The organism is Campylobacter concisus, from assembly GCF_002165775.1.
GTDB classification, from domain to species: domain Bacteria; phylum Campylobacterota; class Campylobacteria; order Campylobacterales; family Campylobacteraceae; genus Campylobacter_A; species Campylobacter_A concisus_E.
Window position 1 is genome coordinate 114560 of record NZ_NDYP01000009.1, and the last position, 55601, is coordinate 170160.

Annotated in this window: 57 protein-coding genes and 1 pseudogene (1 of these 58 cut by a window edge); 42 read left to right on the forward strand and 16 right to left on the reverse strand. The window is 38.9% G+C overall.

Annotated elements, in window-relative coordinates; translation table 11 throughout:
• From B9N66_RS08295 to B9N66_RS08310, 4 genes are all read left to right on the forward strand, one after another.
• Positions 1–242: the final stretch of an OmpA family protein gene (locus B9N66_RS08295; RefSeq protein WP_087580629.1), read on the forward strand. The gene continues 850 nt to the left of window position 1, outside the view; 242 of the gene's 1092 nt are visible here — the last part of the coding sequence; the start codon falls outside the window, past its left edge; the stop codon is at positions 240–242.
• Positions 235–1086 carry a pyridoxal-phosphate dependent enzyme gene (locus tag B9N66_RS08300; protein WP_087580630.1) on the forward strand — a complete coding sequence of 284 codons (852 nt, stop codon included), beginning with the start codon at positions 235–237 and terminating at the stop codon, positions 1084–1086. Before B9N66_RS08295 ends, B9N66_RS08300 begins: the two co-directional genes overlap by 8 nt.
• The gene (gene hisD, locus B9N66_RS08305; protein ID WP_087580631.1) at positions 1083–2375 is read left to right on the forward strand and encodes a histidinol dehydrogenase; all 1293 of its coding nucleotides are present in this window, start codon (positions 1083–1085) and stop codon (positions 2373–2375) included. Before B9N66_RS08300 ends, hisD begins: the two co-directional genes overlap by 4 nt.
• An 81-nt stretch (positions 2376–2456) precedes the next feature.
• On the forward strand, positions 2457–3212 hold the full coding sequence (locus B9N66_RS08310; protein ID WP_180382093.1) for a flagellin: 756 nt from the start codon (positions 2457–2459) through the stop codon (positions 3210–3212).
• A gap of 239 nt (positions 3213–3451) precedes the next feature.
• Here B9N66_RS08310 and rpoD read toward each other — a convergent pair whose 3' ends face one another.
• Positions 3452–5308, reverse strand: a complete 1857-nt coding sequence (gene rpoD / locus B9N66_RS08315; RefSeq protein WP_087580632.1) for an RNA polymerase sigma factor RpoD — start codon at positions 5306–5308, stop codon at positions 3452–3454.
• Between the two features lie 150 nt (positions 5309–5458).
• Here rpoD and B9N66_RS08320 point away from each other — a divergent pair, with 150 nt between their 5' ends.
• Together B9N66_RS08320 and flgG are read left to right on the forward strand one after the other, a co-directional pair.
• Entirely contained in the window at positions 5459–6268 is an 810-nt protein-coding gene (locus tag B9N66_RS08320) for a flagellar hook-basal body protein (RefSeq protein WP_087580633.1), read from the forward strand.
• Positions 6269–6283: 15 nt separating this feature from the next.
• Positions 6284–7072: a flagellar basal-body rod protein FlgG gene (gene flgG / locus B9N66_RS08325; RefSeq protein WP_021091447.1), complete on the forward strand. Its 789-nt coding sequence runs from the start codon at positions 6284–6286 to the stop codon at positions 7070–7072.
• Between the two features lie 290 nt (positions 7073–7362).
• Here the strand turns inward: flgG and B9N66_RS08335 are convergent, their stop codons facing one another.
• Positions 7363–7806 (reverse strand): tetratricopeptide repeat protein, encoded by a 444-nt coding sequence (locus B9N66_RS08335; RefSeq protein ID WP_087580635.1) that lies wholly within the window; start codon positions 7804–7806, stop codon positions 7363–7365.
• 102 nt (positions 7807–7908) lie between these two features.
• Between B9N66_RS08335 and B9N66_RS08340 the strand changes: the two genes are divergently transcribed.
• From B9N66_RS08340 to B9N66_RS08370, 7 genes are all read left to right on the forward strand, one after another.
• A complete protein-coding gene (locus tag B9N66_RS08340; protein ID WP_087580636.1) occupies positions 7909–8571 on the forward strand; it encodes an AzlC family ABC transporter permease in 663 nt (220 codons plus the stop codon).
• On the forward strand, positions 8568–8903 hold the full coding sequence (locus tag B9N66_RS08345) for a branched-chain amino acid transporter permease (protein WP_087580637.1): 336 nt from the start codon (positions 8568–8570) through the stop codon (positions 8901–8903). The genes B9N66_RS08340 and B9N66_RS08345 overlap by 4 nt, the downstream gene beginning before the upstream one ends.
• Before the next feature lie 85 nt (positions 8904–8988).
• Positions 8989–10035 carry a type II asparaginase gene (locus B9N66_RS08350; RefSeq protein WP_087580638.1) on the forward strand — a complete coding sequence of 349 codons (1047 nt, stop codon included), beginning with the start codon at positions 8989–8991 and terminating at the stop codon, positions 10033–10035.
• A 109-nt stretch (positions 10036–10144) separates the two neighbouring features.
• Entirely contained in the window at positions 10145–10744 is a 600-nt protein-coding gene (locus B9N66_RS08355; RefSeq protein WP_087580639.1) for a LysE family translocator, read from the forward strand.
• 74 nt (positions 10745–10818) lie between these two features.
• The gene (locus B9N66_RS08360; RefSeq protein WP_085658300.1) at positions 10819–11178 is read left to right on the forward strand and encodes a DsrE/DsrF/TusD sulfur relay family protein; all 360 of its coding nucleotides are present in this window, start codon (positions 10819–10821) and stop codon (positions 11176–11178) included.
• Between the two features lie 19 nt (positions 11179–11197).
• Positions 11198–12094, forward strand: coding sequence for a DUF4299 family protein (locus B9N66_RS08365; RefSeq protein WP_087580640.1), 897 nt, complete (start codon positions 11198–11200; stop codon positions 12092–12094).
• 191 nt (positions 12095–12285) lie between these two features.
• Entirely contained in the window at positions 12286–13137 is an 852-nt protein-coding gene (locus B9N66_RS08370) for a hypothetical protein (RefSeq protein ID WP_087580641.1), read from the forward strand.
• Positions 13138–13157: 20 nt separating this feature from the next.
• Here the strand turns inward: B9N66_RS08370 and B9N66_RS08375 are convergent, their stop codons facing one another.
• On the reverse strand, positions 13158–14117 hold the full coding sequence (locus B9N66_RS08375; RefSeq protein WP_087580642.1) for an SLAC1 anion channel family protein: 960 nt from the start codon (positions 14115–14117) through the stop codon (positions 13158–13160).
• Between the two features lie 83 nt (positions 14118–14200).
• Here B9N66_RS08375 and B9N66_RS08380 point away from each other — a divergent pair, with 83 nt between their 5' ends.
• The 13 genes from B9N66_RS08380 to glyS all read left to right on the forward strand — a co-directional run bounded on the left by B9N66_RS08380 (position 14201) and on the right by glyS (position 24230).
• Positions 14201–14845 carry a Crp/Fnr family transcriptional regulator gene (locus tag B9N66_RS08380; RefSeq protein ID WP_087580643.1) on the forward strand — a complete coding sequence of 215 codons (645 nt, stop codon included), beginning with the start codon at positions 14201–14203 and terminating at the stop codon, positions 14843–14845.
• 84 nt (positions 14846–14929) lie between these two features.
• Entirely contained in the window at positions 14930–16267 is a 1338-nt protein-coding gene (locus B9N66_RS08385; RefSeq protein WP_087580644.1) for an NAD(P)/FAD-dependent oxidoreductase, read from the forward strand.
• A 10-nt stretch (positions 16268–16277) separates the two neighbouring features.
• Positions 16278–16439, forward strand: coding sequence for a YgaP family membrane protein (locus B9N66_RS08390; protein ID WP_021091464.1), 162 nt, complete (start codon positions 16278–16280; stop codon positions 16437–16439).
• Between the two features lie 7 nt (positions 16440–16446).
• The gene (locus B9N66_RS08395; protein ID WP_087580645.1) at positions 16447–16629 is read left to right on the forward strand and encodes a YgaP family membrane protein; all 183 of its coding nucleotides are present in this window, start codon (positions 16447–16449) and stop codon (positions 16627–16629) included.
• Between the two features lie 124 nt (positions 16630–16753).
• On the forward strand, positions 16754–17233 hold the full coding sequence (locus tag B9N66_RS08400; RefSeq protein WP_087580646.1) for a 3-isopropylmalate dehydratase small subunit: 480 nt from the start codon (positions 16754–16756) through the stop codon (positions 17231–17233).
• Positions 17234–17236: 3 nt separating this feature from the next.
• Positions 17237–18304 carry a 3-isopropylmalate dehydrogenase gene (gene leuB, locus B9N66_RS08405; protein WP_087580647.1) on the forward strand — a complete coding sequence of 356 codons (1068 nt, stop codon included), beginning with the start codon at positions 17237–17239 and terminating at the stop codon, positions 18302–18304.
• Positions 18301–18546, forward strand: coding sequence for a hypothetical protein (locus B9N66_RS08410; RefSeq protein WP_021091490.1), 246 nt, complete (start codon positions 18301–18303; stop codon positions 18544–18546). The genes leuB and B9N66_RS08410 overlap by 4 nt, the downstream gene beginning before the upstream one ends.
• Complete coding sequence (locus B9N66_RS08415) at positions 18528–18959, forward strand: CiaD-like domain-containing protein (protein WP_257639817.1); 432 nt, start codon at positions 18528–18530, stop codon at positions 18957–18959. Before B9N66_RS08410 ends, B9N66_RS08415 begins: the two co-directional genes overlap by 19 nt.
• The gene (locus B9N66_RS08420; RefSeq protein ID WP_087580649.1) at positions 18919–20106 is read left to right on the forward strand and encodes a CCA tRNA nucleotidyltransferase; all 1188 of its coding nucleotides are present in this window, start codon (positions 18919–18921) and stop codon (positions 20104–20106) included. Before B9N66_RS08415 ends, B9N66_RS08420 begins: the two co-directional genes overlap by 41 nt.
• A gap of 73 nt (positions 20107–20179) precedes the next feature.
• Complete coding sequence (locus B9N66_RS08425) at positions 20180–20659, forward strand: tRNA (cytidine(34)-2'-O)-methyltransferase (RefSeq protein ID WP_085658320.1); 480 nt, start codon at positions 20180–20182, stop codon at positions 20657–20659.
• On the forward strand, positions 20656–22059 hold the full coding sequence (locus B9N66_RS08430) for an endonuclease/exonuclease/phosphatase family protein (protein WP_087580650.1): 1404 nt from the start codon (positions 20656–20658) through the stop codon (positions 22057–22059). Before B9N66_RS08425 ends, B9N66_RS08430 begins: the two co-directional genes overlap by 4 nt.
• Before the next feature lie 3 nt (positions 22060–22062).
• Positions 22063–22215, forward strand: coding sequence for a hypothetical protein (locus tag B9N66_RS09750; protein ID WP_180382094.1), 153 nt, complete (start codon positions 22063–22065; stop codon positions 22213–22215).
• The gene (gene glyS / locus B9N66_RS08435; RefSeq protein ID WP_087580651.1) at positions 22212–24230 is read left to right on the forward strand and encodes a glycine--tRNA ligase subunit beta; all 2019 of its coding nucleotides are present in this window, start codon (positions 22212–22214) and stop codon (positions 24228–24230) included. The genes B9N66_RS09750 and glyS overlap by 4 nt, the downstream gene beginning before the upstream one ends.
• Positions 24231–24272: 42 nt before the next feature.
• On the opposite strand, the pseudogene B9N66_RS08440 reads toward glyS, so the two are convergent.
• The 6 genes and pseudogenes from B9N66_RS08440 to alaS form a co-directional block, all read right to left on the reverse strand.
• Positions 24273–25406 (reverse strand): annotated as a pseudogene (locus tag B9N66_RS08440) (phosphoethanolamine transferase).
• Between the two features lie 114 nt (positions 25407–25520).
• Positions 25521–25808 (reverse strand): ComEA family DNA-binding protein, encoded by a 288-nt coding sequence (locus B9N66_RS08445; RefSeq protein WP_084109314.1) that lies wholly within the window; start codon positions 25806–25808, stop codon positions 25521–25523.
• Positions 25809–25817: 9 nt separating this feature from the next.
• Positions 25818–27746 carry a transglycosylase domain-containing protein gene (locus B9N66_RS08450; protein WP_087580652.1) on the reverse strand — a complete coding sequence of 643 codons (1929 nt, stop codon included), beginning with the start codon at positions 27744–27746 and terminating at the stop codon, positions 25818–25820.
• Complete coding sequence (maf, locus tag B9N66_RS08455; protein WP_087580653.1) at positions 27743–28285, reverse strand: septum formation inhibitor Maf; 543 nt, start codon at positions 28283–28285, stop codon at positions 27743–27745. The genes B9N66_RS08450 and maf overlap by 4 nt, the downstream gene beginning before the upstream one ends.
• On the reverse strand, positions 28282–28782 hold the full coding sequence (locus B9N66_RS08460; protein WP_087580654.1) for a 3-isopropylmalate dehydratase: 501 nt from the start codon (positions 28780–28782) through the stop codon (positions 28282–28284). Before B9N66_RS08460 ends, maf begins: the two co-directional genes overlap by 4 nt.
• On the reverse strand, positions 28779–31337 hold the full coding sequence (gene alaS / locus B9N66_RS08465; RefSeq protein WP_087580655.1) for an alanine--tRNA ligase: 2559 nt from the start codon (positions 31335–31337) through the stop codon (positions 28779–28781). The genes B9N66_RS08460 and alaS overlap by 4 nt, the downstream gene beginning before the upstream one ends.
• A 167-nt stretch (positions 31338–31504) precedes the next feature.
• On the opposite strand from alaS, the gene B9N66_RS08470 reads away from it, so the two are divergent.
• The 3 genes from B9N66_RS08470 to B9N66_RS08480 are packed head-to-tail and all read left to right on the forward strand — an operon-like array spanning position 31505 to position 33839.
• Positions 31505–32374, forward strand: coding sequence for a Gfo/Idh/MocA family protein (locus B9N66_RS08470; protein WP_087580656.1), 870 nt, complete (start codon positions 31505–31507; stop codon positions 32372–32374).
• Entirely contained in the window at positions 32374–33327 is a 954-nt protein-coding gene (gene hemH / locus B9N66_RS08475) for a ferrochelatase (protein WP_087580657.1), read from the forward strand. Before B9N66_RS08470 ends, hemH begins: the two co-directional genes overlap by 1 nt.
• Positions 33328–33377: 50 nt before the next feature.
• Positions 33378–33839: a response regulator gene (locus B9N66_RS08480; protein ID WP_072594668.1), complete on the forward strand. Its 462-nt coding sequence runs from the start codon at positions 33378–33380 to the stop codon at positions 33837–33839.
• 53 nt (positions 33840–33892) lie between these two features.
• Here B9N66_RS08480 and B9N66_RS08485 read toward each other — a convergent pair whose 3' ends face one another.
• From B9N66_RS08485 to B9N66_RS08500, 4 genes are read right to left on the reverse strand one after another with little or no spacing between them, the layout of a single operon-like run.
• Positions 33893–34360 (reverse strand): phosphatidylglycerophosphatase A family protein, encoded by a 468-nt coding sequence (locus B9N66_RS08485; RefSeq protein ID WP_087580658.1) that lies wholly within the window; start codon positions 34358–34360, stop codon positions 33893–33895.
• A gap of 8 nt (positions 34361–34368) precedes the next feature.
• The gene (locus B9N66_RS08490; protein WP_087580659.1) at positions 34369–35550 is read right to left on the reverse strand and encodes a sulfate adenylyltransferase; all 1182 of its coding nucleotides are present in this window, start codon (positions 35548–35550) and stop codon (positions 34369–34371) included.
• Positions 35528–36418: a response regulator gene (locus tag B9N66_RS08495; protein ID WP_087580660.1), complete on the reverse strand. Its 891-nt coding sequence runs from the start codon at positions 36416–36418 to the stop codon at positions 35528–35530. The genes B9N66_RS08490 and B9N66_RS08495 overlap by 23 nt, the downstream gene beginning before the upstream one ends.
• Positions 36415–37533, reverse strand: coding sequence for a bifunctional 2-C-methyl-D-erythritol 4-phosphate cytidylyltransferase/2-C-methyl-D-erythritol 2,4-cyclodiphosphate synthase (locus tag B9N66_RS08500; RefSeq protein ID WP_087580661.1), 1119 nt, complete (start codon positions 37531–37533; stop codon positions 36415–36417). Before B9N66_RS08500 ends, B9N66_RS08495 begins: the two co-directional genes overlap by 4 nt.
• Positions 37534–37679: 146 nt before the next feature.
• On the opposite strand from B9N66_RS08500, the gene thiC reads away from it, so the two are divergent.
• From thiC to B9N66_RS08530, 6 genes are all read left to right on the forward strand, one after another.
• Positions 37680–38975 carry a phosphomethylpyrimidine synthase ThiC gene (gene thiC, locus B9N66_RS08505; RefSeq protein WP_087580662.1) on the forward strand — a complete coding sequence of 432 codons (1296 nt, stop codon included), beginning with the start codon at positions 37680–37682 and terminating at the stop codon, positions 38973–38975.
• Complete coding sequence (locus B9N66_RS08510) at positions 38969–40069, forward strand: Mrp/NBP35 family ATP-binding protein (protein ID WP_087580663.1); 1101 nt, start codon at positions 38969–38971, stop codon at positions 40067–40069. Before thiC ends, B9N66_RS08510 begins: the two co-directional genes overlap by 7 nt.
• 138 nt (positions 40070–40207) lie before the next feature.
• Entirely contained in the window at positions 40208–40474 is a 267-nt protein-coding gene (locus B9N66_RS08515; protein ID WP_021091480.1) for an ACT domain-containing protein, read from the forward strand.
• Between the two features lie 9 nt (positions 40475–40483).
• Positions 40484–41821 carry a PFL family protein gene (locus B9N66_RS08520; RefSeq protein ID WP_087580664.1) on the forward strand — a complete coding sequence of 446 codons (1338 nt, stop codon included), beginning with the start codon at positions 40484–40486 and terminating at the stop codon, positions 41819–41821.
• 103 nt (positions 41822–41924) lie between these two features.
• On the forward strand, positions 41925–42614 hold the full coding sequence (locus tag B9N66_RS08525) for a cytochrome-c oxidase (protein ID WP_087580665.1): 690 nt from the start codon (positions 41925–41927) through the stop codon (positions 42612–42614).
• 171 nt (positions 42615–42785) lie between these two features.
• Complete coding sequence (locus tag B9N66_RS08530; protein WP_087580666.1) at positions 42786–43238, forward strand: hypothetical protein; 453 nt, start codon at positions 42786–42788, stop codon at positions 43236–43238.
• Positions 43239–43322: 84 nt separating this feature from the next.
• On the opposite strand, the gene B9N66_RS08535 is transcribed toward B9N66_RS08530, so the two are convergent.
• Positions 43323–43925, reverse strand: coding sequence for a YagU family protein (locus B9N66_RS08535; RefSeq protein WP_087580667.1), 603 nt, complete (start codon positions 43923–43925; stop codon positions 43323–43325).
• Between the two features lie 162 nt (positions 43926–44087).
• Between B9N66_RS08535 and B9N66_RS08540 the strand changes: the two genes are divergently transcribed.
• Positions 44088–45287 carry a 2,3,4,5-tetrahydropyridine-2,6-carboxylate N-succinyltransferase gene (locus B9N66_RS08540; RefSeq protein ID WP_087580668.1) on the forward strand — a complete coding sequence of 400 codons (1200 nt, stop codon included), beginning with the start codon at positions 44088–44090 and terminating at the stop codon, positions 45285–45287.
• Between the two features lie 11 nt (positions 45288–45298).
• A complete protein-coding gene (locus B9N66_RS08545; protein ID WP_087580669.1) occupies positions 45299–45793 on the forward strand; it encodes a hypothetical protein in 495 nt (164 codons plus the stop codon).
• 385 nt (positions 45794–46178) lie between these two features.
• Here B9N66_RS08545 and glmS read toward each other — a convergent pair whose 3' ends face one another.
• Positions 46179–47990, reverse strand: coding sequence for a glutamine--fructose-6-phosphate transaminase (isomerizing) (gene glmS / locus B9N66_RS08550; protein WP_087580670.1), 1812 nt, complete (start codon positions 47988–47990; stop codon positions 46179–46181).
• A 3-nt stretch (positions 47991–47993) separates the two neighbouring features.
• On the reverse strand, positions 47994–50489 hold the full coding sequence (locus tag B9N66_RS08555; protein ID WP_087580671.1) for an HD domain-containing protein: 2496 nt from the start codon (positions 50487–50489) through the stop codon (positions 47994–47996).
• A gap of 110 nt (positions 50490–50599) precedes the next feature.
• Between B9N66_RS08555 and mqnE the strand changes: the two genes are divergently transcribed.
• Genes mqnE through B9N66_RS08580 form a run of 5 tightly spaced genes read left to right on the forward strand, consistent with a single transcriptional unit; the run spans position 50600 to position 55350 of the window.
• Positions 50600–51664 (forward strand): aminofutalosine synthase MqnE, encoded by a 1065-nt coding sequence (gene mqnE / locus B9N66_RS08560; RefSeq protein ID WP_087580672.1) that lies wholly within the window; start codon positions 50600–50602, stop codon positions 51662–51664.
• 11 nt (positions 51665–51675) lie between these two features.
• Positions 51676–52968, forward strand: coding sequence for an NCS2 family permease (locus tag B9N66_RS08565; RefSeq protein ID WP_087580673.1), 1293 nt, complete (start codon positions 51676–51678; stop codon positions 52966–52968).
• Positions 52969–52980: 12 nt separating this feature from the next.
• A complete protein-coding gene (locus B9N66_RS08570; RefSeq protein ID WP_087580674.1) occupies positions 52981–53421 on the forward strand; it encodes a phosphoribosyltransferase in 441 nt (146 codons plus the stop codon).
• Between the two features lie 9 nt (positions 53422–53430).
• Positions 53431–54648: a glycosyltransferase family 39 protein gene (locus B9N66_RS08575; RefSeq protein ID WP_087580675.1), complete on the forward strand. Its 1218-nt coding sequence runs from the start codon at positions 53431–53433 to the stop codon at positions 54646–54648.
• A complete protein-coding gene (locus B9N66_RS08580) occupies positions 54649–55350 on the forward strand; it encodes a pilus assembly FimT family protein (RefSeq protein WP_087580676.1) in 702 nt (233 codons plus the stop codon).
• Positions 55351–55601 lie beyond the last annotated feature (251 nt).

The window sequence follows — 55601 nt, forward strand, 5'->3', positions numbered from 1 at the left end:
TTTATAACTTAGAGCTTTCACAAAAAAGAGCTTACGCTGTGATGGAATTTATAAATTCATTTAGTGACGATACTCGCCTTAGAAAGCTACTTGTCGCAAGCGGACGAAGCTATAATGAGCTGGTTTTTAAAGACGGAGCCGAGGACAAGGATGCTTCAAGACGCATAGAGATCAAATTTTCACTCTCAAATAAAGAGGCTATCAACGAGATAGAGAAATTTTTGGAGTTTAAGGGTGATTGATAAAATTTGCTTAAGAGGGCGAGAATTTTGGCTTTTAAGAGATGATCTGCTAGGCGAGTTTAACGGCAACAAAGCAAGAAAACTAGAGTATTTTTTAAAGGCCGATCTTAGCGGCATAAAAGCCATCGTATCTCACGGCTCAAGCCAGTCAAATGCTATGTATAGCTTAAGCCTTTTTGCCAAGATAAAGGGGCTTAAATTTTACTACGTCGTCTCTCATCTTAGTTCAAATTTAGAGCAAAATCCAGTTGGAAATTTCAAATTTGCACTTGAAAATGGCATGGAAATTTTTGTAAAAGAGGAGCGTGAGAAATTTGCTAAAGAGCTTGCAAATAGCAAAAATGCACTCTTTATAAATGAAGGCGTGGCGCAGAGTGAGGCCGAGCTTGGCTTTATCACGCAGGCAAATGAGATAAATGAGTGGAGCAAAAAAAGTGGTATAAAGCCTGATATATTTTTGCCATCAGGCACAGGTACAAGTGCATGCTATCTGGCAAAGCACACCGATCTTAGCGTTTTTACAACTCCTTGCGTGGGGGACAGCGACTATCTAAAAAAGCAAATTTATGAGCTAGATAAAGATAGTAAAGTGCAAATTTTAAATCCACCAAGGAAGTATCATTTTGGGAATTTATACCCAGAGCTTTATGAAATTTGGCTTGAAGTGTGCAAAAGCGGTGTAGAATTTGACCTAGTGTATGACCCTGCTGGCTTTATCACGCTTTTTGCAAATTTAGATAGGCTTGGAGCTGAAATTTTATATATCCACCAGGGTGGAATTTTAGGTAACATTACACAAAGACAAAGATACGAGAGAAAATTAAAATTAAAGGAGCATAAATGAAATTTTTTCATAGTAGTGACGCTGATTTTGAGAGTAAATTTTTACAGCTGGTTAAACGAAGTGATAATGACATGAGTGCTGTAATGCCGGTGGTTGCTGGAATAATAGATGAGATAAGAAAAGATGGCGATAGTGCACTTTTTGCGCAGATAGCTAAATTTGATAAATTTAGCGTTACAAGTAAAAACGACATAATAATCGACGTAAAAGAGATGGAGGCCGCATATAATTCGTTAGATAATGCTTTGAGAGTAGCTTTAAATTCAGCTCACGATAGGATAAAAAGCTATCACGAGCGCACAAAACCAAGCGACTGGACATATAAAGATGAGCATGACATCTTGCTAGGCGCAAAATACACAGCGGTTGACCGCGCTGGTCTTTATATCCCAGGTGGTAAGGCAGCATATCCTAGCTCGCTTCTTATGAATGCGATCCCAGCGATCGTAGCTGGAGTAAAAGAGATCGTAGTGTGCACTCCAGCGCCAAATGGTAAGGTAAATACCTTACTTCTTGCGGCAATGCACCTTTGTGGCATAAAGACAGCCTTTAAAGTAGGAGGTGCAAGTGCTATTGCAGCGATGGCATACGGAACTGCAACCGTGCCAAAGGTAGATGTCATCACGGGCCCTGGCAACATCTACGTAGCGACTGCCAAAAAACTAGTTTATGGTGACGTAAATATCGATATGATCGCTGGTCCAAGCGAGATAGGCGTGATCGCTGATGATAGCGCTGATCCTCGCCATATAGCTATTGATATGCTTTCTCAAGCCGAGCACGACGAGATAGCAAGTGCCTTTTTGATAACGCCGGTAGAGGCTTTTGCAAGGGCTGTGCAAAGACACATTGAAGATGAGCTAAAGACACTAAAACGTGAGCCGATCGCAAGTGCAAGCATAAGAAATAAAGCTGCAATAATAGTGGCAAAAGATTTGAAAGAGTGTTTTGCTCTCATGAATGAGCTTGCTGTTGAGCACCTAGAGATCGCTACAAACGATGCTTTAAGTTATATTGATGATGTGACTCATGCGGGCGCTATATTTTTTGGACACTTTACGCCTGAAGCGATGGGGGATTATATCGCTGGACCAAATCACACATTGCCAACTGGCGGAAGTGCGAGATTTTACTCGCCGCTTGGAGTTGAAAATTTCATGAAGCGAAGTTCGATCATTTCAGTGAGTAGAAAAGGTATCATGCATCTTGGCAAATCATGCATGCAGCTAGCTGAAGCTGAGGGGCTAACCGCTCATAAAAAATCAGTCGCAGTGAGGCTAGAAGAGTAAAAAATAGATTTTATAGAGATTTTGCAACTTTTTATAGAATTTATAGTAGAATCCATAGCGAATTATTAAAAAGGAGTTGTTATGAAGTTAGGAACTTATACTGCAAACCAGGCTTCAGGAAACTATTATTTAGATCAGGCAAAAAATAGCGAGAAGAAAGCGCTAAATGCTATCTCTGCAAACAGCGAGATCAAGGCATCAGGTGCAAATTTACAAATCGCAGAGAGTTTGCTTTCACAAACAAATGTCTTGAACGAAGGTTTGGCAAATGCAAACGACATGATCGGTATGCTTCAAATCGCTGACTCAACGCTTTTAAATTTAAGTAAAAGTACAGATAGAATAGGCGAGCTTTCAAGTAAGCTTACAAATCCTACTCTCTCAGCAAATGAACAAAAAGGTATAAAGGGCGAAATAAACGCACTAAGAAATGCTATGAATGATAGCGTAAAAGAGGCTAAATTTAATGGCAAAAACGTATTTGATGCTGAGCTTGGATTTTTCACAGGCGAGAGTACAAAAAATATAAATTTGGGCACAAATGCTCTTTTAAATGTCAAAGATGACGGCTCAAATACAGGTGAAATTTTAAAAAATATAAATTCACTTCGCTCAGAGATCGGATCAACACAAAATGCTGTATTTAGAGGTATAAATGCTCTAGCCGCAAGGAGCGTGGCAAATGCTAATAGTGTAGAAAATCTTGATAGTAGTGATATCGCAAAGAACTTGGAAGAAAATTTACAAGCAAATTTAAAGCTACATGCTGCGAGCTTAGCCAAAGCTCATGATACTACGAGCTTAGCTGCAAAACTAGATAAACTTCTAGCTGAATAAATTTTTACCGGTCTTGCACCGGTAAATTCTTTTTATCTAATTTTATTCTTTAAAAAATATTAAGTTTTTGTGTTTCTATTTTTAAGTTGGTTTAATGGCTAAATAAAATTTAGATCTAGTCTTTCAATAATGAAATTAATGTAGTTTGCTAGTAAAATTTATTGCTAAAAATTATCAAATTTAAATTTTATAAAGCTAAAGAGAAAGTCTTAAGGAAAATATCCAAAAGAAAAGGGCTTTTAGCCCTCAATGTAGTTTTTAAGTTTTCTACCGACTTTTGGGTGTTTTAGTTTTTTTATAGCTGAGCTTTCTATCTGGCGGACGCGCTCACGAGTGACATTTAGGGCCTTGCCGATCTCTTCAAGTGTGCGGTCGCTCTCATCTTCAAGCAAGCCAAATCTCATCGAAATAACCGCTTTTTCACGCTCATTTAGCTGTGAAAGTACGTCATCTATCTGCTCTCTAAGGTCACTTTTTAAAATTTGATCAATTGGAGAAAGTGAGCTTTTATCCTCAACAAAATCTCCAAATTTACCGTCTTCTTCGTTTGCGATAGGGGCTTCGAGGCTGATAGGCTCTTTTGTTATTTTGATGACTTGCTTTACCTTATCAACGCTTAGTCCAACCTCTTTTGCGATAACGCTCACATCAGGCTCTTTTCCCTCTTCTTGGAGGTATTTGCGGTTTATTTTGTTGATACGATTTATCGTCTCTATCATATGGATAGGTATCCTAATCGTCCTTGCCTGATCGGCGATCGCACGCGAAATAGCCTGGCGGATCCACCATGTGGCGTAGGTTGAAAATTTATAGCCTTTTCTATATTCAAATTTATCAACCGCCTTCATAAGGCCAATGTTGCCCTCTTGGATGAGATCTAAAAATGGCAAGCCCCTGTTTGTATAGCGTTTCGCGATACTTACAACTAGACGGAGATTTGACTTAGCCATTCTAGCTTTTGCCTCGTCAGAAATTTTCTTTCCACGTTTGATCTGCTCTAGAATTTCTTTTAGCCTTGTTGGTTCAAGATCAAAGCCTTGCTTGCTTGCCTCTTTTGTAGTAAATAGCTTTTTGATCTCGACATAAGTTGAGACCATTGTAGCTTCTGGTACTCGAGCCGCGATTTCTTCCTTACTAAGCTTGATGATATCTTTTAGTATGCTTTTGTGATTTTTCTTAAGTTCATCACTAAACATTGGCAAGCGATACTCTAAGCGTTTTAATTCTCTATCAAATTCATCGTCGCTTTTTAGAGCTGTTTCCATTGATTTTACGATTTCGCTGATTAGCTTACTTGTTGGCCCAAGATCCATCAACTTCTCTTTTAAAATTTTCTTTTTAAATGCAAGAGCCATTTTTGAAGCTGTGTCGTCACTTTCTACCTTATCTTGCTTGTTTGCAGTTTTTAGCCACTCTTTTTTAGCTTTTTCAAGGGCTTTAAAGCTCTCTATGACCTTTTCAGCACGTTTGTCGTTTTTGGCTGATTTTTTAGGAGCTTCGTTCTCTTCGTTGTCCTCATCTTCCTCGTCTATATCGTCTTCGCTATCTTCATTCTCTTCGTTTTCACTCTCGTCCTCAAAACTCTTAAAAAGCTCTTTTACACGGCGTTCTCTGTTTATAAGTGGCTCTTTGTAATCAAGTATGAAATCTATCAAAAATGGCACTGAACAAAATGCATCGATAATGATATCTTCGCCAAGCTCGATTCTTTTGCTGATCTCTACCTCTTCATCTTTTGTAAGAAGTGCGATCTGACCCATCTCTCTTAGATACATCCTTACTGGACTATCAGATCTTGACCACTCTAAAAGGTCACTTTCGCCTGAAAGATCGAGGTCTTCGTCGATATCTTGATCACTTTTTTGAGCATTTTCTTGGCGTTTTTTAGCATCGGCTAAATTTCTAAGCTTTGCAGCCTCAGCAGATGTGATGAGCTGGACTTTATTCGTTTTTGCTAGTTGTTCTATCTTTTTTACTATCGTAGCAGTCGGAGCTTTGTCTAATAATTTTACTAATTTTTCGTATGTCAAAAAGCCTTTTGCATTTTCAGCGAAAAGCTCTTCTATCTGAGAAAAAGAGTCTTTTGCGGCGCTCATAAATTTCCTTTCGAATCGTCTAATTGTGATTTAAGTGTTGTTTAAAAGAAAGTGGATTATACCCAAATTTTGTAAATGTGTATAAAAACAAAATTGGAACGATGATTGCTTAGTAAATTCTAAACAATCAAATTTTGATTAGGAAAATTTATGCAAAATGGTTATTATCAAGCCACTGCTGGCATGGTAACGCAGTTTAACAGACTAAATGTCATCTCAAACAACCTTGCAAATGTAAATACGATCGGCTACAAGCGAAATGACGTAGTTATCGGTGACTTTGCGAGAATTTTTAAAGAGACGCAAGATGAGCTTCCGCTTAAAAATCACACAAAAGATGGAGCTAAATTTTTAAATAGAACTCTTAACCGCGTGCCACAAGTGAGCGAAGAATACACCGACTTTAGTGCCGGTGGCTTTAAATACAGCTCAAACACGCTTGACTTTGCGATAAAAAGAGATGACGCATTCTTCTTAGTCGATACTCCAAATGGCGTAAAGCTTAGTAAAAACGGCTCTTTTAGTCTTGATGGCGACGGCTACATCGTCACAAAAGAAGGCTATAAAGTTTTACCAAGCGGCTACGAGGCACAAAATCCTGGTCAAAGAGGTATCCAAGTACCACAAGGAGAGGTGCTAACTGCTGATAAAAATGGAAATTTATACTCAAATAACAATCAATTTTCTAAATTTTTTATCGCCCAACCAAGGGAGATAAGAGATCTTAAAAAGGCCGGCGACAACCTCTTTGAAACTAGAAATTTTGACGACATAACCGAGCTTGATGAAGCTGATAGTGTAATGCAAGGATATGCTCAGATGTCAAACGTAAACCCAGTTTTAGAAATGGTGGGTCTAATAGAAACCCAGCGCTTAGTTGATATGTATCAAAAGGTTATGACAAGCCACATGAGTGATCTTAACCAAGATGCTGTTCAAAAACTAGCCCTAAAAGCTTAATAAAAGGATAAAACTATGATGAGATCACTTTACACTGCGGCCACTGGCATGATAGCCCAGCAGACGCAGATAGATGTAACCTCACACAACATTGCAAACGTAAATACTTATGGATACAAGAAAAATAGGGCTGAATTTGCTGATCTTATGTATCAAGTAATGGAGTACGCAGGTACGGCTACAAGTCAGACTACTACAAGTCCAACTGGTATCGAAGTGGGTCTTGGCGTACGTCCAACGGCGATAAATAAAATTTTTTCTCAGGGCTATTTTAAAGAGACTAGCAATAACCTAGATATGGTAATAGCTGGCAACGGATTTTTTCAGATTCAGTTACCAGATGGCACCACTGCTTATACTAGAAATGGCGCCTTTAAGCTTGATGCAAACGGCACTATTGTAAATAGCGACGGCTATCAGCTGATCCCTCAGATCACAGTCCCTGCAAATGCGACGCAAATTTCTATCGGCACAGATGGCACCGTGTCAGTGCTCCAAGCAGGTGAGAGAGAGATGGCTCAGATAGGTCAGATCGAGTTAGCAAACTTTATAAACCCAGCTGGCCTTCACTCAATGGGTGACAACAACTATCTAGAAACAAGCGCTAGCGGTAACGTGGTGGTGGGTGTGGCAGGACTTGACGGACTTGGTACGATCAGACAAGGATTTGTCGAGATGAGTAACGTTCAGCTGGTCGAAGAGATGACCGATCTTATCACTGGCCAGCGCGCATACGAGGCAAACTCAAAGGCGATAACTACGAGTGATTCGATGCTTGAAATAGTAAATGGGCTTAAAAGGTAGGTAGGATGAACGCGACTCTAGCTATCGTTGGGCTTATACTGGTTGCTTTTACGCTTGAGGTATTTTGCTTTTTAAATAAAACATCAAAAGGCAAGGACTCGATAAAACAGACGCATTAATTTGGTCTAAATTATAAATTTGGCAGTACTATTGTTGCTTGATGAATTATAAATTTTTTGAGGCATCTTTGTAACTGCCTGTAAAATTTTCTCTTATCCTGCTACCACTTTGATACATCTCGTCTAAAATTTCTGCTCTTAAGAGCAAGAATAAAAGCATCTTTTGCTTAATTAAAAATTTTTAAGCATACTGCATGCTTCTTCCAAATCAAGCTCGCAGGCTTTTTTGTAGTAGTTTTTTGCTCTATTTTTATCTTGCAACATACCAGCATCTCCAGTTTCATAAATGAGTGCAAGAGTATAGCAAGCAAATGCATTTTTTAATTCACATGCCTTATTATAAAGTCTAAGTCCTTCTTCTTTCTCCTGTGCTAGAGTGTCTTTTTGTAGATATGTATTTCCTAAAAATAGACAGCTATGTGGATTGCCTAGCTCGCAGGCCTTGTTCGCCATAGCTGCCATTTTATCGCACTCATTTTTGTCAAGGTAGATATATATAAGATCGGTGCAGCTTTCTATGTTGTTTAAAGCGCATTCACTTTCAAGCTTGGCAGTATCTAAATTTTTACCCCAAGAAAATAGAATACAAAATAAAATTAGAATTACCTTTTTCATCTTTTAACTCCAAAAATTTCTATCATTTTATAAAATTTAACTCTATTTTTACTCTTATTTTTAAATTTTTGCTAACATTTTGGCTTTTATTAAGGTAAAAATTTGACATTTAACTACGTTTTTAAACTATCTATTTCTATCTTTATGGGCTATTTTCCGCTTGGTGTCGCATTTGGCATTTTGGCTAAAAGTATGGGTGTTAGCGCATTTATCGCTGTGGCGCTTAGTACGTTAGCATACGGCGGCGCAGCGCAGTTTATGATGCTCTCGCTCTTTAGCGTTGGTACGAGCTATGTTGAGGTTTTTATCGTGAGCTACCTTGTAAATTTGCGCCACACTTTTTATGGAATTTCACTTTTAAAAGAGTATAGTGGGATCAAATTTAGGCTTTTAAACATCGCTTTGCTAACAGATGAGACCTTTGCCATATTTAAAAATTTGGGACTAAAAGAGGCGAGTGATCGAAGTTTTGTCTTTACTTGGCTAAATTTACTTGCATGGTCTTACTGGGCGGCTGGAACACTGCTTGGTGCGATACTTGGTGATCTTATAAAGGTCGATACAAATGGGCTTGAGTTTAGTTTGACATCACTTTTTATAGTGGTTGTCATCGAGATGTTTAAAAATGATAAAAACTACCGCGTACTCTTTTTGGCGACATTTTTTGGTGTGCTTGGAGTGAGCCTATTTCCGGCTAAATTTGTGCTTGTTGGCTCAATGGCGCTTTGTTTTATATTTTTGCTTTTGTTTAAGGATAAAATTTGATAAGTGTAAGCTCAAGTGAGACGGTACTTTTTGTGGCGGTGCTTTTAAGTGCTCTAGCTACTTTTATAACGAGGGCAACGCCGTTTTATGCTCTGAAAAACCATAAGTCAAACCCTTATTTAGACGCCATTGAGAAGCATATGGGCATGATGATAATGGTCGTTTTGGTCTGCTACGGCTTAAAAGATACGAAATTTAGCGAGTTTCCTTATGGTTTAAGCGAGATAGTAGCAGTTTTTACGGCTATTTTGATGCATTTAAAATTTAAAAATACCCTTCTTAGCATAGTTATTTCAACTGGAATTTATATGTTTTTGATAAGAATTTTTTAAATAAATATAAAATTTGGAAGTTAATAAATTTTTTAAATAAATGGCATTATAATGACTTTGCAAATTTTAATGCAAAGGAGCTAAAATGCGTTTAATCTTTAAGGCGGTGTTACTCATGATTTTAGGTGCTACTTTAGCGGTTGCAAAGCCAACCATCTACATCCTAGCTACTGGTGGAACGATAGCAGGAAGCGGCTCAGGTTCGCTTGATTCAAGCTATACTTCTGGAACTGTTACGGTCGATAAACTAATCGCAGCCGTGCCAGATATCAACAAGATCGCTACCATAAAAGGCGAGCAAATTTCAAATATCGGCTCACAGGATATGAACAATGAAGTTTGGCTTAAGCTTGCTAATAGAATAAACGAACTTCTAAATAGTGGCAAGGCTGATGGTATCGTCATTACTCACGGCACAGACACTATGGAAGAGACAGCTTACTTTCTAAATTTAGTAGTTAAAAGCAACAAGCCAGTTGTGCTCGTAGGTGCGATGAGAAATAGCGGCTCACTAAGCGCAGACGGCCCGCTAAATCTATTTAATGCTGTAAATGTAGCTATTAGCAAAGATAGCGTAGGAAAAGGCGTTGTAGTTACTATGAATGACGAAATTCAAGCTGCTAGAGAGGTAACCAAAACCAACACAACAGGCGTTGATACATTTAAATCACCAAATAGCGGTAAGATCGGCACAGTCTTTTATGGCAACGTAAAATACTATATGAATCCGATCAGAAAACACACAGCAAAATCAGCATTTGACTTAGAGGGCGTAAAAGAACTTCCAAGAGTTGATATTATCTACTCTCATGCAAATGACAATCCTGACTTTGTAAACATAGCTGTTAAAAACGGCGCAAAAGGTATCGTTAGTGCCGGCCTTGGCAACGGCAACCCTTACTTTAGCGTGCTAGAGGCTCTTGGCGAGGCTTCAAAAGCTGGCGTAGTGGTAGTTCGCGACTCACGTGTAGGAAGCGGCGAGACGACTATGAACGGCGAAGTGGACGACGCAAAATACGGCTTTTTAACAAGCGATAATCTAAACGCGCAAAAAGCTAGAGTGCTTTTAATGCTTGCGCTTACAAAAACAAGCGACAAAGCCAAAATTCAAGAGTATTTTTTGACTCACTAAAAAAAGAGGCGGCTTGGTCCGCCTTTTAAATTTAAGCTATAAATTTGATCGCTGGATCTGATTTATAGCTTAAATTTTTATATTTGTTAGCTAAATTTCAAGGCTTTTTATGGACTTCTTACTCTTTTTCGCCACGCTTGCTCCTATCTCGCTAATGCCGGGCATCAATATGACCTATGCGATGAGTATCGGTATGAGCTTTGGCTATAAGCACTCGCTTATTATGATGACCGGACAGCTTCTTTCGCTTGCTTTCGTGGCGTTTTGCTGTATGCTTGGCGTGGGCGCGGTGCTTCATCATTTTGAGTACGCATTTAAGGCGCTAAACATCATCGCAGGGCTTTATATGCTCTATCTTGGCGCGATGCTTCTTTTTGGCAAGGGCGAGCTTAGCATAACAAACGTCTCAAATTTACCAAGCAAAAAGCAGATGTTTATAAACGGCCTCATCGTTTGCTTCACAAATCCAAAGGCATGGATATTTTTCTCGGCTTTACTGCCTACATTTTTGGATAAAGACGATCCCTTTAGTCTAACTCGTATGTGCGTGATCGCGGCAACGCTCGTTTTCATCGAGTTTTGCTCGCTAAATATCTACGCGCTTGGCGGAGCTATGCTAAAGAAATTTTTACAAACGCACCTAAGGCTGCTTGAAATTTGCACCGCCATTATCGTTTGCACGATCGGCGTACTTTTACTTTTTAGATAAATTTAGCCTCTTTTTATATAGCTTGGCTAAAATTTGCCCGGTTTGCGCTACATTTTTGGCAAAAGGAGAAAAAGATGAAAAAATTTCTATTTATACTTACAAATCAACCATACAACGGTACCGACAATGCTTACAACGCATTAAGGCTAGCTAAAACGCTAAAAGAAAAAGGCGAAGAGGTTAGAATTTTTCTAATGAACGACGCGGTCGATCTTGCGCGAAATAGCACCAAAAAGCCGGAAAACTACGACGTAGATCTAGTAGCGATGTTAAAAGAGCTTTACGCTAGCGGCGCTATGCTAAAGGTTTGCGGTAGCTGCCAAACGAGATGCGGTTTGCATGCGGGAGAGCCTTATTTCGAGGCTGAGGTGAAAGGCAGCATGGATATCTTGTCCGAGTGGGTTAGGCAGTGCGATCAAGTGATGACGTTTTAGAGTAGGCGAAAGAGAATTTATGAGCGTAACATTTAAGGTGAAAAATAAAAAGAAGCTTTTGGGCGGATATGAAAAGGCGCTAAGCGAGCGTAAAATTTCAGAGTTTATAGAGGGATTTTGCTTTTTTAATGGTCAAAACGACGAGCCGAGCGAGCTTTCGCTAAACGAAAACGTGATGATTGCTGGCGTATGGCAAAAGAGCGCTCGCGGCTTTGAACTAAACTATGAAGACGGCAAATATATCGTTCGAGTATGCACTCCAAGCGGCATTGGTGACTGGCAGATCGCGCTTGAACTACTCTCAAAGCTCTCAGCTCAAACTGGCTCGAAAATAGAGTGTGACAACGAGGAAATTTACGATGAAAAGCAAATTTTAAAATTTGACTACGAGGCCGACATAATGTGGGGACTCGAAGCTCTAAAGGATGCAAAAGAGGAAAATCAAACGCTTCATATCTATGGCGTGGAGCGCGACGTGGCGTTTGACGCGGTTATGATAGATGAAATTTTTGCAAGTGCTAGCCCTGCGGCTAAATTTGATGAGATGATGAGGCAGGTGCAGTATCTTGACGCTTATAGCGCAAGAGAGAATTTATACGAAGATAAAAACGGGAATGAAATTTTTGGCGCGTATACGCTTAGCGAAAATTTACCGACTATCTTGCCTTACGCTCCATCCCCTTCGTGGCAAGCGCAAGAAGTTCTAGGAGGGCGCAAGGTCTCGCGCTGGATACTTACGCTAGTCGTCGGCGTAGACGATAGGGATGCGCACGTGCTTGGCGAATGCGAATACAACGCTTTTATGAAAAATTTACCAAAAGAAAAATACCGATTCATCGATGCGGCAAATGTGCTAGTTGAGCCGCTTAGCGAAGAAGAGATGATGGAAATTTTTAAAAAGGCAAATGAAGCTTAGGTTTAAATTTGATAAACCGCCCGGAAATGAAAATTCGCCTCAGGCTTGCTTAAAAATTTAAGTCGGTTTTAAGTGCGGATTTAAACTCGTAAAAGATAGAATTTTACTGGTATTGTCGCTTTTTGGGCTAAATTAGGCGAAATTTTAACCTAAATTAATCTAGGCTTTGCGTGATTTGAAAAAGGATAAAAGTGAAAATTTTTAAAGCTATTTTAGTGGCGGCATCCGCTGTTTGCTATCTAAACTCGGCCATTTTACCGCAAAGCGACTGGAGTAAAAAGGATCTAAAAGGCGAGGTTAAAAGCATGACGGCTACGGAGTACGAATACTCCATAGACGGCTCGGGCGCGCTAGAAAATACGCGCGTGAAGCGGACGGAGTTTAACGAAAACGGCTATATACTGCAAGAAACCGAGCATATAAACGGCGTACCAAATAGCTCGGTTTTGTTTGAGTACGGCAAAGACGGGCTAATCCGCAAAAAATATCAAGATAGCGCCGTTTATCTCTACGAATACGAATTTGACGGCGAAAATTTAGTCGAGACGGCCAAAGAGCAGTATATCGAGGATAAATTTTACCCGCGCACGGAGAAAACTACTTACGGCAAGGACGGCAAAATGATCGCTCGGGCTGTGTATTCGGGCAGGGAACTAGTGATAGACGATAGCTACGTCTACGACGAAAAGGGCGTTTTAACGCGGATAGAAGATAATATGGAGCCGCGGCACGGCATAGAGATAAGCTTCGAGCGCAAGCCAAACGGCGAATACGAAAAAATCACGCAAACTCCGAACTCAAAATGGGTTTATTACTACGCCGCAAACGGCGACGAGATGGAGTATACGTCGGTAAATTACTTCGGCTCTGAGGCAAAAATCGGGCAAATCTTGCAGTTTAAGGATATAAGCAGGGATGAGCGGGGAAATTTGACGCATAAAACCTCGGTCAAATTTAAGCCAGCGGACAAATACTACGAAAACGGCGACATAACGGAAATCGGCCTATATAAAAAGCTGGAAATCAGCTACGAATACTACTAAAGTAAATTTTTGAGCTAAGGCTATTTTTCTGAAAAAATTTCGCCGTTTACTATAGATTTAACCGTTAAAAACCCGACCATCAAAATCGAAGCGACTAGAGCCGCAAAAGCGCCGACTCCTAAAACTAAATAAAAATCGCTTTGCGTAATTTCGTAAGCTTTTAAAAACGCTATGGAGCTAGCGGCCGTCGGGAAGGTAAAAGCCCACCACGATAGGGCGAATTTGAGTTTAATAAATCTTTTATACGAAAAAAGTATAAGCGCCACGAAAAATACGTTTATATTAAGCAGTATCGCCGCAAAAGCATCGAATTGCTCGGTTAATTTTACGTATCCCAAAAACGCCATAGCCGGCGGCGCTAGCGTAATGACTAGCGTCGGGACGAATTTGTCGGCTAACTTATCGCAAAAAACTAGCCTGTAAAATATAACAGCGAATAAAATAATCCAGAAAAATAGCCCCAAACTAAAATAATACCAGATCGCTTGAGATTTTTCGGCTATGATCGGAATTAACAAGTTACCCACTACCGGGATAAACCATGCCGGATTTAGCATCGCGATATCGAATTTTTCGTCGATCCAAAAAGAAATGACATAAAGCGTAAAAATCGTTTGCAAGCCTAAAGCCGCGTAAAAAAGCGAGTAGTATAATCGCGGCGCGTCTTTGTAGGCTAGAGCTAAAAGAAAAAGCGAGATGATAAATCCGCCGAAAAAATTTATCTTTATGGGATGCAAAAATTCGGCCTTTACCTCTTCTTTAAATTTTAAAATCTTAAAGAGGTAAAACGCCAAAAGTAGGCAAAATACCGTGCAGTCTAGCGCTCTAAGCACCGAGAATATCTCGCCCGGCAAATCAAATATCTCGCTTAGTTTCTTATAAGCCGCGCAAAGCCCTCCAAGCCCCATAGTACCGGCAAAAAGCATAATCGGCAGCGATTTTATTTTGCTTTGCGGGTCGTTTTTCTTAACGTCGTGCATTGTTTTTCTTTTCGTATTAAATTTTTATGCAATATTACCTATAATGAGGTTAAATTTTTGTAACGAAGTCACGAAAGGGCAAAATGCTAAGCGAAGAGTTAAAAGAAATTTTGCGCGAGAGATTTACGAATAATTTCGATCTAGCAAGCGAGGATCTAAATGCGATCTTTGCTAACGCGTATCTAAAAACCGTAAAAAAGGGCGATATATTTTACTCCGGAAACGATTGCTTCGGATTTATCCTTATACTAAAAGGCGTTTTAAGGGCGTTCGTGTCGTCTAGCGCAAAGGAAATAACGATATTTAGACTAACTAAAGACGAGAGTTGCGTGCTGTGCGATACATGTTCTATAAATTCGCTAGAAAATAAAGTAAGCGTCGAAATTGAGCAAGATAGCGAGATTATCGTTATTCCGGCGCGAATTTACAAGCCTCTTAAAGAAAAATATCCGAGCATTTTAAATTTTACTCTAAAAATCGTAGCCGATCGGTTTGCTAGAACCATAAACGTTATGGAACAGGCTTTGTTTTTGCCACTTTCGGCGCGGATTATGAATTTTTTATCTCAAAGCATCGAAAATCTAAACGAAAATTTTATAAAAATAACTCACGAAGAGCTGGCGAATCATCTAGGAAGCGCTAGAGAAGCGGTATCTAGGGTGCTAAAAGAGCTTGAGAGAAGCGGGCAAATAACGCAAAGCCGCGGCGAAATAAGGCTAGTTTCTTAAAATTCTCGTTTTAAGGTAACATTGTTACGGATAGGGCGGCCTTTTTTAGGTAGCATTTCATAAACTCGTTTTAAAGGAGAATTTATGAAAGGACTGCAAAGAAGAGACGTTTTAAAGCTAATGGGGGCCGCGGGACTAGCCGCGAGTATGAGCGGTTGCTCGGTAACGGGCGGCGAAAACGACGATATAAATTCTAAAATCGTCATAATGGGCGCGGGACTTAGCGGTATCGCGTTGGCGGCTAAACTTAGAAGAGATATGCCTAACGCCAAGGTAATTCTCGTGGATAAAGACGAGAAATTTTACTACCAGCCGGGCTTTACGCTAATCGCTGTCGGAATTTACGAAGCTAGCGACGTCGTTTACGAAAAAGCGGATTATATCCCGCAAGGAACCGAGTGGATACGCAAAAACGTATCTGAGATAAAGCCGGAAGCCAATCTGCTCGTCTTAGACGACGGGAGCGAGCTGGGGTATGATTATCTAATCGTAGCAAGCGGCGTGGAATACGACTTTGAAGCCGTTAAGGGGTTAAGCTTAGAGGATATTAACGATACGAGCGGCAATATATCCTCCGTCTACACTCTACAAGGCGCCGTAAAAAGCAACGAGCTGATGAAAAAATTCTCTCAAAACGGCGGCGCAGCGGTATTTTGCGATCAAAAAACCCCGATGAAATGCAGCGGCGCCAATAAAAAAGTAACATGCATGAGCGAAGATAGGCTGAGGTTGGCCGGCAACCGCGATAAAGGCAGCGTTAATCTTTACGTCGGCGGCGGTAAGCTTTTCGGCGATCCGACTTATGCCGCGGCGATGACTCAAATAATGATAAAAAGAAAGATAAAATTTAATCTTCGCCACCAAATCGTAGCCGTCGATAAAAGCTCAAATACCGCCACTTTCGAGTTTTGGACGGCGTATAGGCAAAACGGCGAAGATAAAATCGCGTCCGAGCTAATCGATGTAAAATACGACTGGCTTCACTTACCGCCTAAGCAAAAAGGAAGCGAAATTTTAGCTCACGCCGGCCTAACTAAAGAGGGCGACAAGCTAAATTTCCTAGCCGTCGATAAATACAGCCTACAAAGTACAAAATTTAAAAATATATTCGGTATCGGCGATATTTGCGGATTTGCGGCCGGCAAAACGGGGGCTAGCGTTAGGAAAATGTATCCGATTTTAGCTAAAAATTTAGCCGATACGATAAAAGGACGAGAACCTAGCGAGAAATTTACCGGATATACGGCTTGCCCTTTTATCACCAAATACGGCAAGGCTATAATGGTAGAGTTCGACTGGGAGGGAACGGCTCCGACGTTAGAGTGCTTCGGCGCTACCAGGGAGAGCTATATGAGTTGGCTGGTTAAAATTTACGGATTTAAACCTATGGTTATGAACGGAATGCTAAAAGCTTTAGCTTAAAGGAGATAAAATGAGCGTTTTAGATAAAACTATACGTTTGATTATAGCGGCGATTTGGTTTTTTATTTTCGGATTTATTTGCGACTGCTGGTTGTGGACGGTCGGGCTAATTCCGCTTTTAACGGGATATTACGGCTACTGCCCGCTTTATAAAATTTTTAAGAAAAGGTAAAAATATTATGGTAAGCGCGAAAAGTAGAATTATTAGGGTCGTACTAGGGCTAGTTTTTATGGCGGCAGTTTGGTATTTTTACGAGAGCTACTGGGCGTTAATCGGGTTAATCCCGATTATCGTCGGCGTTACGGGTTTTTGTCCTGCGTGTAAATTCTTAGGCAGGTGTTCTTTAAATTTAAAAAGATAAAAAGGGCGTTTTAGCGCCCTTTGCCTCGCTATTTAGCCGCTTAGACCGTAAATTTTATTCGCCGTTTGATGAATTATTTAGCTACTTTTGGCTAAAATCTCGAAAATTTAAAAAAGGCGAAACGATGAATAAAGTTTGGAAATTCGGCGACAATATCGATACCGATATAATTATCGCCGCCAGATACTTAAATACTTCCGACGAAAATATCTTAGCAAAACATATAATGGAGGACGCCGATCCTAATTTTAGCTCCAAGATAGATAAGGGCGACATTATCGTAGCGGGCGAAAATTTCGGCTGCGGTAGCTCTCGCGAGCACGCTCCTATCGCGCTTAAAGCCGCCGGTATAGGTGCGGTGATAGCTAAAAGCTATGCGAGAATTTTTTATAGAAATAGCTTTAATACGGGGCTTTTGATACTCGAGATCAAAGAAACGGACGAGATAAACGAGGGCGATGAGCTAAAAATAGACGTAGATAACGGCGCGGTCGCAAATCTAACCAGCGGCAAAGAGTATAAATTTAGCCCTATACCGCCGTTTATGCAAGAGCTTCTAAACGCCGGCGGACTTATAGAATACGCAAAAGTAAAGTTGGATTAAATAATGAGAGAATATAAAATTTGTGTTATAAAAGGCGATGGCATCGGCCCTGAGATCATAGATGAGGCGATAAAAATTTTAGATGTTGTTAGCGCTGAGTTTGGGATAAAATTTGAGTACGACTACAAGCTTATGGGCGGTGCAGCTTATGATGTATTTGGCGTGCCTTTGCCAGATGAGACGCTTAGTTCTGCTCTAAGCTCTGATGCTGTGCTTTTTGGAGCGATCGGCGGCGAGAAGTGGGATAGTTTGCCAAGACATCTAAGGCCAGAGAGCGGGCTTTTAAAGATTAGAAAAGAGCTTGAAGCTTATGCAAATTTACGCCCAGCCATTGTTTTTGATGAGCTAGTGGATGCTAGCACGCTAAAACCAGAGGTTTTAAGAGGCGTTGATTTTGTCGTGGTTCGTGAACTAACGGGCGGGCTTTATTTTGGACAGCCTAGAGAAAAAGGTGAAGATAGAGCGTTTAACACGATGGTTTATTCTAAAATGGAGATCGAGCGCATCGCAAAGATCGCCTTTGAGACAGCTATGCTTCGCAAGAAAAAGGTCTGCATGGTCGATAAGGCAAATGTGCTTGAGACAAGCCAGCTTTGGCGCGAGGTGACAAGCGAAGTGGCTAAAAATTACCCTGAAGTAGAGCTTAGCTTTATGTATGTGGATAATGCGGCGATGCAGTTAGTAAGAGCGCCAGCAAATTTTGACGTCATACTTACTGAAAATTTATTCGGCGACATTTTAAGCGATGAGGCGAGTATGGTCTGTGGCTCGATAGGACTTTTGCCAAGTGCTAGTATGGGCGGTAAAGTGGGAATTTATGAGCCAATTCACGGCTCAGCTCCAGACATCGCAGGGCAGGGCATAGCAAATCCGATCGCAACCATTTTAAGTGCAGCGATGATGCTAAGATACGCATTTAGTGAAAATGAAGCCGCAGATGCGATAGAAAATGCTGTGAAAGAGGCGCTTGCAAAAGGTTATAGAACAAAAGATATCGCTGCTTTTAACGCAGTTGAAATTTGCTCAACTAGCGAGATAGGTGATGTTATCGCAGGATTTATCAAAAAATGAAAAACACAATCACTGAAGCACTGATCTACGAAGCTCAGGGGCTAAAAGATGATGCACTTGAAATTTATAAAAATATCTTAAAGCAAGATCCGTCAAACAAAGACGCTCTTAGCGCGATAAACCGCCTGAGTGGACTTCGCAAAGAGCGAGCGATAAAAAACGAGCAGATGAAAGAGTTTTTTATAGCGATGAAAAGTGATGAAGAGATAAATGAATTTAAAAGGTGGTTGATAAGATTATGAAGCTTGATGATATCGCTAGAATGGCAATCAGTGAGGTTAGCGCTGAGCTTGAAAAAATAGAAGCATTGCAAAGTAAAAAGCAAGAAGAGCTTGAGCGAGAGAATTTAAAAAAAGAGCTTTTGGCTATAGAGTCTAATGAAAATGCACTAAATAACGAGCTAAAAGTTGAGGCAAATTTACAAAATGAGCAAGTATTTGAGGTAAAAGAGGAGCCAGCAAGTCCAATAAAAAGTAGAGAGATGAGCGAAGAGAAAATTTTCTTAGCAAACCTTGCTGAGCGCATAGAAGTGCTTTTTGAAGGGCTTAAACAAACTAGTGAACAAAATCTTGCTTCAAGGCTTGAGCTAACGACAAAATTTTTAGAATTTACCCTTGCAAATATCGAAAATAGACTCCAAAATCTCTCAAAATAAGCCATTAGACGGCTCAAAAAATGAGATAAAAATCAAAAATGAAATTTATAAAAATAGCGAGCTAGACTTTTTTAGGTCGCTATTTGCTCCATTTACTTCACGTGTCTATCTAGTTGGTGGCTGCGTGAGAGATGCATTCTTGGGGCGAGAAATTTATGATTATGACATCGAAGTTTATGACATCGAGCCTTTAAAATTTAATGAGCTAATGGCTAGCATAGGCGCTAGCGGTGTTGGTAAAAGCTACTTCATTTACAAATATAAAAACTACGACATTGGGCTTCCAAGAAGCGAGAGCAAAACTGGGAATTCACACAAAGACTTTGCGGTAAGCTATATTAATGATCCCAAAATGGCGAGCCTTAGGCGAGATTTCACGATAAATGCCATGATGATGAATATCTTTAATGGAGAAATTTTAGACTTTTACGGCGGGAAGCAAGATTTAGCAAAAAAGATATTAAGGCACATTGATAGTGAGAAATTTAAAGAAGACCCACTAAGGGTGCTTAGAGGAGTGCAATTTAGCTCTAGGCTTGATTTTAGTATAGCTGATGAGACGCTAGCTCTCATGAAAAGCCTTAGTTTGGAGCATCTAAGCAGAGATAGGATAAATACTGAGCTTATTAAATTTTTTCGTGCAAAGTATCTAGAAAAAGGAGCTTACTATCTTTTTGAGCTTGGACTTTTTAAAGAAATTTTTGGTATGCAAATTTCTATGGACGATGGATTTTTAAGCGATCTTAAGAGTGCTAGAGAATTTGTGGATGATGAGAGATTATTTTTATATCTTTTGTTTGGCAAATTTGAGCTTGACACAAAAGAAATTTTAGAGAAAATGCGTCTGCCAAAGAGCTACTTTTCTATCTTAAAGCAGCCTTATTTTAAGGACATGCCAAGCGATAAAGAGCTAATGCAAATTGCCATAAATATGCCCATAAAATCATGGCTTGGAGCTTATAATAAAGAGCGGATAGAGCGTGCCAAGAAGCTTGGAATTTATGAGACGAAATTTGACCCGAAAGTCGATGTGGCAGAAATTTTATCAGCTGGTTTTAAAAACGAAGAGATCGCAAAAGAGATAAAACGTAGGCAAGAGCTTGAAATTTCAAAATATCTAAGCGAGCATAAGCCTAGAAAAGATTAGTCTTTAAAACTCTTAAAAGCCCATTTTGGCTAAAATAGGCTAGTTTATAACACTTTTAAGGCAAAGAAAGCTTATGTTTAACATAGTCCTAGTCCATCCTCAGATACCGCAAAATACTGGAGCTATCGGTAGAATGTGCGTTAATGCAAATTTAAAGCTACATATCGTTAAGCCAACGGTCTTTGATCTGAGTGAAAAGGCTGTTAGACGAGCAGGACTTGACTACTGGAAAATTTTAAATCCAAAAATTTGGGATAGTTTGGAAGAATTTTTAGAAGCAAACTTAAGCCACAAGGATAGATTTTTCTTCGCTACCACAAAGACAAATAGGCTTTACTACGAGGCCGAGTTTAAGCCAGGAGATTTTATATTTTTTGGTGGCGAGAGTACTGGGCTGCCAAGAGAATTTATGGATATAAATTTTAAAAATGCCATAACCATACCAATGGGAAAAGAGGGCAGGAGCTTAAATTTAGCTATGAGTGCTGGCATTATCGCTTATGAGGCGATCAGGCAAAATATTACTGAATTTGACTTTAGGAGTGAGATTTGAGAGTAGTTTTTGCTTTGGTTTTTACCATTTTAGTGGCATTTGCGAGTGAAATTAGCATCGCAACTTATAATGTGCAAAATTTATTTGATTGCAAAGATGATGGTAGCGAGTATCTTGATTTTAAAGTAGGCGTATCAAAATGGGACTGTGAGGCGGCTGATTCAAAACTACAAAGGACAAGACAAGTCATAAATGCACTAAATACTGACATTATCGCACTTCAAGAGATCGAAAATGAGCAAGTTTTAAAAGCTCTGGTAAGTGATAGCGAGTATAAATTTGCAAGCTTTACAAAGGAGAAAAACTCGCCTGTTGGGCTTGGGCTTATTTCAAAGTTACAGCCAAGTGGCAGTGAAATTTTTAAAGTTCCAAACGTAAAGACGAGAAATATTCTAAAGGTTATTTTTGAGACAGAAGGTAAGAAATTTAGCATATTTGTAAATCACTTTCCAACTTATAAAAATGGCATAAATATGCAAAAAAAGGCTGAAAAAACGTTAAGAACAGCTCTGGGTAAAGAGAAAAACGCGATTATTTTGGGTGATTTTAACTCGCCCTTTGGACAAAAATCTATCCTAAATGACATCATTACAACGAGAAATTTTTATGATCTTTATAAAGAGCTTGAGCCAAAAGATAGATATTCTCACGCAGTACATGGCAAAAAAAGAGCGATCGATCATGTTTTACTTTCACCTAGCTTTATGGAAAATGGCGATCTAAGCTATGTTGGTGGCAGTTTTGAAGTCTTTAAACCAAGCTTTGCAGTCGATGAAAAAGGCTTTGCAAAGAGCGACCTTTACTCGGATCACTTTGCGTTAAAGTTTAAAATTTCAACTGATCCAAGCCCAGTAAAAAAGAGCTTTGTAAGTAAAATTTTTAAAAAAGATGAAAACAAAGCCAATAAAAAAATAAGCGAACAAGACTATAAGACGGCTGATGTGGATACGCTTTTTGATCACCCAGAGGCAGTGCCAGTCGTGATTGAAAAAGCGGTTGTTATCTTAAAAGATAAGTATGGCTTCATTATCTCGAAAAATCACCGTGGAATTTATGTCTATGATCCTAAAAATAGCGTTACTGTAGGCGAAGAGCTAGATATTTTAGTAAGGCGAATGAAAATTTATAAAGATGCGCTTGAAGTCAGCTCTTATGAGATCATAAATGAGCATGGCACAAAAGATATTAGCGAAAATTTACTAGATGCATCGCAATTAAGTGAAGCTAGAAGTGGCGATGTCTTTGCTAAAATTTCGGGCAGACTAGAGAGGGGCTATCTGCATACACCATACGGTAAGATCAGGGTTTATAGTAAGAAAAAGCTAAAAGATGGCGAGTATAGTTTTGAAAACGTGAGAGTTAAAATTTATAAGAGAGAAAACCAAATCGTTGTGGAGTAGAAAGTGCAAATTTTAGATATTTTTATGATCACAGCATTTGTTTTGTTTGCTATTTTTATGATAAGAGGGGTTGTTTTGCAGGCACAAGAAAAGGAGAGAGTAAGAAAAATGATAAGAGAAAAAAGAGAAAATTTTAATAAAAAGAGTGAAATATGAAAGAGTTATTACTTGAGATCGGAGTTGAAGAACTTCCAGCGATACCATTTTTAAGAGAGCTACCAAATATCAATACTAAATGGCAGGCTGTGCTTGAAAAATATAACATTGCAAGCGAGTTTAAATTTTATTACACGCCACGTCGTTTGGTCTTTTTTCATGAGAAATTTCCTAAGGCTCAGCCCGATAGCGTGGCTAGTTTCGTTGGTGCGCCAAAGCAAGTAGCACTAAAAGACGGAGCTTTCACAAAAGCAGCACTTAGCTTTGCTAGCAAATATAGCATAGATGAGAGCGAGCTTAAATTTAAAGAGATAGACGGCAAAGAGGTGCTCTACTACGAAAAAGAGGTAAAAGGCGAGCCAGTCGCTAAGATAATGGGCGATATGGTTGAGGAGTTTTTAAAGAGTCTAAATTTTGGCAAGTCTATGCGCTGGGGCAATGGTGAGTTCGAGTTTATCCGCCCGATAAGATCGTTTTTGTGTTTGCTTGGCGATGAGGTCATTAAATTTGATAAATTTGGCGTGGCAAGTGGTGACTCTACATATCCACATAGAAGCATCAGCTACGACAAGATCAAAATTTCAAATATAAAAGAATACTTTGATGGCTCAAGGGCTCGTGGTGTTGTGCTTGAAGCTGCCGAGAGAGAAAAAATAATCCTTGATGAGTTTGGAAAGATCAGTCAAAAAAGTGGGCTAAAGATCGAGATAGATAGAGAACTTCTAGCTGAAGTCGTGGCGATTACTGAGTACCCAACAGCACTTCTTGGCTCATTTGAAGGGGAATTTTTAGAGGTGCCAAGCGAGGTCATCATCACTTCGATGAAAGAAAATCAACGCTACTTCCCAGTCTTTAAAGATGGCAAGCTAGCAAACGGCTTCGTTGTCGTTAGTAACGCCATAACGCAGGACTACTCGCTCATCATCAAGGGCAACGAAAAGGTGCTAAGAGCAAGGTTAAGCGATGCGATGTTTTTTTGGCAAAGTGACTTAAAAGCTGAATTTAGCCCAGAAAAACTAAAAAATATAACTTACCTAAAAGAGCTTGGAAGTATCTACGAAAAAGAGCTTAGAGAGCTACAAGTGGCTAAAAAGCTTGCTAGCAACTATGACGAGCTACTCAAAAAAGAAGCTGGCGAGTATGGAGCCAAGCTTGAGCGAGCTGTGATGCTAAGCAAGGCTGATCTTACAACGCAGATGGTTTATGAATTTACCGAGCTTCAAGGCATCATGGGCGCTTACTATGCAAAGGCTAAAAACGAGGATGAGGACGTCGTTTTGGCTATAAAAGAACAGTATTTGCCAGACGGCGAAGAGGCGCAGTGCCCAAGTAAGGTGTTTAGCTCGGTTGTAGCGCTTTCAAATAAGCTTGATACGCTAATGGGACTCTTTAGTATCGGCAAAATCCCAAGTGGCACCAAAGACCCATACGCTCTAAGGCGTGCGGCAAATGGCGTGATAAAGATCGTTTTGGCGCATAATTTGAAATTTAACGTAAAAGAAATTTTAGAAGATATCGCAAAAGATTATAAAAAAATTGACATTGAAGTATTAATAAATTTTATCCTTGATAGGCTCTACACTTTCTTTGACGCAAACGCTTCTATCGTAAAAGCATGCATAAAAAGCGGCGAGAAAGATATCCTAGAGCTAACCAAGATGATAGAGGCACTTGCTAAAATTTCAAGTGAATCAAATTTTAGAGAGAATTTCTCGACATTTAAACGCCTTGCAAACATAATAAAAGATGATAAATTTAGCAAGGTCGATGAGAACCTTTTTGATATAGATGCTGAAAAGGCCTTAAATGACGCGTTTAAAGCGGTTGATAAGAGCCTAGCGTATGAGCCAAGGCTAAAAGCGCTATTTGCCCTAAAACCACAGATCGATGAGTTTTTTGACAAAGTTATGATAAACGTTGAAAATGAGAAAGTGCGAAATAATCGCATCGCAATCATCGGTCAAATTTATAGTGAGATATTAAAAGTAGCTGATATAAAAGAGATCAGCTTTTAAATTTACGCCAGCTTCAGGCTCTTGCCTAGGCTGGCTTTAAATTTACTTCCTAAAGATATCAAATTCTGGTTCATAAGCCTTAGTTTTTACCACAAAATATCCAAGAACTGAGCTAAATATAAAATCATGCGAAAGGCTCTCATCTTTTCTAGTTTTTAGCCTTTTTAAAAGTTCGCTATCGCTTGAAAAGACGATGGCTGGGATGTGTTTTTGCTCATCTGGAGCGATGGAATAAGGCAGACCATGTAAATATATGCCATTTTCGCCTAGGCTCTCTCAGTGATCTGAGAAAAAGAACATGGTGACTTCAAATTCATCTTTTCTTGCTTCAAGGGCGTTTATCAGCTCACTTTGTAGATAGTCCTCATATAAAATGGTGTTGTCGTAGGTGTTTGCTATCTCTTCTGGCGTGCATTTATTTAGCTCCGCAGTATCGCACGTTGGGGTAAATTCTTTAAATTTGCTTGGGTAGCCTTTGTAGTAGATAGGGCCATGCGAGCCTTGCAGGTGTAGCACGATAAAGGTGGTGGAATTTGCATCTTCGATGACCTTTTTGGCCTCATCAAATATCACTTCGTCAAAGCCTTCTGCTCGATGATCTGAAGTATGGTTTTGATCGAGATTGTCGCAAACGCCCTTGCAACCGCCGCTATTGTTGCCAAAAAAGTATGTTTTTATGCCAAGTTTATTGATGATATCAACTAAATTTTCACGAGCTTTTGCTTCACGGTTGCTAAAATTTTCTCGCTTTAAGTCTGAAAATAAGCAAGGCACACTAGTCTCTGTGGCTGTTCCACATGAGTAGAAATTCGTAAAACTTACCACACCTTTTTGCTTAGTAAATTTATTCGTATCATTTTTGGTGTAGCCATTTAGTGAGTAGTTTCTGCTTCTTTGCGTCTCGCCAACTATCAAAACCAAAATTTTCTTTTTATTATCAGCTAGTACCGCATCATCTGCTACATAAGTAAAAGGTAGTGGTTTTTGAGTGATCGATTTTACTAGCTTTATAGCTGAGTAGATGGGATAGTATGGGAGCAATGCAGTTCTTAAATTCGAATGCTCTCTAAAAAATGGTATAAAAATTTTAGACGTTAATAAAAATATGGTAGCTATCGCAACTATAGAAAATGAGATAATTTTTGCTCTTAATTTAAGCTCATTAAATGCTAGCAAAAACTAAGATAAAGACGATGGCAAATATAAGAAAAAGAGTGGATTATTTTATAAAAAGCCATAATAATAGGACTCAAATGTAAATGGCTAGAAATTTCAAATGAAAAAATAAGATTATTTTTTCTTGCCTTTGGAGTTTTTTGCTTCAGATTTTTTGACTTTTGCGTTCTCTTTTATGCTAAGTTTTTCTTTAACTTTTTGCATATCGTTAAAGCCAATACCTTGGACTTTTTCAAGTTCATCGATGCTTTTAAATTTATGGGCTTTTCTGTATTTTATAATGTTTAACGCCTGGCCTTTACTTAGCCCAAGCTCCATTAACTCGTTTTTGCTGGCTGTATTTAGATTAGCGCCATATGCAATGCTTGCAACTACCAAGCAAAGTAAAATTTTAATCTTCATCTTATCTTCCTAAAATAATAATCCATCGTTTTCTTGATCTTGTATGATGTCATTTGCAGGCGTATTTTGAGGTAGTGGCGAGTCGTTTGTGTAGTATTCGTCGCTACCTCCATAATAGCCTTTATAAACACCATCTGGCTGCTCAAATGCGCGTCTTAAAGTAGGATAAAGCTTAATGTAGCCTTCCATAAATTTCTTAAAGACAGGCGCCGCTGTCCTGCTGCCGCCCTCGACCTTTTTCATAGGACTGTTATCGTCGTTTCCGTACCAGATGATGGCCTCGATATCAGGCGAGTAGCCGCAAAACCAAGCATCGATGCTGTTGTTTGACGTGCCAGTTTTGCCAGCGATCTGGATGCCATTTACCTTTGCGTTGCGTCCGGTGCCGTTATTTACGACATTTTGAAGCAAGGTTGTCATCAAAAATGCCTGCTCAGGTTTTAGCACCTGCTTCTTTTGTGGCTCATAGTCCATCGACGCACCAAAGCTATTTTCTATATGCTTAATAAGTGTCGGCTCAACCATCTCGCCCTCATTTGGGAACATCGAGTAAAATTTTGCAAAATCAAGTGGCGAAATTCCAAAGCTACCAAGTGCGATTGATAAATTTTCAGGGATGTCGTTAAAGCCCATATCCTTAAGCTGTTTGCGAACTGAGCTAAGACCAAGATCGTTTAGTAAATTTATGGTTGCGAGGTTGCGAGACTGGGTTAAGGCTGATTTTATCGTGATGTAGCCTTGAAAGCCACCGCTATAGTTCTTTGGCGTCCACTCTTTGCCATTGCCCATGTCAAATGTCCTAGCGATATCAGCTACTTGAGAGACGACAGAGTAGCCGCTATCAAGGGCTATTTGATAGATAAATGGCTTAATGCTAGATCCTGGCTGGCGCTTGCTCTGGGTGGCGCGGTTGTAGCTACTTTTTGCGTAGTCGATGCCGCCAATTAGAGCTAAAATTTGTCCGCTTTGTGGGTGAGTGACGACGATAGCGCCATTTAGCATCTCTGGATTTGCCTTTTTATCTCTTTTTAAAATTTCATTGTAACCATATACTAGAGCGTCTTGAGCGATCTTTTGCACGTTTAGATCGACGGTGCTTTGTATCTTGTAACCGCCAGTTTTTATATCGTCAAATTTCTTTGAAGCCTCTTTTATGATCTCATCGACCACGTAAGGAGCTTTATTTCTTGTGAGCGTATCGTCAAAAACTGCTGGTTCTTCAAGCACGCCCTTGCGGTACTCATCCTCGTTTATCCAGCCGATGCTATACATCCTCTCAAGAACCCTGTTTGCACGGCTAAGCGAGAGGTCGAGGTGCTTTGTAGGATCATAGGTGCTTGGCGCTTTTGGCATGCCAACTAGCATCGCTATCTCTTTTATGCTTAGCTCATTTAGCTCTTTTCTAAAGTACCCCTCTGCAGCTGTTTTGATGCCGTAGTAGCCGTGGCCGAAATATACGTGGTTTAGGTATCTTTCAATGATGTCCTCTTTGCTAAGCTCGCTTTCAAGCTTCATAGCAAGCACAACCTCTTTTATCTTTCTTGTAAATTTCTTCTCGCGGCTTAGGGCTAGGTTTTTTATGAGCTGCTGAGTTAGCGTAGATGCGCCTTCTACCAGCTTTCTAGCTTTGATGTCCTTTATCGCCGCTCTTGCCATGGCTTCTACGTTGATACCGCCATGCTCAAAGTAGCTCGTATCTTCGATAGCCACGAGCGCTTCGATGACACGTGGTGGGATGTCGTTATACTTTACGTAAATTCTATTTTCTTCAAAGATATTTGCGATAAGCTCGTTGTTTCTATCAAAAATTTGTGTCGCAAGCTTTGGCTTGTAGTCGATGATGGTGTAAGCGTCAAATCTCACCTGCGAATAAAAGTATAAAAACGCTCCACCAAGTGCGACGGCAACTACAAAGATAAATGCCAAGATATATTTCATAAAAATGCCTTTAATATTTTTAAATTTAGCCCCATTGCCGTGCTTGTCTCGCCGTGCTGGGAGATGATGTATTTTTTATTAAAATTTTCTATCGTCATGGCTCCAGCTTTGCCTCGCCACTCGCCACTTTCTAGGTAGCTTTTTAGATCTTGCTCGCTAAATTTAGCAAATTTATATGTAGTCTTGCTCACATTTATAAGCTCAAATTCGCCTAAAAATATCATCGCCGTATAGACGCTACACTCATTGCCACTTTGTAAATTTAGCATAGCAAGTGCCTCTTTTTCGTCCTTTGCCTTGCCTAAAATTTTATCCCCACACGCCACGCAGCTATCTGCAAAGAGTAAATTTGTAAGCTTGCCATTTGCCTTTAAAAACTGCTCTTTTTTTGCTTTTACGACGTTTTGGACGTAAATTTCTGGTTTTAGGCTCTTTGCTATCATGCTCTCATCAAAGCTGCAAGAAATTTGTTTAAATTCTATCCCAGCATTTTTTAGTAAATTTGCCCTTGTTGGCGAGCTTGAAGCGAGTGTTATCATAAAAATACCTTATAGCTTATACCAAGATAAATAGCTGCTAGCGAAGCTAATAAATTTAGCGGTGTAAAATAATAAATTATAACGATCAAACTCTCGTTTAGCTCGATCATTTCATGCGATCTTAGTGCTTTTAAGGCCTTTTTGTATCTATAAAATATATAGCTTAAATTTAATAGCAAAAATAGTTCTATTGCGCATTTTGTTGCCACCATTGCACTTGCCATAGGATTTGTCAAATTTGCATCATAAAATCCAAAAATTATAACTATACTTGTTGCTATCACGCAAAGGATTAGTATGAAAATCGCAATGCCAAAGCATCTTATAATGTGAAGTAAGATGTGATAGCGCTCCTTGTCTTCAAATTTATTTTTTATAAAGTAGCTTCCAACAAGTACAAGACCGGCTTGTAGCCCCACAAAAAGAGCTACAAAGCATACATGCAAAAATAGTACTACTTGGTCAAATTTTATAAAAGCTATATCGTAATGACTCATTTTTCTAAGGCTTGCCTTGCGTACTCAAGTGAGTCTTTTATCGCATCTTCTATCATTGATGCATCTTTGCCACCGGCTGTTGCAAAGTCATCTTTACCACCGCCATTGCCACCTAGGATTTGCGCTGCAAATTTTACCCAAGCACCTGCCTTTAAAGGAGCGTTTTTAACTCCAGCTGCAAGAGAAATTTTGCCACTCTCATCAGCTTGGATTAGCAAAATAGCAGCACTTTCATGCTCATTTTTAAACTCGTCTATCAAGGTTTTTATATCTCCACCATCTACGCTTGTAACGCAAAGTTTGGTTTTATTTATATCTAAATAGACTAGCTCATGAGAATTTTTAGCATTTTTTAGCTTATCTTTTAAAACTCTTAGTTCATTTTTTAGCTTTTTGACCGCATTTAGTGGCTCGGTGCTCTTTAGCTCATCTTTTAGCTCGTCAAGCTCAGCTCTAAATGATCTTGCTAAATTTAGCGCAGCCCTTGAGCAAACGGCCTCTATACGCCTAACACCAGCACTTACGCCACTCTCTTTTATGATAAAAAATGATCCGATCTCATCTATATTTTTTACGTGTGTGCCACCGCAAAGTTCTTTGCTGACGTCGCCAAAGCTAACGACTCTTACATCATCAGCGTATTTTTCATTAAATAGTGCAATAGCTCCACTATTTTTAGCATCTTCAAGTTTCATAAGTTCTGTTTTTGAGTTAGCGCCATTTAGTATCCACTCATTTACTAGATTTTCAATCTTTGAAATTTCTTCGCTAGTAAGCGCTTTTGGATGTGAGAAGTCAAATCTTAACTTATCTGCTTCTACGCTTGAGCCAGCTTGAGCGATATGCGTGCCAAGCACGTTTCTAAGGGCTGCATGAAGCAAGTGTGTAGCGCTGTGATGACGTGCAGTTTCTGCTCTATCGCTAGAAACTTCAAGCTCTACTTCGTCGCCAACTTTTAGTGCCACGGTAGTTTTTACTAAAGATAAATTTAGTCCATGAAATTTTTGCGTATCAAGCACATTTGCTTTGCCCACTATCTTACCGCTATCACCGCACTGACCGCCACTTTGAGCGTAAAATGGAGTGACATCAAACATCACCCAGCCCTCTTTGCCAGCGTCCAGGCTATCTACATTTTTAAATTCTTCATCAAGCAGGGCTAGAATTTTACTTTTGCTTTTAAGCTCTTCGTAACCTATAAATTTATTCTCGCCAAATTTCTCAAGTAGCTCTTTAAAGTCGCCCTTCGCGCTCTTATCGCCACTGCCTTTCCAAGCAGCTTTTGCACGTGCTTTTTGCTCGCTCATAAGCTCATCAAACCTTGCTTCATCGACTTTTAAGCCTTTTTCTCTAAGCATATCAGCTGTTAGGTCAAGTGGGAAGCCAAATGTATCATAAAGCTTAAACGCAGCCTCTCCGCTAAAAATTTCTTTTGTATTTTTAAGCTCGCTCTCAAATAGCTCCAAGCCACTAGCGATTGTCGCCAAAAATCTCTCTTCTTCAAGCTTGATCTGCTCTTTTACAGCCGCTTTTTTCTCATTTAGGTATGTGTAGTGCTCGCCCATTAGCTCGCAAACTTTATCGACAAGCTTATACATAAATGGCTCTTTTATGCCTAGCAAGTATCCATGGCGGATCGCACGGCGTAAGATGCGGCGAAGCACGTAGCCACGGCCTTCTTTGTCAAATGTTGTACCTTGAGCTAGCAAAAATGTAACCGAGCGGATGTGATCGCTTATGACGCGGTAGCTAGCGCCACTTTCATAGACGTATGGCTTGCCACAAAGCTTTGCTACTTCGTTAATTAGCGGCATAAAAAGGGTGCTATCGTAGTTGCTAAATTTACCTTGCAAGATAGCAGTAACGCGCTCAAGTCCCATGCCGGTATCGATGCTTGGCTTTGGTAGTGGGCTTAGTTTGCCGTCCGCGCTTCTTTCATACTGCATGAAAACAAGATTCCAAATCTCTAAAAATCTATCGCCATCGCCACCCATGTAATCTACAGGCGTGTTAAAGTGTTCAGCCCCTTGATCGTAAAAAATTTCACTACAAGGGCCACATGGTCCAGTATCGCCCATCTGCCAGAAGTTATCATGGTCGCCAAAGCGGTAAATTCTCTCTTTTGCGATGTGAGTGCTCCAAATTTCAAACGCCTCATCGTCGCTTTCATGAACGGTTACATAAAGCTTATCTTTTGGCAGTTTTAGTACTTCTGTTACAAATTCCCAAGCGTAAGCGATCGCCTCTTTTTTGAAGTATTCACCAAAGCTAAAATTTCCTAGCATCTCAAAAAATGTGTGGTGGCGCGCTGTGTAGCCGACGTTATCTAGGTCGTTGTGCTTGCCGCCAGCTCTTATGCAGGTCTGACAGCTAGTGCGGATAGGTGGTGTTGGGCGCGGCACTTCGCCTGTGAAAATGCTCTTAAACGGCACCATGCCAGCGTTTGTGAAAAGTAGTGTTGCATCGTTTGGCACGAGTGGAGCAGAAGCTACTACTTCGTGACCTTTTGATTTAAAAAAATCAAGATATGCCTTTCTTATATCTAAATTTTGCATTTTTATCCTCGTTAGTTTTAAATTTTGCTCGATTTTAGCTAAAAATCGTTTGTAAATTTATAAAAAAATACAAAATTAATTTTTGCTTAATATATTTTATAAATTTATTTGTTTAAAAGCGATTTGCAATTAAAATAGCCTAAAAATTTATAACTAAAAGGTCTTTAGTGAAACTCAAAATTGGTATTGTTGGATACAATCTGGTTGGCAAGCGGCACTATATGGAGCTGAGGCGTTCTGACAAATTTGAAGTTTGTGGAGTTTTTGATAAAGAAAATAGAGATGATGCTTGCAGAGCTCCGTTTTTTGATGAGTTTAAGAAATTTATAGAAGTAGCCCAGCCACAAGCTGTCGTGCTTTGTTTGCCTCAACATGAGATCGTAGAGGCCTTTTGCCAGTGCGCAAAGTATTGCCAAAATATCTTGATTTCAAGACCGATATTTAAAAACGTGAGCGAGCTAAAAGAGATAAAATATGCCTCAGTGGTAAATAAAGTAAGAGTTTGCACTGGCGTTGATGAACGCTTTAATCCAACTATCGTTTCATTAAAAAAGGCGCTTTTAAAGGAAGAAGAAATTTATAGCATTTCAATTGCGCATTTTAAGCCACTTTGTGAGGGAAATATTATAAATGAGCTTTCGCTTTGCGATATAGACCTTGCGAAAAATTTAGTAGATAGTGAAATTTGCAGCTTTTTTTATACTCAAGCAAATAAAACAAATACCAAAATATGCGACAATGTTGGAATAAACATTAAAATGAAAAATCAAATTTTGGTGAGCATTACCGATTCGTTTTGTGGTTCATTAGAACGTTTTAAAATAGAAGTAAATGCCAAAGAAGGTGTTTATTTTGGCGATCTTATTGATTACAAACTTCACAGAGTAAATGAAAATGGTCAGATGAATTTAAAAACCGATCCTTTAAACAATGAAATAAAAGCCCAATATGATGCCTTTTATGATCTTTGTCAAAGCGGCGAAAGTAGCGAGCTTTCAAGCATTGATGATGCGATAAAAATTAAGGAGTTGTTTTGATGAAAAAGGCACTTTTGCTTTTGAATATGGGTGGGGCAAATAGCCTTGCTGATGTAGAAATTTTTTTAAAAAATATGTTTAATGACCCTTATATTTTGGGTATAAAGAATAAATTTTTAAGAAAATTTGTAGCTTTTATGATCACAAAAGGTAGGCTAAAAACTGCTAAGCATAACTACGAACAAATAGGCGGCAAATCGCCTATTTGCGAGCTTACAGCTAAGCTTTGCGATAAAATTTCAAGCTTACAAAATGAGTTTGATGCAGTTGATTTTGCGATGAACTATACTTCACCGTTTGTAAAAGATGTGCTTAAAAAATACGAAAATTTTGATGAGATAGTGCTTTTGCCACTTTATCCTCATCATTCGCAAACTACAATAACTTCGAGTTTAGATGACTTTAAAAAAGCAAAAGATGAGCTAGAGATAAAGGCTAAAATTTTGCTTTGCGGGCCATTTTATGATGATGAAATTTATAATAAAATCATAATCTCACATATAAATGAAGCCATAAATAACATAGATATAAGCGATGTGGAGCTTATCTTTTCAGCTCATTCGTTGCCTCAAAAAATTATTGATAAAGGCGATGTCTACGAAAAACATATAAATGAGCATGTGCAAATTCTAAGCAAAATGATAAAAGATAGCGGATTAAACTTCAAAGAGATAAATTTAGCCTACCAATCGCGTCTTGGGCCTGTAAAATGGCTAGAGCCCTCACTAAATGAAATTTTGGCAAAGTGTAAGAGTAAAAAGGCTCTTATCTATCCACTCTCTTTTTGTATTGATAACTCTGAGACTATTTTTGAGCTAGTTATTGAGTATGCAAAGATCGCAAAAGAGCTAAATTTTAGCTTCTATAAAGTTGTTTGGTGCCCAAATTTTAGTGATGAGTTTGCTAGTTTTATCTTACAAAAAGCAAAGACAGCTAAAGAGACTAACTTTTAGGAATAAATCTTGCTTATAAAATATATCTCAATACAGTAAAAAGGAGATATATGAAAGTACAAAATAACGACATAATCGATTATTTATTGCAATCAGGCTCAAGCAAAACTAAAGATAAAAAAAATAGTTTTGATGAAATTTTAAACCTTGCTATGGATAAAATCGCAAGCGATGCAAAAATTTCAGATAAGATTGAACAGTTTAAAAAAAGACTTACTGAGATCGGCGCAGTTGGTTTTATAAGTGAGCTAAATTCTAACAAGATAGAAGAGAAAATAGCCCAAAAGAAAAAGGAGCTAACTGAACTTCTAGGCATAGATGATCCCGCAAAAACACAGGATCAAAAAAATGAGCTGCTTAAGATAATGGATAAAATTTTAAGTGATTACCGCAAAGAGCTAAATGTAGCACTTGCTAATCAAGCTCTGCTAGAGAAGCAAAAAAATCTTAATAGTAAGAGTAGTAGCTCGGTTAATCTAAGTTCTGTTTTAAATGAGCTAGGACTTGCTTAAAATTTATATAAAAGATATTTAAGCCAATATAACTTTGCCAAAAATCTATATTTTTACGGCAAAGTTATGCCAAATTTTATAGCAGCCCCGTATATTATTGCGCTAATTATTCCAGCAAAAAAACCAGCTACCATATCATCGCCCATTACGCCAAGGCCACCTTTTACATTGCGGTCGATCCTGCCTATTATGGAAGGCTTTTTGATATCAAGCACTCTAAAAAGCACAAGCGAGAGTATGAGTTGAGAGATCGTAGCTCCACTAATGGCAATAGCAAGCCAAACTCCAGCAACTTCGTCTATAACGATAAAACTTTCATCGTGAGAATTTACCTTTTTTTCAAAATCATCAATAATGCTAATGCTTACCAAAAATAGCAAAATACTAGCTAGAAAAAGCGTGGTTGATGATAAAAAATAAAGCACAAAATAAGCTATTACAGCGCCAGCGATAGAACCCCAAGTACCAGGCGCTTTTGGCAAAAGTCCAAATCCAAAAAAAGTTAAAAATAGTTTTTGCATAAAATTCCTTAAGTCATCGATGATGTTTGATAAAGCTTCATAAGCTCTTCGTAAAAGTCACGGTCAGTTTTGTTTTCAAGCAGTCCTGAATTTACAAAAAGATCATCACAAAGCTTTTGCACGTCTTTGAAACGATTTGTAAAGAGTTTGCTTAAAACTAGTGCAGAAATTTCTGGCCTCACAAGAATGGCTGGTGGCATAATGCCGTTAAATAGCAGCTCCTTGATGACATCTGGATGATATTTGATCTGATGATGTTGTCCGTGTGGGCAACTTTTGGTGCTAACTAGTGTCTTGCATTTATTGCAATAAACTAGCTCTGGCAGTACGATTACCTCTAAATTTAGGTCGTTTTTGTAAATATCAAGAATCGTATGAGCTTCATTGTGATCAAAAAACATTCCAATTCCTGAGTGGTTTTGCCCGATGACTAGCTTATTTGCTCCAAATCTTGAAGCAGCGATGCACTCAAGTGTTGGGTTTGCATGTGAGCTAAAAAGAGTCGTATTTTTTAGAGCAAAGACAAAGACTTTTTTTGTTGGCAAATAATTTTGTATAAAATAGTCTAGCACTTGCTTTCTAATCTCGTAATCAACGTGCTTTTCTTCGCGTGTTCGTATTAAAAAAATGATTACTAAATCAGCCTTATCGATAGTCATTCTAACAAGGCGCTCGTGAGCTCTATTAAATGGATCAGCCGTTAAAAAAACTGCCGTTATCTTTTTAGCGCCATCTTCTTTTATTAGATCATTTAGTGCATTTTTGCTTATTTGCATACTTTCATCATAAAGCTCAAATTCGCCACTAATGCCGTATTTGCCTAAATTTAGCTCTTTATCATTGCTGGCTTCATTTGCTAAAAATATATTTTTAGCTCTCATGCTCTCGTCAAATTTAAAGACCTTAGCAACATTGATGTGTCCAACGATCTTACCATCAAGACTTAGATTTACCTTTTGTCCAGAAGTAAGCTTGCTAGCAATATTTTGATTTAGCTCGCCAAATGGAGCAAATCCAAAAGAATACGGCATCGGCTCGCTATTAAAATAGCCCTTTTTGCCCACCTCTTTTATCTGTTCATCGTCCATCAACGAGTCGTAATCTGAGAGAATTTTATTTTTTATTAGCTCCAAAGCACCAAAAACTTCGGTATTTATAGAAATTTCACTATTTTTTCTTGCTGACGTCATATTTCTTTCTCTTTTCCCAAAGTGATTTTCTAGAAATTCCAAGCTTCTTGCTAAGTTCTGTATCAGGGAATTTATCTTGATAATTAACGATTATGTACTTTATATATTCATCTATCGTAACTATCTCATCGATATTAAAATTTTTATCGCGTCCTGAAAGCTCAAGCTCGTCAAATGGTGCTTTTTGTGCAAAATCGTTAGTTGATATCGCGACCTTTTTCTTTTTGCAAATTTCTAAAATTTTCTCTTTTTCTTCTTGTTTTAGCTCCTCTAAATTTGTCATATAGATTAGCTCATCACCATTTTTGGCTAGTGCCTTTTCAAGCTCAGAGAAACAGGCTTTGCCTAAAAATAAAAATGGTAATTTGCAAGCTTTTACATAGCTAAATATAAATTTATCGCTGTATCCGCTTTTGCTTGATTTTAAAAGCAGTGGAAATTTTATCTTTTTTGCTTCAAAGCTAGAAATTTCATACTCTTTTAAAGCGTAATTTACGTAGCTTTCATAGTTTTTGATCTCATTTTTGAAATTTCTAAATTCCTCAAAATGCTTTATCTTTCTAACTAGCTCTTCTATCATAAATGGCTTTTGGATGTAATCAACCGCACCTGCTTGGATCGGTTTTAGCACAGTGTCACTATTGATATAAGCGATTAGTAAAATGATGATAGAGCTTTTAAATTTTTCTATGACTGGGTAGAAGTCCTGTCCTGGAAGTGTGGTAGAAAGTAACACTACATCAAAATTTTCAAACTTCAATGCTTCTTTTACGCTTTTAGCGATCTCGCAGTCGTAGCCAAAATCAGCTAGTTTACTAGCCATCGAGCCAGCTAAGTAAATTTCGTTTTCTATTATTAAAATTTTCATATTTGCTTCCAGTTGTAAAATTTAAGGCTTGCACTTGCCATTACGGCGATCCCTTCGCATCTGCCAACAAAGCCAAGCCCTTCAGTAGTCGTTGCCTTTACATTTATGCGGCTTTGGCTTAAATTTAGAGCTTTTGCGATATTTGCCTCCATTTTTGACTTTAGTTTTGAAATTTTTGGTTTTTGCGCCATTATCGTGATATCAGCGTTTGTTAGCACAAAGCCCACGCTTTGCACCCTTTTGTAAGCTTCCTCAAGCAAGTAAATGGAGCTAATATCTTTAAATTTAGCGTCCGTATCAGGGAAAAGCTCGCCTATATCGCCAAGTCCAGCAGCTCCCAAGATAGCGTCAGTTAGCGCATGAAGTGCCACGTCGCCGTCGCTGTGAGCCTTTAGCCCAAACTCATAGTCGATCTTCTCGCCACAAAGAATCAAAGGACGGCCCTTTTCAAACTCATGCACGTCAAAGCCGTTTCCAACAAAGACTTCATTTTCAGGCTCTTTTAAAGCAGAAATTTTGGCAAGATCCTCTTTGTAAGTGATCTTTCTTGCCATTTCATCACCTAAAATTTGCCATACGCTCGCACCAATGGCTCTCATAGCCGAGCTATCATCTGTGTAAATTTCGCCGCTGCTAAGAGCCTTTTTAAGAAGCGCTGTGCGAGAGAGTTGTGGTGTTTGGATAAGCTTTACCTTATCTCTATCAACCACATTTTCGCCAAGATAAGCGGTGTCAGCGATCTTTAGCGCTGGAACTACACAATCAGCCTGACTTGCTGCCTCTATAATTTTGTGAAAAAGCTCGCTTGAAATGCAAGGGCGAGCGATGTCGCTAACTAAGACAAATTCGCTATTTACTAGCTCAAGTGCGTTTTTTAGGCTATCTTGTCTGGTTTCGCCGCCATCAACAAATTTGTAATTTGGAGCAAATTTAGACATATATTTGCACTCTTTGCTAACGACGATGATCTCTTTAAATGTGTAAAAGTTACTCAAATTTTTAGTGGCAAATAGCCAAAGTGGGTCACTGCCGATGCGAAGCCATTGCTTCTTTACAGGTAGCTCAAAACGGCTAGAATTTCCTGCTCCTAGCATTATAAGTGAGATATCAAGCAAGGTAGCTCCTTTGAAAATTGTTACGGAATTATACACCTAAAAGCTAAATATTTCTTTTTATAAAAATAAATTTAAGTCTAGCATTTAGTTAGATCAAAACAAAAAAGGACTAAAATGAGCCTTTAAATTTTAAAAAAAGGCTAGTCATGACAAAGACACAGATGTACTATGCTAGGCGAGGCGAGCTCACAAAGCAGATGAGCTATGTGGCAAAGATCGAGGGAGTGAGCGAAAATTTAGTGATGGATGAGGTGGCAAACGGCAGGATCATCATCCCAGCAAACGTAAATCACACAAATTTAAAGCCTATGGGCATAGGCAGAAAGCTAAAGACAAAAATCAATGCAAATATCGGCAACTCAAGCTTAAGTAGCGACATTTGCACAGAGCTTAGAAAGCTTGAAATTTGCTTAGAATTTGGAGCTGATACGGTTATGGATCTAAGCACGGATGGCGATTTAGACGCCATTAGAAGCGCTATCATCGAGCACTCAAGCGTGCCAGTTGGCACAGTGCCTATGTATGAAATTTTAAAAGAGGCAAAAGAGGTTACAAATATCACAAATGAGCTAATTTTAAGCGTGCTAGAGAAGCAAGCAAGGCAAGGGGTTAGTTACTTTACGATACACGCTGGCTTTTTGCGTGAGTTTTTGCCCCTTGTTAAAAAGCGTAAAATGGGCATAGTTAGCCGCGGTGGCAGTTTGAGCGCGAGCTACATGTCAAAGCTAAATAGGCAAAATCCATTTTATGAAATTTTTGATCAAATTTTAGAAATTTGTGCAAAATACGACGTCTCACTCTCGCTTGGCGACGGACTTCGCCCAGGTTGCCTTTATGACGCGACAGACGAGGCGCAGCTTAGTGAGCTAAAGGTGCTTGGAGAGCTAACACTTCGTGCGTGGCAAAAAGATGTGCAAGTGATGATAGAGGGCCCTGGTCATGTGCCATTAAGTCAAATTGAGTATAATATGAAAATCGAACAAGAGCTCTGCCATGACGCCCCATTTTACGTGCTTGGACCGCTTGTTAGCGATATCGGCGCGGGGTATGATCATATCACTTCAGCGATAGGTGGTACGATGGCAGCATATCACGGCGCTAGCATGCTTTGCTACGTGACGCAAAAAGAGCACCTTGGCTTGCCAAATGAAAATGACGTAAGAGAGGGGATCGTAGCTCACAAGATAGCAGCTCATGCCGCAGACGTCGCACTTGGCAAGGCAGGAGCCATCGAAAAAGACCATGCGATGAGTGACGCGAGATATGCATTTGACTGGAACAAGCAGTTTGAGCTTAGCTTTGATCCAAAAAAGGCTAGAGAGCTTCACGATGAGAGCTTGCCAGAAGATGCGTTTAAGAGCGCTCATTTTTGTTCGATGTGCGGACCAAAATTTTGTGCATATAAAATTTCAAAAGATCTAGAAAAAGGAGAAAAATGTTAAATAAAGAAGAGGTCTTAAATAGACTAAAAGGCGTCATATATCCGGGATTTGAGAAGGATATAGTTAGCTTTGGCTTTGTAAAAAACGTGGAGATCGGCGATAAAATCTTAATCGAAGTCGAGATCGTTAGCTCAAGCCCAGAGGTGGCAAACGAGCTAAAAACGGACATCAAACGTGTCATGGGCTCAAATGAGTACGTGCTAAATTTGATCCAGCCAAAGATACCTGAGGAGAAAAGTAACACTCAAAGTGGTAAAAATATCGCACCACAAGTTAAAAATTTCGTAATGGTAAGCTCAGGCAAAGGCGGTGTTGGTAAATCAACTACGACTCTAAATTTAGCCATTTCAATGGCAAAACTTGGCAAAAAAGTGGGCGTTTTGGATGCTGACATCTACGGACCAAATATCCCAAGAATGCTTGGCGAGGTAAATACTCAGCCGCAAGTAGTAGGCAACAAACTAAAACCAATACTCAGTCACGGCGTTGAGATGATGAGTATGGGCGTTTTGATGGAAGAAGGCATGAGCCTCATCTGGCGTGGCTCGATGATCATGAAAGCGATCGAGCAGCTGTTAAAAGACGTTCTTTGGAGTGAGCTTGATGTCTTGTTTCTTGATATGCCTCCAGGAACGGGCGACGCGCAGCTAACTCTAGCTCAAAGCGTGCCAGTAACGGCAGGTGTCTGCGTCACAACGCCACAAGTGGTAGCGCTTGACGATAGCAAACGTGCGCTTGATATGTTTGAGAAGCTCCACATCCCAATCGCTGGCGTCATCGAAAATATGAGTGGTTTCATCTGCCCTGAAAGCGGCAAGGAGTATGATATATTCGGCAAAGGCACGACCGAGGAGGTAGCAAAAGCCTATAGCACCGAAGTGTTAGCCGAGATCCCTATCGAGCCGGCTGTTCGCGTGGGCGGCGATAGCGGCAAGCCGGTGAGCTTTTACGAGCCAAACTCGGTCACTGCTAAACGCTACGAAAAAGCGGCGGCTAGGCTGTGGGAGATAATAGAAAATATAAATAGTGATGGCAGAGCTGATAACTCAGCGATCCAGCCAGTAAATGACGGCAAGAGTGCTTGCTCGAAGTAAAATTTACAAAAGATAAAATTTAGAGCAAATTTTAAAATTTGCCAGTTTGAATTTGGCTACCAAAATTTAGCTTTGTTTGATGCTTGGCTTAAATTTTGGAGCCAAAATGCAATCATTTAAAATTTAATAGGAGAAAACATGAAAGCGATCGTAACTGTAGTCGGAAAAGATAGAGTCGGCATCGTTGCTGGCGTCTCAGCAAAGCTTAGCGAGCTAGGGCTAAACATAGATGATATCTCACAGACTATTTTAGATGAGTTTTTTACGATGATGGCAGTGGTTTCAAGTGATGAAAATAAAGACTTTACGGCCTTAAGAGCAGAACTTAACGAGCTTGGAGAGAGCCTAAAAGTAAAGATAAATATCCAAAGTTCCGCTATCTTTGATGCGATGCATACAATCTAAGGAAAAACAATGGACATCAAAAATGTAACCGAAACAATCTCGATGATCGAAGAGCAAAATTTTGACATCAGAACGATCACGATGGGCATTAGTTTGCTTGATTGCATCGATCCTGACATCAACAAAGCTTGCGACAAAATTTACGCAAAAATCACCACTAAAGCCAAAGACCTAGTCAAAGTGGGCAACGAAATTTCTGCTGAGCTAGGCATACCAATCGTCAATAAAAGAGTAAGCGTGACGCCTATCTCGATAATCGGCGCCGCAACGGATGCAAAAGACTACGTAATGATCGCAAAGACGCTTGATAGAGCGGCTATTGAGGTTGGTATTGATTTTATAGGTGGTTTTTCAGCTTTAGTTCAAAAGGGCTATCAAAAGGGCGATGAAATTTTGATAAATTCTATCCCGCAAGCACTTTCTCAGACTTCAAAAGTATGTGCAAGTGTCAATGTCGGCTCAACGAAAACTGGCATAAATATGAGCGCGGTGCGTGACATGGGACGCATCATAAAAGAGACGGCGGCAGCCTCTGAGATGGGTTGTGCTAAGCTTGTCGTTTTTGCAAACGCAGTCGAGGATAATCCTTTTATGGCTGGGGCATTTCACGGCGTGGGCGAGGCTGATGTGGTGATAAATGTCGGCGTTTCTGGCCCTGGCGTGGTAAAAAGAGCCCTTGAAAAGGTACGTGGCGAGAGCTTTGATGTAGTGGCTGAGACCGTTAAAAAAACGGCGTTTAAGATCACGCGTATCGGCCAGCTAGTTGGCCAAATGGCGAGCGAGCGCCTTGGGGTTAAATTTGGTATCGTTGATCTTTCTCTTGCTCCGACACCAGCTGTGGGCGACTCGGTAGCCCGCGTGCTTGAGGAGATGGGGCTTGAGGCTGTTGGTACGCATGGCACGACTGCGGCACTTGCTTTGCTAAATGACGCGGTCAAAAAAGGTGGCGTCATGGCGTGCAATCAAGTTGGCGGCTTAAGCGGTGCATTTATCCCGGTCTCAGAAGATGAGGGTATGATAGCTGCGGTGCGCGCGGGATCGCTAAATTTAGAAAAGCTTGAAGCGATGACGGCGATATGCTCGGTTGGTCTTGATATGATCGCCATACCTGCTGACACACCAAGCGAGAGCATAGCTGCGATGATAGCTGATGAGGCGGCTATCGGAGTTATAAATCAAAAAACAACGGCCGTTCGAATTATACCTCTTGGACGTGAGGGCGATATGATCGAGTTTGGCGGCCTTTTAGGAAGAGCACCTGTGATGAAGATAAACAAAGCCTCAAGTGCCGACTTCATCGCTCGTGGCGGACAAATTCCAGCTCCAATTCATAGTTTTAAAAACTAATCTTCGAAGTCCGCTTAAATTTGCGGACTTTTTCTTAAATTTATCCTAATCTTTTCAACTGCTTTTAGTTAAAATAATAAAAATTTTAAACCAAGGAACTAAAATGAAAATTTTATCACTACTTACGGCGCTACTTTTTGGATCGGTATGTGGCTTTGCAAATGATGGTAAAGTAAGAAGTATCGACATCTACGTCACGCCTTACTACTCAGCAAATGCTGGCAAGGTGGAGTACGTCAAGGTCTATGACAAGATAGATGAGCTTTTAAAAAGTGGCAAAGAAGAGGACTTTAAAAAGGCTGAAAAGATCGTGCAAGACACCCCACAAATGGTCTCTCCGATAACTCTTTTTGTCCTTTCAGCTCGTGCATACGATCTTGGACTTCGCGATGATGCGGTATTTTGGTTTTATGCGGCAAAAAATTGCGCGATCTTGCTAAGAGGCGTTATAGATATGGAAGGCGAGAAATTTACTGAGGTGGTGGCCGCGATAGGGGCGTTTATGAAGCTTGTTGGCGACGTGGTCAATCCTTATGCATTTTGCGATATCAAAAAGCAACAAGATATCGCTGATAAAGCGCTTGAATGGACTAAGAAAAATGCCTATGAAGCGATGTTCTCGCCAGAATTTAGCTCGCCTCACGAAGATAGAAAAGTAGCCTTTGCAAAAGGCATAGAAAAGCTAGAGGCCCGCAATAAAAAAGAGAAAGATTACTTTTTAGATAAAGATAATCTTGCTAACTTTAAAGCTATGCGCAAGCAAAATGGCACTGATAAGAAATTTTGCTTCTAAATAGCGAGAAAAACTAAAAATTTGCTTATAAATTTAGCTTTTGCTTTATGCTAAAAGGACAAATTTACAAGCTATCTCTATTTTAGATGATAAATTTTAGCTCACTACAAATCTGCTTAAATTTGGCTCTTTTCATAGGAGTAGCAAAACTACAAAAAATGAGAATAAAAAATGACTTTGAAATTTAGCGAACTTGAAAAAATAGCAACGGATGAAGGTTTTATTTGGTACGTGGAGACGGAGCTAAAAAGCGAAATTTTTGGACAGGTGCTCTTTTGCCTTATCTCGGCAAATGGGGCAGATGTGGACGATGAGACTACTTTGCTAGCAGAGCGCATCGCCGGCGATATTGACCGGTATGTAAAAGATGCGCTTACGTTTTTACGAGATGAGCTTAAGCAAAAATGCCTTTTAAGCAAGGGCGAGCTTAAATTACTTGACGTGCCAGTCTGCGATTTGCCTTTTAGCTTGCCTCAATGCACCTTTTATTCACGCGATAAGCAGTGGCTGATGAGGTTTGTCGACGGCGCGCTTGATATTTGCGAACCTTTTGGTATTGGGGTGATTTTTGAAGGTGAAAAGCCACTTCGTTTAGAAAATTTAGAGCTTAGCCAGGAGTGCTAATCGCGGATAAATTTTGCTTTTAAATGGTGAGATAAATTTAGTTGCTGTTTTAGGTTTTTAGCCCAAAACAGCAAAAATTTGCATTTATGCGTTGCAGCAGCAATAATCGCTCGGATCTTTTTCTTTTGTGATCCTAGCTCTTAGGTCGTGACGGATGATCTCTATCGACCAGAACCATATCATGTGGCCGACAAATTCAGATACATGCTCGTACCAAGGGAGTGTCCAAAGTGGTGGAGTAAGCCCCAAAATAGGTAATGTGATCACGTGAACAGCGATATTTACGATAACGCCAACTAGTAAGCCTTGCCATATTGTAATCTTTGGAAATTTCTCAGCCAAAACACAATAAGCCACCGCAAAAACGATCGAAAACAATATATGCGTCATCATTACGTAGTTAAATGCATGCCCTGCAAACTCGTAAATAGCGGCATTTGGATCGGCTACGCCCAAATAATCTCTTAAAAATACATAAGGCGGATTTAAGAAATTTCTAGAGCAATCGATCGCATCGGCTGCTCTAATGGCACTCTCTGGTCCGCAAGCAGCGTTAAATATATCCATTGGACTTCTTGGAGGAAGTGGAAATTCTGCTCCCCATTTGACAAAGGCTGAGACAACACCAGCGACAAGGCCGATTAACGCAGCCAGAGCAAATCTAGGTTTTGTTACTAAATTTGACATTTAAACCCCTTCTTTAAATTTGCAAAATCTTATTGCAATTTACTTTATGATAAGATTAATCATTATTAAAAATATAAAAATATTTAAAAATTTTAATGGACTTAAAATCATAAAATTTTTAGCCATTTTTGGCTAGACTAAGAAAAATTTAAAGGAGAATAGATGTCTAAAGAGTTTAAAGATGCAAATGAATTTAAGGAATTTTTTGAAGAATTTAGAAAAAAAGATGGTTACAAAGATCCGCTTGCTTTTGGTATCGCTAGGATCGATCGCGGACAAAAAAATACAGACAAAATTTTGCAAGCGACATTCGCTGTTGTAAATTACAAAGAGAGTTTTTTAAGCGCAGCTGCTTATATCTATGCTTTGCAAAAATGTGATGTTAAGGTTGATTTTAATGGTTCTGAATTTGTAGCCGATCTTACTCCAAAAGTGGTAAAAAAGGCTAGCAAGCTCTTTAGTGTCTTTGAAAAAGAGATAAGCTCTCATAAAAATGTACAAAATTTGCATGCCGTAAAAATGGCTTTTGATGACGATCTTGAACTAAATGAGAATAAATTTAAACTTGTGTTTTTGTTTGATGATGCAAAGCCACTTAGCGTAGAGGCCGTATATCTCAAGCTTTACTTGATCTCGCTTGGCAAGGTCGCACCTAGGACGATCGTGCTTGATGGAGCTTTTGGTGTGTTACCAAATGTTGCATGGACTAGCCAAAATGCGCCAATTGAGCTTGAATGGCTAAGAGAAAATGAAATTTCTCTAAAGATGTTTGGCGAATACCCAGCGATCGTTAGCGTCGATAAATTCCCAAGATTTTTAAGCCACATTATTCCAGCTGATAATACGAGAATTTTAGACTCAGCTAAGGTTCGCATGGGTGCTGCCGTGTATCCTGGCACAGTCGTTATGCCAGGTGCTGCCTATATCAACTTTAACGCAGGTACAACTGGTGGCGTGATGGTCGAGGGCAGGGTCAGCAGCTCTGTCGTAGTTGGCGAGGGTAGTGACGTAGGTGGCGGAGCTAGCATACTTGGCGTGCTAAGTGGCACAAACGGCAACCCTGTAAGCATTGGCAAACACTGCTTGCTCGGCGCAAACTCAGTCACAGGAGTACCTCTTGGTGATAACTGCATCGTAGATGCTGGTATAGCGGTGCTTGAGGGCACAAAGGTCTATATATCAGCTAGCGAGCGCGAAAAGTTAGCTAAGCTAAATCCAGAGTTTAAATTTGAAGCTGAAATTTACAAAGCGCTTGAGCTTGGTGGGCTAAATGGACTTCATTTTAGACAAAATAGCCAAACAGGTCAGATCACTGCAAGTGCGAGCAAAAGGGCGATCAAGCTAAATGAGGCACTTCACTAAAAGGAGTTAGCATGAAAGTTGGCATTTTGATGTTTGACAAGCTAAATCTACTAAGCTTTGCCAAAATTTATGATTTTTTACATAAATTTGAGGATTTTAATATCAAGACTTACGCACTAAAGCCTGAGATTGTCGATGAATTTGGCGTCAGGCTTCATCCAGAAATTTATGCTGAGAGCCTTTATGGTGTGGATATCTTAATCGTGCCAGATGGCGTTGGAGCACTTGGATTAAGATACGATGAGATATTTTTAAGCTGGGTTAAAAGCTCAGCGAGTGCGAAATTTAAGATAGGTTTTGACCTTGGCGTATTAATCCTTGGTGGGGCTGGATTTTTAGAAGACAGAGAGGCTTGTATAAGGGGCGGATACAAAAATGCACTTAGCGACTACTGCGATGTTAATGATGCTAAGATGTGTGAAAGTAGAGGTATTATAAGCGTTAGTGAATTTGATGATAGAATCAAAGAACAGCTGGCAACGATGCTAGGTAAAGATAAATTTTAAGAGTTTTGAGCTTTAAATTTTTTAGTTTAGTGGGCTAGAATAAGGCTTTAATATATAATGATTTTATTAAGCATCTCTTTTGCGCTTAAAGAGAAAATGCCAACAAGATCGACAATATCCACTTTTTGATTTTTAATATCGCACATTATTTCAATATACTCCAGTGCGATATTCTTATCCTTTTTGCTTAATTCATCAAACTTTTATTCAATCAAAAATGATACATATGTTTCTATTTTTTGTTGTCATGGTAAAGTATAAAAATTTAAACTAAGGATAGATAAATTTTAGCTAGGTTGCGCTCTTTTAAGAACAGTATTTCATAAAATTTAATGCAAAATATCAACTAAAATTTAACTAGCCAGCATTTGCCAGCTAATTAAATTTATTCTACTGTTACGCTTTTTGCTAGGTTTCTTGGCATATCTACATTGTTGCCAAGCCTGACTGAGATTTCAAGTGCTAGAAGTTGAAGCACAAGCATCATCTCAAAAAATTCGCTCATATAGTGATCTTGTACGCTTGTCTTTACATAGTCATCGCTTAGGTCAAACTCTAGTGGACTTATAGCTAAAATATAAGCATCACGAGCCGCAAGTTCTTCGACATTACTTTTAGTTTTTTCATAAAGTAGATTTTGCGGCATTAAAGCGATTGTAAATAGCTTCTCGTCCGCAAGTGCGATAGGGCCATGCTTCATCTCACCTGATGGATAACCTTCGGCGTGAAGATACGAAATTTCTTTAAGCTTTAATGCTCCCTCAAGTGCCAACGGATAAAAGATGTCTCTACCTATGAAGAAAAAGCCGTGTCCGTGCAAGTAGTGTTTGCTTAAGCGGTGTAGTTTTTCTTGAAGTGAGTTGTTGATATTTAAAATTTGTGGTATATGTAAAAGTGTTTTTACTTCGTGATCGAGCTCTTTTTTACTGATGGAATCTTTTGCTGCTGCCATTTGAAGCACAAGCATCCAAAGTACAACTATTTGCGTAGCAAAGGCTTTTGTGCTTGCCACGCCTTTTTCGATACCAGCACGAGTTAGAAGTGTATTGTCAGCTAGTCTAACGATAGATGAGTTATCAACGTTGCAAATAGCAAGCGTTCTAAGCCCAACCTCTTTTGCAATCCTTAAGGCTTCTAGAGTATCTGCTGTTTCACCACTTTGAGAGATGACGATAAAAAGCGAATTTTTGTTTAGATAAGGCTTTCTATATCTAAATTCGCTAGCAACTTCAACTTTTGTTCTAACCTTTGCTAGTCTTTCAAACAAATAACTCGCGACAAGTGCGGCATGATAGCTAGTCCCACATGCACAAAGCACTATGTCATCGATACTTTTTAGATATTCATCGTCTAAATTTTCAAGTGTTACTTTATGGTTTTTGACCCTGCCCATGATGGTTTCAGATACGACAGCACCTTGCTCATAAATTTCTTTTTCCATGAAAAATGTATATCCCTCTTTTTGGGCATAGCTTTTATCTTTTGGAAGTGCATTGAAGGTTATGTTGGCTTTTTTACCATCTTTAAAAACAGCTATCTCATCAAGGCTCACGTAGCCGTAATTGTTGTCATCAAGATATGCCACCTCTGTTGCATTGCCGATAAGTGGAGCGTCAGATGAAGCAAAGTATAGCTCTTTTTTGTCGCTCTTTCCTATCGCCATAGGAGCGGCATCTTTTGCAAAAAATATCTTATCAGGCGCAGTTTTGGTGATAAGTAGCGTCGCATAAGCGCCTCTTAGCTTTGCAATAGTTGCCTCATAAGCTTTAAATGGATCTTTTTTCTCTTTTAAAATTTCTTCAAAAAGGTGCACGATCACCTCAGTATCGGTTTGGCTGACAAATTTCACGCCCTTTGCCTCAAGCTCATCTTTAAGCTCTTTGTAGTTTTCGATGATGCCGTTGTGAACGACAAATGAGTGCTCGCCAAGGTGTGGGTGAGCGTTTATCTCAGTTGGTTTGCCGTGCGTCGCCCAGCGTGTGTGACCTATCGCCACGCCAAAGCCAGTTGATGTAAAGTCCTTTGTCTTTATGGCTAAATTTTCAAGCTTACCGACAGCCTTAAAAAAGTCGATTTTGTCATCACTCATCACAGCCATACCAGCACTGTCATATCCTCGGTACTCAAGCTCTTTTAGACCGCTTAAAATGACCTCTTTTTTCTCTTTATCTCCGATGTATCCTACGATTCCACACATGTTTTACTCGCTTATTAATAAATTTAATATCTCTTCGCCTTTACTCTCAAGTCGCTCGTTTTTCTCGATCAAAAAGAGATTTCTTGTTCTATTTTTGACCGTTTGGATTCTCGCACTAGTGACTTGAAAATGAAGCCTATCAAAAACACTCATCACATAAGCCATTAGTCCGCGCTGATCTTTTGCGTTGATGCTAAGTTTGGCGTAATCTTTTGAGTGATTTAGCTCGAAGTTTATCTCATCTTTGTTAATGTTTGGTTTCAAAGGCTCTTTTAAAACCTCGCTATTTAAGGATTTTAGAGCTAAATTTTTAGTAGTTTCAAGCTCCTCTTTTTTAACATTTTGGTTAAAATCAAGCCTGATATAAAATTTCTTCTCAAATAGCTCAAAAATTTCCATGTATGCTAGGTCAAATTTAGCAAATTCATAGAGCAGAGCACTTAAATTTAGGCTCTTTTTTGTATAAATCTGAATGCTTAAATTTTTAGAGTTATTTATAAAAATTTCTGTCGTATCTAAGCTATCTGCAACCTTGCTTAAATTTATGATCTCACTCGCACTATATTTTATAAAGACAAGATTTGATGTGATTTTAAAAATTTTCTCTTGCAAGCTTAGTTCAAGTGCTAAAAACTCGCTATTTCGTTTTATAGACTGCTCTTTTTTTACACGCCTTGTCGCTTCATCAAGTAAATTTTCATCGCTAAATGCACTAAGAGAAATTTCATAAAGCTCTCTTAAAAGCTTTGCTGTGTAGGCGTTATAGAGCCTCTCGTTTGTCGCATTTATCACGCAGTAGCTAAGGATGTAAAGCAGTTTTAAAACCTGCTTGTCGCCAAGCTTTGAGATAAAAGCAAAAATAACGCGTTGGGAATAAATGTCCTCTCTGTTTGAGACGTTGCTCATTAGCGTGTGGTATTTTATCAAGATGACGCCGATATTTACGGCCTTTTGGCTTAAATTTAGCTTGTTTGCGTATGCTCTAAAGATATTAGCGCCGATATTTGCGTGATCTTTGCCAAGCCCCTTGCCAACGTCGTGCATTAAAGTCACGATCTTTAGCATTGTTTTGCCCTCCAAGCAAAGCTCGGTATAGAGATTTTTTATGAATTTATCTTTTATATTTTCAAGAAATTTTACACTTAAAATGCTATGCTCATCGACAGTAAATTCGTGATAGCCGTCGTACTGAGCTAGCTGGCTGATGTGTTCCATTGGTTTTATTAAAATTTGTATCATTTGCGCATCAAGCAATGACTTTAAAATAGCGTAGGAATTTTTTCTTAAAAATATCTTCTTAAACTCACTTATAGCACGCTCTAAGCCACTTTTTGTGATGATGGCTCGCTTGATGTAAAAGATCGCACTTATATCAAATTTATAATCAACATCTTTTAGTTCTAAAAGCTCGGTTATTAGATTTTCAATGAGAGCTGGCTTTTTATGAAGCGGCACGTAAATAACGCCATTTATCTCGTAAAAGCCATTTTTTAGTCTTGCAAATTTTCTCTGATCAAAATTTAGCTCGCTTTTAAAAAATGGCCTGCAAAGAGAAGCGACGATAAACCTCGAATAAATAGCAACATTATTCATCGAGCTTAGCATTTTTTGGCTGATAACGCTTTCGTTATCTTGAAGCTTTTTAGACTTTGTCTGCATGAAATTTGTCGTGATCTCAACGCTTGAAGCGCTAAAAGTATCAGAATTTTGCGTTAAATTCAAGGTAGTTAGTAGGCTTAGTAAAAAGTCCACATTTAGGTTAAAGCTAGCGATCTCTTTTTCATTCATCACTTTTAGGGCTTGTGACCTAACTGAAATGTCGCTATCTAGGCAGTTTAGTATGCAGTTTAGGTGATAAATTTCATCTATCCCGCCAAAGCCACTTTTTAAATTTGGCTCTTGGGCTAAGTAGCTGATGCTAGAAAACGGCAAAAATGCCTTTAAATGGTAGTTTAAAAAGGCTTTTTTATCAAATTCTTTTAATTTTACGATCTCACTTTTTACTAAGCGGTAGAGACTTTTTGAACCACAGATATATCGGACTTGTGATGTTTCGCTTTTAAATTTGAGATCGTCTTTGTAATTTGTAAAAATTTCATCTATTTCAACGCTTTTTATATAAAAATTTATTCCAGAGCTACTTAAAATTTCGCTAAATTCTTTTAGAAAATTTTTTGTGTTGTAGCCTTTTAAATTTTTATAAACTAGTAAAATTTCTAGCTCACTATTTGCACTAAGTAGGGTTTGGGCGTATTTTCCAGTAGCTAAAACGCTAAAGGCAAAGCTATCATTTTGTGGTACAAAATCATCAAAAAAATCTCGCATAGTTTCATTTAAATAAGATTTTATAAAATCATCATATTCTTTGGCTAAGAAATTTGCAAAATTTCTACCCTGATTTTTTTGAAAATGTTTTGGCAAATTTGCCTTAAAATCAAGAAATTTCTCTTTGATTTTTAAATAATTGTCGCTATATTTGGTACTTTTATCAGCCAGCATTTAATGTTTCCATTGTTAAAAATATCTTGGCAAATGTTACATAATTTTTGCAAAAACAAAGCTTTATTTGCCTATAATAAAGCCTTAAGTTCAGCTTTAGGACGATAAAGATAATGAATCTATTACAAAAACTAGAAAGTGGCGAGAGATTAAGCAAACAAGAGGCTTTTTCGCTTTATGATCTTGATCTTTTTACGTTAGCTAAATTTGCCGACAAAAAGCGCAGAAAGCTGCACGGCAATAAGGTCTTTTTTAACGTAAATCGCCATATCAATCCAACAAATATCTGCGCTGATATCTGTAAATTTTGTGCGTTTTCAGCCCATAGAAAAAATCCAAATCCATACTTAATGAGTCACGAAGAAATTTTAAAGATCATTGATGAAAGCGTAAGCCACGGCGTAAAGGAGATACACATCGTATCAGCTCACAACGCAAAAAGTGGCTGGCAGTGGTACTTAGAAATTTTTAAAAAGATAAAAGCAGCTCATCCAGAGCTCCATGTAAAAGCGATGACGGCAGCTGAGATCGACTTTTTATCAAGACATTATGGCTTAAGCTATGAAGAAGTGATAGAGAAGATGCTCGAATACGGCGTCGATAGCATGCCAGGCGGCGGGGCTGAAATTTTTGATGAAGAGGTCAGGGCTAAAATTTGCAAAGGCAAAGTAAGTAGCGAAAACTGGCTAAAGATCCATAAAATGTGGCACGATCACGGCAAACAAAGCAACGCAACGATGCTTTTTGGTCACATAGAAAGCCGCGATAACAGGATCGATCACATGCTAAGGATTAGGGACTTGCAAGATGAAACTGGCGGATTTAACGCGTTTATCCCACTAGTTTATCAAAGAGAAAATAACTACCTAAAAGATATTAAATTTCTAGGATCAGCTGAAATTTTAAAGACTCTGGCGATCTCACGTCTTGTGCTAGATAATGTTCCACATATCAAAGCTTACTGGGCTACTTCGACACTAAATCTAGCCATGATAGCTCAGGAATTTGGAGCTGATGATCTTGATGGCACGATAGAAAAAGAGAGCATCCAAAGTGCAGCTGGCGCAAATAGCGCAAACGGCGTTACACTAAAGACATTTTGCGATCTCATAAAAACATCTGGTTTTACGCCAGTTGAGCGTGATAGTTTATATAACGAACTTAAAATTTACTAAAGGAGCTTGGGGTGAAATTTTTTGACTTAGCACAAAACAAAACGAGTGTGAAGCAGGAATTTGGAGCTGGACTTACGACGTTTTTGGCGATGATGTATATCGTGCCGGTAAATGCGATCATTATGAGCAAAACTGGTATGCCTTATGATGCACTAATTACGGCAACTGCGCTAATTACCATCTTTTCTACGGTATTAAATGGTCTTTGGGCGAACACGCCAGTTGCGATGAGCGTTGGCATGGGGCTTAATGCTTATTTTACATTTGGTCTTTGCATCGGTATGAAAGTGCCTTGGCAAACGGCTCTTGGCGTTGTTTTTCTAAGTGGCGTGATATTTGTTGTCTTGTCTTTTACAAATTTTAGAATGTGGATAATAAGATCCATCCCACTTGATCTAAGAAGAGCGATAAGCGCTGGCATAGGCACCTTTATCAGCTTTGTTGCATTTCAGCAAATGGGCTTTATCGTAAATAGCGACGCAGTTTTGGTTGGCATAGGAAATTTCAGAGATCCAAACGTGCTTCTTGGCGTTCTGGGGTTATTTTTGGTTATTTGCTTTTGGGCGTGGAAGATAAAGGGCGCGTTTATCCTAGCCGTGCTTGCTACTTCAGTGATTGCTTGGGTGCTTGGTATCGCTCCTCATCCAACAGAAATTTTCTCAACTCCAGCTTCTATCTCACCGATATTTTTAGAGCTTGATATAAAAGGTGCGCTTAGCCTAGCCTTGCTGCCAGTTGTTATCACATTTTTTGTGACCGATCTTTTTGACTCGATAGGCACACTAGCTGGTGTAGGCACAAGGGCAGGGATATTTGATGAAAACAAAAAAGATGGCGTCGTAAAACTTGAAAAAACTCTTGAAGCTGACGCTATTGCTACGGTAGCTGGCTCACTTGTAGGCGTAAGTACGACCACATCGTTTGTAGAGAGTGCTAGCGGTGTAGAAGAGGGCGGTAGAACTGGTCTAACGGCTGTATTTTGCGGACTTTTATTTATACTTACACTATTTATGTTGCCACTTTTTAAAGCGATCCCTGGTAACGCCATTTATCCGATCCTTGTAATGGTTGGCGTGCTTATGTTTGCCGAGCTTGCTAGCATAAATTTCAAAGATCCAGCCATCGCCGTTGCGACATTTTTCATAGTTGTGCTCATCCCGCTTACTTACTCGATCACAAACGGCCTTGCATTTGGTTTTATGTCATACGTAATAGTTAAGCTCATAAAGAGAGAATTTAGCGATATAAATTTAGGCGTAGTCGTGCTAGCGCTCATTAGTTTTATCGTATTTTTAGTGCATTGATAAGGAAGAAAGATGATATTTTATAGCTATGATGAATTTGCTGTTGATACTAAAAAGATGGCAAAACAGATAAAAGACGAGTTTGATCCAGAGGTGATACTAGCTGTGGCAAGAGGCGGCCTAACGCTTGGCCACTCGCTAGCTGTTGCGCTTGAAAATAGAAATTTATTTACCCTAAATTCTATCCATTATGAAGATACAAACAAGCTTGATACGATTAACATCTTTAACGTACCAGATCTTAGCAAATACACTAAAATTTTGCTCGTCGATGACATTATCGATAGTGGCGAGAGCATGGTCGAGATAAAAAGAGAGCTGCTTAAGCGTTATCCAAATTTAGATATCAAAATAGCGACCGTCTTTTACAAAGAGAAGGCTCTACTTTTGCCAGAATTTAAGGTAAAAGAGGCTCACGATTGGATCGAGTTTTTTTGGGATATACATATTTAAGGAAAATTTTTGCTAGATAAATTTAGAGAATTTGTTGGACATCACGTCGCTTTTAGCGTATTTTTAATATGTTTGATCGATTGTATATTTTTACTTTATACGGCAAATTCTCTTAGCATAAGTTACAGTGAAGCTGAAATTTTTTTTAATAAACAAAATTTTCTTAGCCATGTTTTAAACTTAAGTGTTCAAATTTTTGGTCAAACAGATCTTGCTCTAAGATCTGTGATGATTGCATTTCATATTCTAAGCGTTATTTTAATGTATAAGATAAGCAAATTTTACATTAAATTAGAGTTTGACAGACTTATTGCGGTATTGCTTTTTATCTTACTTCCTGGCACGCTAGCTTCAGCTCTTATCGTCAATAATGCTGGGCTTTGCGTTATGCTGGCGCTCCTATGTATATACTTTTTCCATATTAAAAATAAAATTTTATTTGTAACATTTTTTTGTCTTGCTTTTTTTATAGATGGCGATTTTTTGATATTTTACGCAGGATTTTTTATATTTTCACTTTATAAAAGAAGGCCTCCGCTTGCTTGGCTAAGTGCTATTTTATTTTTGCTAACACTTTACTTTTTTGGCTTTGATACAAATGGTAGGCCAAGTGGGCACTTTATCGATACTTTTGGTATCTTTGCCGCTGTTTTTTCGCCGTTTATTTTTATCTTTTTTGTCTATACGATTTATAGAATTTGGGTTAAGGAAAAGAAGGATCTTTTATGGTTTATTGCGATTTGCTCGTTTTGCTTTTGTATGATAGTCTCTGTGCGCCAAAGACTGGAGCTTGAGCAGTTTTTGCCATTTTGCGTGATCGCAACGCCACTTATGGTAAGAGTATTTTTTAATTCATATCGTGTAAGATTGCCAAAATTTAGAAAAGGCTATAAAATTTGCACGACCTTAGTGATGCTTTTTTTAGCCTTAAATTGGTCGATGATTGTATTTAATCAAATTTTTTACCTATTTTTAGATAACCCAACAAAGCATTTTGTCTATAAATTTGATGTTGTAAAAGAGCTTGCTGCTAAATTAAAAGAAGCGGAAATTAAGGATTTATACACTGATAATAAAAAGCTTGCATTAAGACTTAAATTTTATGGTATAGACATAAGAGATGAGTCTAAAAATTTATTAGTAAGCGCCGATCTAGATGGAAAATCAAAATTTTGCATAGAAAAAATGGGAAAAGTAATCGCAAATTTTGATGCAAGAGGCAGGTAGATGCATAAAAACAAGGGTTTTACTGTTATAGAGCTTATATTTGTAATCATTGCCGTTGGCATACTTGCAGCAATGATCATACCAAGGCTAGAAATAAACGGAGCCAGAGAGGCAGCTACACAGATGCTAACGCATATAAGGTACGCCCAGCACCTTGCCATGCAAGATGATAAATTTGTTCATTCAGAAAATGAAAAATTTTGGTTTAAAATGAGATGGGGGATAGCTATTAATGACACTAGTTTGCAAGAGTGCTCTGTAGATGAGCCTGGGGTTAAATCTTGGAAATATAGTATTTTCTATGATAAAAGAGGTAGCGGTAATAAATTTAGTGGTAACTTAAATTCCAAAGAAGAGGTTGCTATCGATACACAAAAATCAAACAAATTCTTAAGTGCGGGCTGGAGAGGCATTCCTCAGTCCTATTGCAATAAAATTAATACAGATTTAAATATCGAGAAAAAATATGGCATAAAATCAGTTAAATTTGTCGGTAGTTGCGGAAAAGGCAAAATGCAAACCATTGATTTTGACGAATTAGGTAGGCCCATGAGAGTGGTAAGTGTTACTGGCAATAAAGGAGCAAAAAGGCCTTATTCAAGACTATTGAAAGGCAATTGCAAGATAGTTTTAACAGATAAAAATAACAATGTAGCCTCTATAAATATAGAAAAAAGAAGTGGATACGCATATATAAACTAAACCCTATAAACCTAATAATAAAAATACACAATTTAAAATTTTAAAGCGCCTAATAAATTTTTCTAAAATTACCTAATTATTTCAACTATATTTAAGTATTGCTCATATATAATTCCAGCTCACGAAATAAGAAACCACCTTTAACTTCATTGGTTAATAAAGCCTTTTCTTTTTATCGTTGTTCTTTTAACTTACAATTGTTAAACTATTAGTCAATCTTTGAAATCTAAACAAGTGATCGATTGAGCCAG

Excerpts from the sequence above, each read along its gene's own strand:
- hisD (WP_087580631.1), top strand. The coding sequence starts at position 1,083 with ATGAAATTTTTTCATAGTAGTGACGCTGATTTTGAGAGTAAATTTTTA.
- B9N66_RS08310 (WP_180382093.1), top strand. The coding sequence starts at position 2,457 with ATGAAGTTAGGAACTTATACTGCAAACCAGGCTTCAGGAAACTATTAT.
- rpoD (WP_087580632.1), bottom strand. The coding sequence starts at position 5,308 with ATGAGCGCCGCAAAAGACTCTTTTTCTCAGATAGAAGAGCTTTTCGCT.
- B9N66_RS08320 (WP_087580633.1), top strand. The coding sequence starts at position 5,459 with ATGCAAAATGGTTATTATCAAGCCACTGCTGGCATGGTAACGCAGTTT.
- flgG (WP_021091447.1), top strand. The coding sequence starts at position 6,284 with ATGATGAGATCACTTTACACTGCGGCCACTGGCATGATAGCCCAGCAG.
- B9N66_RS08335 (WP_087580635.1), bottom strand. The coding sequence starts at position 7,806 with ATGAAAAAGGTAATTCTAATTTTATTTTGTATTCTATTTTCTTGGGGT.
- B9N66_RS08350 (WP_087580638.1), top strand. The coding sequence starts at position 8,989 with ATGCGTTTAATCTTTAAGGCGGTGTTACTCATGATTTTAGGTGCTACT.
- B9N66_RS08355 (WP_087580639.1), top strand. The coding sequence starts at position 10,145 with ATGGACTTCTTACTCTTTTTCGCCACGCTTGCTCCTATCTCGCTAATG.
- B9N66_RS08360 (WP_085658300.1), top strand. The coding sequence starts at position 10,819 with ATGAAAAAATTTCTATTTATACTTACAAATCAACCATACAACGGTACC.
- B9N66_RS08365 (WP_087580640.1), top strand. The coding sequence starts at position 11,198 with ATGAGCGTAACATTTAAGGTGAAAAATAAAAAGAAGCTTTTGGGCGGA.
- B9N66_RS08375 (WP_087580642.1), bottom strand. The coding sequence starts at position 14,117 with ATGCACGACGTTAAGAAAAACGACCCGCAAAGCAAAATAAAATCGCTG.
- B9N66_RS08380 (WP_087580643.1), top strand. The coding sequence starts at position 14,201 with ATGCTAAGCGAAGAGTTAAAAGAAATTTTGCGCGAGAGATTTACGAAT.
- B9N66_RS08385 (WP_087580644.1), top strand. The coding sequence starts at position 14,930 with ATGAAAGGACTGCAAAGAAGAGACGTTTTAAAGCTAATGGGGGCCGCG.
- B9N66_RS08390 (WP_021091464.1), top strand. The coding sequence starts at position 16,278 with ATGAGCGTTTTAGATAAAACTATACGTTTGATTATAGCGGCGATTTGG.
- B9N66_RS08395 (WP_087580645.1), top strand. The coding sequence starts at position 16,447 with ATGGTAAGCGCGAAAAGTAGAATTATTAGGGTCGTACTAGGGCTAGTT.
- B9N66_RS08400 (WP_087580646.1), top strand. The coding sequence starts at position 16,754 with ATGAATAAAGTTTGGAAATTCGGCGACAATATCGATACCGATATAATT.
- leuB (WP_087580647.1), top strand. The coding sequence starts at position 17,237 with ATGAGAGAATATAAAATTTGTGTTATAAAAGGCGATGGCATCGGCCCT.
- B9N66_RS08410 (WP_021091490.1), top strand. The coding sequence starts at position 18,301 with ATGAAAAACACAATCACTGAAGCACTGATCTACGAAGCTCAGGGGCTA.
- B9N66_RS08425 (WP_085658320.1), top strand. The coding sequence starts at position 20,180 with ATGTTTAACATAGTCCTAGTCCATCCTCAGATACCGCAAAATACTGGA.
- glyS (WP_087580651.1), top strand. The coding sequence starts at position 22,212 with ATGAAAGAGTTATTACTTGAGATCGGAGTTGAAGAACTTCCAGCGATA.
- B9N66_RS08445 (WP_084109314.1), bottom strand. The coding sequence starts at position 25,808 with ATGAAGATTAAAATTTTACTTTGCTTGGTAGTTGCAAGCATTGCATAT.
- B9N66_RS08450 (WP_087580652.1), bottom strand. The coding sequence starts at position 27,746 with ATGAAATATATCTTGGCATTTATCTTTGTAGTTGCCGTCGCACTTGGT.
- maf (WP_087580653.1), bottom strand. The coding sequence starts at position 28,285 with ATGATAACACTCGCTTCAAGCTCGCCAACAAGGGCAAATTTACTAAAA.
- B9N66_RS08460 (WP_087580654.1), bottom strand. The coding sequence starts at position 28,782 with ATGAGTCATTACGATATAGCTTTTATAAAATTTGACCAAGTAGTACTA.
- alaS (WP_087580655.1), bottom strand. The coding sequence starts at position 31,337 with ATGCAAAATTTAGATATAAGAAAGGCATATCTTGATTTTTTTAAATCA.
- hemH (WP_087580657.1), top strand. The coding sequence starts at position 32,374 with ATGAAAAAGGCACTTTTGCTTTTGAATATGGGTGGGGCAAATAGCCTT.
- B9N66_RS08480 (WP_072594668.1), top strand. The coding sequence starts at position 33,378 with ATGAAAGTACAAAATAACGACATAATCGATTATTTATTGCAATCAGGC.
- B9N66_RS08485 (WP_087580658.1), bottom strand. The coding sequence starts at position 34,360 with ATGCAAAAACTATTTTTAACTTTTTTTGGATTTGGACTTTTGCCAAAA.
- B9N66_RS08490 (WP_087580659.1), bottom strand. The coding sequence starts at position 35,550 with ATGACGTCAGCAAGAAAAAATAGTGAAATTTCTATAAATACCGAAGTT.
- B9N66_RS08495 (WP_087580660.1), bottom strand. The coding sequence starts at position 36,418 with ATGAAAATTTTAATAATAGAAAACGAAATTTACTTAGCTGGCTCGATG.
- thiC (WP_087580662.1), top strand. The coding sequence starts at position 37,680 with ATGACAAAGACACAGATGTACTATGCTAGGCGAGGCGAGCTCACAAAG.
- B9N66_RS08510 (WP_087580663.1), top strand. The coding sequence starts at position 38,969 with ATGTTAAATAAAGAAGAGGTCTTAAATAGACTAAAAGGCGTCATATAT.
- B9N66_RS08515 (WP_021091480.1), top strand. The coding sequence starts at position 40,208 with ATGAAAGCGATCGTAACTGTAGTCGGAAAAGATAGAGTCGGCATCGTT.
- B9N66_RS08520 (WP_087580664.1), top strand. The coding sequence starts at position 40,484 with ATGGACATCAAAAATGTAACCGAAACAATCTCGATGATCGAAGAGCAA.
- B9N66_RS08525 (WP_087580665.1), top strand. The coding sequence starts at position 41,925 with ATGAAAATTTTATCACTACTTACGGCGCTACTTTTTGGATCGGTATGT.
- B9N66_RS08530 (WP_087580666.1), top strand. The coding sequence starts at position 42,786 with ATGACTTTGAAATTTAGCGAACTTGAAAAAATAGCAACGGATGAAGGT.
- B9N66_RS08535 (WP_087580667.1), bottom strand. The coding sequence starts at position 43,925 with ATGTCAAATTTAGTAACAAAACCTAGATTTGCTCTGGCTGCGTTAATC.
- B9N66_RS08540 (WP_087580668.1), top strand. The coding sequence starts at position 44,088 with ATGTCTAAAGAGTTTAAAGATGCAAATGAATTTAAGGAATTTTTTGAA.
- B9N66_RS08545 (WP_087580669.1), top strand. The coding sequence starts at position 45,299 with ATGAAAGTTGGCATTTTGATGTTTGACAAGCTAAATCTACTAAGCTTT.
- glmS (WP_087580670.1), bottom strand. The coding sequence starts at position 47,990 with ATGTGTGGAATCGTAGGATACATCGGAGATAAAGAGAAAAAAGAGGTC.
- B9N66_RS08555 (WP_087580671.1), bottom strand. The coding sequence starts at position 50,489 with ATGCTGGCTGATAAAAGTACCAAATATAGCGACAATTATTTAAAAATC.
- B9N66_RS08570 (WP_087580674.1), top strand. The coding sequence starts at position 52,981 with ATGATATTTTATAGCTATGATGAATTTGCTGTTGATACTAAAAAGATG.
- B9N66_RS08580 (WP_087580676.1), top strand. The coding sequence starts at position 54,649 with ATGCATAAAAACAAGGGTTTTACTGTTATAGAGCTTATATTTGTAATC.